Source organism: Gulosibacter sediminis, from assembly GCF_030011715.1.
Classification (GTDB): Bacteria; Actinomycetota; Actinomycetes; order Actinomycetales; family Microbacteriaceae; genus Gulosibacter; species Gulosibacter sediminis.
In genome coordinates, this window is sequence record NZ_JASCYH010000017.1 from 1 (window position 1) to 48,521 (window position 48,521).

The following is a 48,521-nucleotide window of genomic DNA, read 5'->3' on the forward strand; positions in this document are numbered from 1 at the left end:
ACCGCGTGGGGGGCGGGTCACGATCGTGACCGGCCCCCCTGTCGTTGTTCGCGCCTTACTCGAACCAGCAGGTGTCGAGCGAGAGCGCCTCGGGCAGCGTCGGCTGGCGCTTCGACAGTTCGACGTAGCCGCCGGCATGGGGGATGAACCCAGCCGACTCCTCTTCGGCGAGCTCGCGACGAATCTTCGCGGGCACACCGGCGGCGAGCACGCGGTCGCCGATCTCGAAGCCCTCGAGCACGACGGCGCCGGCCGCGATGAGCGAGCCGGTGCCGATCACCGAGTGGCTCAGCAGCGAGGCGCGCATGCCGACGAGGGTGCCGTTGCCGACGGTCGTGCCGTGGAGCATCGCGGCGTGGCCGACCGTGACGTCGTCGCCGAGGGTGCAGGGGGCGTCGGCATCGACGTGCACCACCGTGCCGTCCTGCAGGTTCGAGCGCGCGCCGATGCGGATCGCACCCGAGTCGCCGCGCAGCACGCAACCGTAGAAGACGCTCGAGTCGGGGCCGATCTCGACGTCGCCGATGATCGTGGCGTTCGGCGCGATCCATGCCGAACGGTGGATGCGGGGGCTGACGCCATTGAAGGGGAGCAACAGTGGTCCTTGCATGTTGCCCAGTGTATTGGGAGCCGCTGACACCGGGAGGCGCTACCTTGACTCTGTGACCCGTCTAGACCTGGATTCGCTCGAACTGTTCGTGCGTGTTGTCGAGCGTGGCAGCATCAACGCGGCCGCATCGGCTGCCGACCGCTCGCAGCAGGCGGTGTCAGAACGGATGCGCAAACTCGAGCACGAACTCGGCCTCGACCTGCTCGAGCGCGGTGCCCGCGGCTCGCAGCCCACCGAGACCGGCCAGGTCGTGGCCGACTGGATCGCCGAGCTGCTCGTCGCGACCGACCGCTTTCAGGAGCGGCTCACCTCGCTCCGGGCCGATCGCACGAGCACGCTGCGGGTCGCGGCCTCGCAGACGATCGCCGGCTACCTGCTGCCGCAGTGGCTGAGCCAGCTCGAGCAGGCTGGCACCGCGACGAGCCCGCACGTGCACGCGGTGAACTCGGTCGAGGTGATTCGCGAGGTGCACGCGGGCGCGGCCGTGATCGGCTTCATCGAATCGCTCGACGAGCCGAGCGGCCTCGAGCACCACGTGGTCGGCCACGACGAGCTCGTCGTGGTCGTGGCGCCAAGCCACGACTGGGCGTCGCGCGATTTCATCACCGCGCAGGAGCTCGCTGCGATGCCGCTCGTCGTGCGCGAGTCGGGCTCGGGCACGCGCCAGGTGCTTGAGCAGCTGCTGGGGGAGCAGCATCCGCAACTCGTGGCCGCCGAGCCCCGGGCCGAGTTCTCGGCGATCCTCTCGGTGCGAGGCGCCGTCACGGCGGGCATAGCCCCGGCGGTCATGAGCGCGCTCACCGTCGCCGAAGACCTGGCGGCGGGGCGGCTCCGCCGCGTCGACGTCGCCGACCTCGAGTTGCACCGGCCACTTACCGCGATCTGGCGCGAAGAACCCGAGCTACCCGCCAGCGCGAGCGAGCTCATCCGGATCGCGGTGCAGCACGCCGCCGACTGACTCGGCCCGCCCGGTAGTCCCGGCCGATTGCCGGTAGAATGGCCGACACTATGGCCTTGTTCGGGAACCTTTCAGACCGCCTTGTCGACGCGCTGAGCAATCTGCGCTCGAAGGGCAAGCTCACTCCAGCCGACGTCGACGGCACCGTCCGCGAGATTCGTCGCGCCCTGCTGGAGGCCGACGTTGCGCTTCCCGTCGTCAAGGACTTCGCCGCGCACGTGCGCGAGCGCGCCCTGAGCGACGAAGTGAACCGCGCGCTCAACCCGGCGCAGCAGGTCGTGCAGATCGTCAACGACGAGCTGGTGCGCATCCTCGGTGGGGAAGAAGCCCGCCAGCTGCAGTTCGTGAAGCGCCCGCCGACGGTGATCATGCTCGTCGGTCTGCAGGGTGCTGGTAAGACGACGCTCGCGGGCAAGCTCGCGAAGTGGCTCGTCGGGCAGAAGCACTCGCCGATGCTCGTCGCGGCCGACCTGCAGCGCCCGAACGCCGTGCAGCAGCTGCAGATCGTCGGCGACCAGGCCGGCGTGCCAGTCTTCGCGCCCGAGCGCGGCAATGGCGAGGGCGACCCGGTGCGCGTCGCGCGCGAGTCGATCCGACTCGCCAACGAGAAGCTCCACGACGTCGTCGTCATCGACACCGCCGGTCGGCTCGGTGTCGACGAGACCCTCATGCAGCAGGCTCGCGACATCAAGCAGGCGACGAACCCCGATGAGGTGCTGTTCGTCATCGACTCGATGATCGGTCAGGACGCGGTCGCGACCGCGAAGGCGTTCCAAGACGGCGTCGACTTCTCGGGCGTCGTGCTCACGAAGCTCGACGGTGACGCCCGCGGTGGTGCGGCGCTCTCGGTCGCGCAGACCACGGGGCGCCCGATCATGTTCGCGTCGACCGGTGAGCGCCTCGACGACTTCGAGCTGTTCCACCCCGACCGCATGGCGAGCCGCATCCTCAACATGGGTGACGTGCTCTCGCTCATCGAGCAGGCGCAGAAGGCCTTCGATGAGGAGGAGGCCCGCGAGGCCGCCGAGAAGCTCGCGGCGAACGAGTTCACGCTCGACGACTTCCTCAAGCAGATGCAGCAGCTGCGTCGCGCTGGCAACTTCAAGAAGATGATCGGCATGATGCCGGGCGTCACGAAAGAGATGCGCCAGCAGCTCGACGACTTCGACGAGTCGAGCATGGTGCGCATCGAGGCGATCATTCAGTCGATGACGCCGCTCGAGCGCAAGACGCCGAAGGTGCTCAACGGCTCGCGCCGCTCGCGCATCGCCCGCGGTTCGGGCACGAGCGTGAGCGAGGTCAACGACCTCATGAAGCGCTTCGAGCAGTCGTCGAAGATGATGCGCCAGGTCGCGCGCGGCGGCATGCCGTCGATGCCCGGCATGCCCTCTTCGGGCGGTGGCCGCGCGGTGGCAGCCAAGCAGGCGAAGAAGAACGCCAAGAAGGGCAAGAAGTTCTCGGGCAACCCGGCGAAGCGGGGCGTCGAGGCACCGGCGCAGAGCGCGCCGAGCGGATCGTCGTTCGGTGGCGGCGCCTTCGGTGGCGGGTCCGGCGGCGGTCAGCCGAGCCCCGAAGAGCTCGAGAAGCTGCAGAAGTACCTGCGCAAGTAGGCGCGCGCCCGCGACGGCGCAGACTTACGCGTCGTCGCGGGTGGTGAAGGCCTCGTAGAGGTCGGGGCGCACGCGCTGGGTGCGCCCGAGTTGCTGCTCGTGGCGCCACTTCGCGACGTTGCCGTGGTGACCGCTGAGCAGCACGTCGGGCACGTCGAGGCCGCGCCACTGCGCGGGCTTCGTGTAGCTCGGGTATTCGAGCAGGCCGTCGGAGTGCGACTCCTCGACGAGCGATGCCGGGTTACCGACGACGCCCGGAATCAGCCGGCCGAAGGCCTCGATCATCGCCATGACGGCGACCTCGCCGCCGTTGAGCACGTAGTCGCCGATCGACACGAGCGAGACGCGGGCGTGCTCGGCGGCCCAGTCGAACACGCGCTGGTCGATGCCCTCGTAGCGGCCGCAGCCGAACACGATGTGTTCCTCGCCCGCGAAGTCATGCGCGCGCGCTTGCGTGAACACGTCGCCGGCGGGGGAGGGGAAGACGATGAGCGGGCCGTTCTCGGCGGGCGAGGCCGCGAGAATGCCGTCGAGCGTTTCGCCCCAGGGCTCGGGCTTCATGACCATGCCGGCGCCGCCGCCGTACGGAGTGTCGTCGACGGTGCGGTGACGGTCATGCGCCGCGTCGCGCAGGTCGTGGATGTGCAGGTCGATGATGCCCTGCGCGCGCGCCTTTCCGAGCAGCGAGAGATCGAGGATGTCGAAGAACTGCGGGAAGATCGTGACGATGTCGATGCGCATCGCGGGCTACTCGCTCGCGTCGTCGAACAGGCCGCCGGGTGGGGTCAGTGTGACAACGCCTGCCTCAAGATCGACCGCGGGCACGATGTCCTTCACGAAGGGCACCATGACGTCGCCCTTCGGCGTCTTCACGACCAAGAGATCCTGGGCGGGGAAGTGGTCGACGCGCTCGACCGTGCCCACCGAGGTGCCGTCGATCTGCACGTCGAGCTCGACGAGCTGGTGGTCGTACCAGGTGTCGGGCGCGAGCTCCTCGGCCTCGTCCTGGTCGACCCAAAGGATCGCCTTGATCAGGGTCTCGGCGGTGGTGCGGTCAGTGACATCTTCGAAGAACGCGACGGGCGACTCGTTGAACCAGCGCAACTCGCGCAGGGTCACGTTCTTGCCGCGCCACGGCGACGTCGTCGGCACCTGAAGCGAGAAGGATGCGCCGGGTACGAAGCGTCGCTCGGGTTCGTCGGTGTAGAGCTCGACTTTGAGGGCTCCCTTGAGCCCGTGTGCCTTGACGAGGCGTCCGACGCGCAACTGGGTAATCCCGCTGCGGCTGCGTGCGGACAACTTAGTTATCAGCCACGTCAACGCGGACGCGGCGGCCGTCGGCAAGTGCGGTGATGAGGGTGCGCAGCGCCGTCGCTGTGCGTCCCTGTCGACCAATGACGCGGCCGAGGTCCTCGGAGTGCACGTGCACCTCGAGGACCTCGCCGCGGGCGGAGTCGATTGCGTCCACGCGGACGTCGTCCGGGCGGTCAACGATGCCACGGACGAGGTGTTCAAGCGCGGAAGCAAGCATGGGGACTCCTTCTTGGGATTATTCGGCGGTTGCCTCGGCCTCGGCGGCCGGCTCGGCAACCTCAGCGTCAGCCTCTGCCTCAGCCTGCGAAGCCTTCGGCTCCGACTTCGGCTTGAGGACGGGCTTCTTGTTCTCGTCGGCCTGGAAAGCTTCCTTGGCCTCGGGCGACTTGACCTGCGACTCGGTCGGGCCTTCGCCCTTGAACTTACCCCAGTCACCGGTCAGCTTGAGCAGTGCGAGGACGGCCTCGGTGGGCTGTGCGCCGACCGAAAGCCAGTACTGCGCGCGCTCCGACTCGATCTCGATGACCGAAGGGTTCTCGGTGGGGTGGTACTTACCGATCTCCTCGATCACTCGACCATCGCGCTTCGAGCGCTCGTCGGCGACCACGACGCGGTAGAACGGTGCCCGGATCTTGCCCAGGCGCTTCAGACGAATCTTGACAGACACGTGTCTCCTGCTTGTTGAAACTAGTTAACGATCAAAGACTGAGCGGTGATGTGCGTGGGGCGCACTCGCCGACGTCCGGATTCGCTGCACGCTGCGGATAGAGGGTCGCTGGCACAGACTCAGCTAACTATTCTTGCAGATTTCTCGGCCCCGCGGGAGTCCCGCTCGGAATCAGTTCAATCAAATAATCGACTCCGTGCCCCGCGTACGATGTCATCCATGGACTTCACCCTGTCCGAACGCGCCACCCTCGGGGTCGAGTGGGAACTCGCGCTAGTTGACCGTGCGTCCGGCGACCTCGCCGGTCGCGCCGGTGAGGTGATCGCCGCGGTGAACGAGCGCCGCTGCGTCGGCGAGTTCCTTACCAATACGGTTGAGCTCGTCACCGATGTGCACCGCAACGTGCCCGGGGCAATCGCCGATCTGCGCACGCTGCGCGACAAGCTTGCCGCAGCCTGCGACCCGCTCGGCGTCGCCGCCATCGGCGCCGGCACGCATCCGTTCTCGGACTGGCACGTGCAGACGCTTGTGCCTGAGGACCGCTACTTGCGCGTCGTCGAGCGCTCCCGCGACTGGGGGCGTCAGCTCTCGATTTGGGGGCTGCACGTGCACGTCGGCCTGCCTTCGCCGCATGTGGTGGTGCCGGTGATGAACGCGGTGCTCGCGAACTTCCCCTGGTTGCTTGCCCTGTCGAGCTCGAGCCCGTTCTGGGGCGGCGTCGACACGCAGTTCGCCTCGCACCGCTCCATGCTCTTCCAGCAACTACCCACGGGTGGTATTCCGCCGCAGTTGCGCGACTGGGTCGACATCGGCGCCACGGTCGACGCGATGGTGCGCTCGGGCACGATTCTCGACGTGAAAGAACTGCGGTGGGATGTGCGCCCCGCGCCCCGCTTCGGCACGATTGAGGTGCGCATCGCCGACTCCGCGCCATCGCTGTTTGACATCGGCGCCGGCGCCGCGCTGACGCAGTGCATCGTCGAGGAGGCGCTGCGCGCCCTCGACCGCGGCGAGGAACCAATGCACCTGCCCGACTGGGTCGTGCAGGAGAACAAGTTCCGCGCTGCGCGGTGGGGCTTCGACACGAACTTCATCGTCTCGGCTGACGGCCGCGAGGAGGCCGCCCGCGGCAGCTTCGCCCGCCGCATCGACGAGCTGCTCGAGATCGCCCGCGACCTCGGCTGCGAGGGCGAGCTCGTCTCGGGCCTCGTTATCGTCGACTCCACCCCGGCCGACCGCCAGCGCGCCACCATGCGCTCGGGCTCGGCCGTTGGCGTGGTCGATACGCTGCGCGCGGAATTCCTGCGGTGATCCGGCGTTTGCGGAGCAAGTTTCCGTAATTTATTGGCTATGCCCAAGCGGATCCACCGACTACTCAGCACGCTCCTCGCCCCCGCGCCATTCCTGGCCGGTACCTGGACCGTCATCGCGTGGATCGTTTTCCAGCGCTCGGTGAGCGGCTTCCTCGGCCTCTTCATTCTGATTCCTGTCTCGTTCGCCCAGATGGCGATCCTCGGCATCGTGCTCTGGCTGCGCCCGAGTTTCCGCATCTCGAAGAAGGCGACGACCGCCGACGCGGGCTGGTACCTCGGCTCGCTCGTGTTCTGGCTCGCGGCCGTGGCCATCCCCGGCACCTGGGGCGCGGTCGCGCAGGTTGCCGCGGCCGTCTTTGCTGGCGTAGCAATCGCCCAGCTCTGGCGCCGCAATCGCAAGGAAGCCGAGGAGCAGCTGCGGCAGCGTGCCGAGCGTGCCGCCGGCGCATCCTCGAATTCCGACTTCGGCCGGGCTCGCGGGCCGCAGGCGGGCCGGGTGATCATCGTCGACACGAACGAGACCTGGCAGGAACAAGAGGGCGGCACGGTACGCCGCGAGTCCGAGGCGATCGAGGCCGAAATCATCGAGGAGCCGAGCGGGCGTGACGATGACGAGCCCGATGAGTGGACCGCGCGGCCGCACACCAGCTAACTTCCGCGCAACTCGAGGCTTGTCGGCGGGGCTGATTGCCCGCTAAGCTTGTCGTTTGTGCCGCGGCGTGAATCTGCCACAGGGGACACTCTGCCCGCGGAATTAAGAAAACTTACTTCTATTGCGTTCGACCTGTGGCGGCGCAGAGAGTGATTGATCATCATGACCAACCTCATCGACCAGATCGACGCACAGTCGCTGAAGGACGTCCCCGATTTCCGCCCCGGCGACACCGTCAAGGTTCACGTCAACATCGTTGAAGGTAACCGCAGCCGTATCCAGGTGTTCCAGGGCGTCGTTATCGGCCGCCAGGGCGCTGGGGTCAAGGAGACCTTCACGGTCCGCAAGGTGAGCTTCCAGGTCGGCGTCGAGCGCCTCTTCCCGGTGCACTCGCCGATCATCGACCGCATCGAGCTCGTCAGCCGCGGTGTCGTTCGCCGCGCGAAGCTCTACTACCTGCGCGACCGTCGCGGCAAGGCCGCGAAGATCCGCGAGCGTCGCGAAAGCTAACTCGTTTATCACGATTTGATTGACCCCGGTGCGTTCACGCACCGGGGTCAATCTCGTTCGTGCTTAGATCAACAGACCACAACCGACGAGGAGCCCATGGGTGCGTGACGACGCCGAGTATCAGTTGCCGAAGTTGAGTGGCAACGCCGGCGCCGATGGCCAGGACGATGCTCTCGTCTACGAGGTATTTCGGCATGCCCACGCCCCGCGGCACCGGCTCAGAAACGACATCGCGGTCGACGACCGGGGCAACGTCGTGGCCCGCGGCGCGACGCTCGGGATGTTCATCCGCGACGTCGTCGTCATCGTTGCGATCGCGCTCGTGGTCTCGATCGTCGTCAAGACGTTCTTCCTCAAGCCGTTCTATATTCCGTCGGCCTCGATGCACGAGACGCTGATCGAGCAGGATCGCGTGCTCGTGAACCAGCTCGTGCCCGACCTCGTGCCGCTCAACCGCGGCGACGTCATCGTGTTCGAAGACCCGGGTGGGTGGCTGCCGCAGCAGCCAGCCGTCGACAAAGCGCCGCTGCAGGCGTTCACCGACGGCACGCTCGAACTCATTGGCCTCAAAGCCGAAGAGACGAACAGCCACCTCATCAAGCGAGTTATCGGCCTGCCGGGCGACCACGTCGAGTGCTGCAACGCCTATGGGCAGATCATGATCAACGACGTGCCGATCAGCGAGCCGTACGTCGAACTCGGCGACAACACCGCAGCATCCGGCACCGAGTTCGATGTGACCGTGCCCGCCGACGCGGTGTGGGTCATGGGCGATAACCGCTACAACTCGGCCGACTCGCGGGCGCATCAGGACACTCCGACCGGCGGCTTCGTGCCGTACGAGAACATCGTCGGCCGCGCGTTCATGATCAACTGGCCCTTCGACCGGCTCCGCTTCCTCAGTAACTACTCCGAGGTGTTCGCGAGCATCCCGACTCGGCAGCCGTGACCGCCGTCTCGCCGACGCTCGAGGTTGAGCGGGTGCTGTTTGCTGACACCGAATTCGTGATCGGCATCGACGAGGTTGGCCGCGGTGCGATCGCCGGGCCGGTCGCCGTTGGGGCGTGCGCGATCCGCGACGTCGAGGCGCAGCAGGGGTTCCCTGAGGGGCTGCGCGACTCGAAGCTGCTCACAGCGAAGGCGCGCGAACGCCTTGCGGCCGCGTCGGCGGAGTGGGCGTTCGCCACCGCCGTCGGCTGGGCCTCCGCCGCCGAAATCGACGAGTTCGGCATTACGCGGTGCCTCGCCGCCGCCGCGGTGCGTGCGCTCGGCGAACTCTGGCAGGTCGGCGTGCCGGTCGACTTCGCGAGCGTGCTCCTCGACGGCAGCCACGACTGGCTTTCGCCCGCGCTCACGCAGCCGCTGCGCGTCAGGGTGCAGCCGAAGGCCGACCGTGATTGCGCGAGCGTCGCGGCCGCGAGCGTCGTTGCGAAAGTGGCGCGGGACGCGCGGATGCGCGAGTTCGCGGCCGGCGACGAGGGCCTCGCCGCGTTCGGCTGGGAGAAGAACAAGGGGTACGGCTCGCAGGGGCACCGCGACGCGATTCGGGCGCTCGGGCCGAGCTCTGAGCATCGGCGAAGCTGGCTCGGGAAGATCCTTGACGCGTAAGTCAACCGTCGGGCCTAGACTGGTGCGTTATGAACGAGGACGCCTTTGACGACTACGAGCGCAGCGTAGAGCTGGCACTGTTCCGCGAGTACCGTGACGTCGCGAAGCAGTTCAAATACGTCGTCGAGACGGAGCGCCGCTTCTATCTCGCGAACGAGGTCACCCTCGACCGCAAGGATGCGTCGAACGACTTCTACTTCGAGTTGTCGATGCGCGACGTGTGGGTCTGGGACATCTATCGCTCCGACCGCTTTGTCAAGGAGGTGCGCGTGCTCACGTTCAAGGACGTGAACATCGAGGAACTCAACGTGCACGACTTCGAACTGCCGAAGGAACTCTCGATCGACGAGTAGCCCGCCTGCATCCGCGGCGAGTCGACGGTGCGAGGGTTTTCCCTTCTTAGACGTACGCGACGCGTCGGGGGAACCACACCTAGCGTGCGGCGGCGGCCTGTCGCTTGAGGTTTTCCATGATCTCGAGCTGGTACGGCGCGATGACCTCGCCCGAGACGCGGCAGTCGAGCACCCAGGTGCCGTTCTCGCCAGAGGCGACCCACTCGGCCCACGCGTCGAGATCATCGAGCGTCCGCACTTCGGTGCCGTGGGCGCCGACGGCCTGCGCGAGGCCGGCGAAGCTCACCTGGTCGATGCGCATCGGGCGCTCGTCAAGGCCCTGCATGCCGTACTGCGTGATCTCGGCCGTGTACGCCGCGTCGTTGTAGACGATGACCGTGGCGCGTTCGGCGGTGCGCACGAGCGAATCGAGGTCGGCGAGCGCCATCAGACCGCCGCCGTCGCCGGTGGCGAGTACGAGCATCCGGCCATCAGCGTTCGCCGCGATGGCGGCACCGGGTGCGCTCGAGAAACCGAGGCCGATCGATTGGAAAGCCGTGCCGACGAGCACGATCGAGTCGGGGCCCGGAACACTGAGGTACGTATTCGCCCAGCCGATGAAGTGGCCGCCGTCGGTCGCGATGAGTCGCTTGGCGGGCAGCTGCTCGTCGATTGCGGCGGTGACGGCACGGGGGTCGAGTTGGCCGTCCGCGGCGATCGGCGAGGGATCCTCAGCGTCCGTGCTCGTGCGGCCGAACGGGCGGTCGAACTGGGCCGCCGCGACGGCGTCGCGGTCGAGCGACGGCCAGGTCGCGTGCTCGGGAGCGGGCGTGTGCGCGAGAAGTACAGCAGCCGCGTCCGCCGCATCCGTGCGAATGAAGGTTTCGATGGCCGGGTGGGTGGCGGTGTCGGCGAGGTCGAGCTGCACGAGGCGGGCCTGCGCAAACATGCGGTCGAAGCCCATCGTGAACTGGTTGAGGCCTGCCCCGAACGCGACGATGAGGTCGGCCGCAGCGAGGTAGTCGGCGGTGGGCTCCGACGAGAAGCCACCGCAGATGCCGGCGTCGAGCGCGCGCCCCGTGAACAGGCCACGTGCGGCCGCCGTGGTGACGGTGATGGCGCCGAGACGGTCGGCGAGTTCGGCGAGGTCGCCGCGCGCGCCGAGCGCGCCCCGGCCGGCAAGGATGACCGGGGTACGGGCCGCGGCGAGGTCGCGCGCGAGCGCCTTCAGCGCCGCGGCGTCGGCCTGCGGGCGCTCGGAGGCAAGCACTTGGTCGAAGTCGATCGGCGCGACGTCGCCCTCGTCGCTCGTCACGACGGGGAGGTCATAAGGCAGCGAGAGTACGACCGGGCGGCGCTCGATGAGCGCGAACCGCACCGCGTCATTCACCGCGGCGGCGACGTAGTCGGCGCGCACCGTGACATTCTTCACGCCGACGGCGTGGGTGATGGCGTCCTGGTCAAGGTCCCAGGGCCGCAACCCAGTCGTCGGCGCGTCGCCGACGAGCACGAGCATCGGGATGCGCGCCATCGACGCCTCGGTGAGGGCAGTGATCGTGTTCGTGAACCCGGCACCGTACGTCGCGGTAGCGATCGCGAGCTTGCGGGTAGCGCGGTAGTACGCATCCGCTGAGGCGACAGTCGCGACTTCGTGGCGCACTGCGGTGTAGCGAATCGGGGTGAGGCGCAGCATCGCGTCGACGACGAAGGCGTTGCCGTTGCCGAGCAGGCCGAACATCTCGTCGGCGTAGGGGGCGAGGGCGGTGGCGAGTCGCTCGGCGACGGTGGTCATAGTCACTCCTTGGCACGTGTGGGTGCGGGACGTCGGTGTCTCCGGGTACCTGCAGACGGTACTCGACATGTGCTTTATGCAACATCTGCGGCGAAAAGGCGTTACAAATTGTGCAGATGCTAGCGGGTGACGTGGCACTTCTGGGCGCTGCCAGTGCGCGAATGGTAAGTCGCTTGGTTCGTGACTGCGGCATGGGAATCGTGGTGCTCGCGTCGCGCATCTGACTCGTTGCCAACCACGCGAAGATCATGAGGGTGCTGCTCATCGTGCGCTCGACCCAGAACATCGGCGCCGCACTCTCGGCCTCCTCACAGCCCTTGCGCGCGTGTCGCGGCGCCTCCCGCGGCGCCTGTGGATGCGCGACTTTCCACCGTTGGCGCCCACGACCGGGCGTGCGCCAGCGCACTTCTCCAAGATGACTGCATTCACCGCAGTTTGGGGAGGCGCACATGGCACGGCACATCACGCTCGGTTGCGAGGGCGAGGACCTCGCCGCGAAGTACCTCGCCGACGCGGGCTTCGAGATCATCGACCGCAATTGGCGCTGCAGCGCGGGTGAGGTCGACATCGTCGCCCGCGGCGAGGGGTACCTCGTTTTTATCGAGGTCAAGACGCGCAGCTCGATCGGTAGCGGGCACCCGCTCGACGCCATCACCCCAACGAAGATCGCGCGCATGACGCGGGTCGCGTATCGCTGGCTCGACGAGCACCCTGGCCCATTTGTACCGATTCGCCTCGACGTCGTGTCGATCGTCATGCCGCGCTTCGCGAGCTCGAGCCTGCTGCACATCGAAGGGGTGGGCGAGTAGATGGCGCGCAACGCCCGCGCCTGGGGCATCGCACTCGCGGGGCTCCGCGGCGACGCGGTGCAGGTCGATGTGCAGGTCGCGGCCGGCGTGCCGAAGCTGCTCATCATCGGCCTGCCCGACGCGACCATCGGCGAGGCCGAGCACCGCATCCGTGCCGCCCTGCAGTCGTCGAAGCAGTCGCTGCCGCCGAAGCGCATCACCGTGAGCCTCGCGCCCGCCGAACTGCGCAAGCATGGCGCTGGCTTCGATCTGCCGATCGTCTGCGCGGTGCTCGCTGGCCTCGGCGTCATCGATGCCGAGGCGCCCGCCCGTAATGCCCACATCGGTGAGCTCGCGCTCACCGGGGCAATCCGACCCGTCGCGGGCATTCTGCCGGCGGTGCACGCGGCGAAGCAACACGGCTTTGAGGCGATTCTCGTGCCCGCGTCGGCGCGCGCCGAGGCTGAGCTCGTCGATGGCATCCGTGTCGTACCGGTCGCCTCGCTCGCCGAACTCGCCGAGTACTACGGGGCCGACTCGGAGGCGCTCGCGGCGCCCACCAGCGCCGAGCGCGAGTTTCTGCGGCCGGGGGCCGCCGAGGGGGTGGGCGGTGTCGGAGACCTCGCCGACGTCGTCGGTAACGACAGCGCGGTGCGGGCGGTCATAATCGCGGCGGCAGGCGGGCACCACCTCGCCATGATCGGGCCGCCGGGCTCAGGGAAAACGATGCTCGCGGAGCGGCTTCCAGGCATCCTGCCCGACCTCGACGATGATGCCGCGATCGAGGTGGCCGCGCTGCGCTCGTTGCGTGGCCTGCCGCTCGGCGAGCGGCTCGACCGTCGCCCGCCGCTGCAGGCGCCGCACCACACCGCCTCGGCCGTCGCGCTCATTGGAGGCGGCTCCGGCGTCATCCAGCCCGGCGCGCTCTCGCTGGCGGCGCACGGGGTGCTGTTTCTCGACGAGGCCCCCGAGTTTCCCCGCCGGGTGCTCGACTCGCTGCGACAGCCGCTCGAGTCGGGGTCGATCACGATTCACCGCGTGCGCAGCACTGTGACCTACCCGGCGAACCCGCAACTCGTGCTCGCGGCGAACCCGTGCCCCTGCGGCAACGCGGGAGTGCGCGGGCTCGAGTGCCACTGCACCCCGACGATGCAGCGCAACTACTTGCAGCGGCTCAGCGGCCCGCTGCTCGACCGCATCGACCTGCAATTGCGCGTCGAACGCGTCTCGACCGCGACGGCGCGACTGGCTGCCGCTGGCGAGCGCGGCAGCGTCACTACCGAATCGGCGGCGACCGATGTTCGCGCCGCCCGCGATAGGGCTCGGCATCGTCTCGCCGCGTTCGGCGTGCGCGCGAACGCGCAACTCGACGGCGCGCTGCTGCGGCAGGCGAGCCTGCGCTGCGAGCCGGGCGCCTCCGAGCCGCTCGACCAGGCGCTGAGCCGCGGTCAGATCACGATGCGCGGTTATGCCCGCGCGCAGCGCGTCGCGTGGACCCTCGCCGACCTTGCGGGCATGGCCCGCCCCGACCGCGGCCATATCGCCGAGGCCCTCTTCTACCGCACCCGCGTCGCGTCGTCGGTCGACGCCTAATCGCACGTCAAGGAGCCCCTATGTCCAATGCCTATCGCCGACTTGCACCGCTCGTGCGCGAACTCCGCTCCGCGCAGAACGATGACCTCGCCGACATCACGGCACGCATCTGCTGGAGCTGCATCGTCGAGCCGGGTGACGGCGACGCCGGCGTGCTGCGCGACACCCTCGGGGTCGAGTGCATCTTCGACCTCATCGCGGGGTGGAGCGAGATGGTGTTGCAGCGGATGCACGCGGCCGACCCGCTCGAGGCCCGCTCGCGCAACTGGTCGGGCGCCATCGCCCGCTGGCGACCCCGGCTTACCTACGAGCACGTCGTGCCGCTCGTGCGCGCGGCGACCAAGGTCGGCGCCCGGTTCTTGGTGCCGAGCGACCCGAGTTGGCCAACGCAGGTCGACGATCTGGGCGTGCACACGGCCGTTGGGCTCTGGACGCGCGGCCGGCTCGACGCCCTGCACCGGGATGCGCGCAACCTCGCCGTCGTCGGCTCGCGGGCGAGCACCGAGTACGGCAACAACGTCACCGGTGAACTTGTCGTCGCGGCCGCCGGCGCCGGGCTGTCGATCGTCTCGGGCGGTGCCTACGGCATCGACGCCCAGGCGCATCGCGTCGCGCTCGCGAGCGAGGCCGACACCGTCGCCGTGCTCGCGGGCGGGGTCGACCGCTTGTATCCGGCGGGCAACAGCGAACTATTTCAACGGTTGCTCGCCCAGGGCGGGCTCGTCGTCTCGGAGGCACCCTGCGGCCAGGCGCCGACCAAGTGGCGATTTTTGCAGCGTAACCGACTCATCGCGGCGCTCGCACCGGCGACCATCGTCGTCGAGGCCGGGGCGCGCTCCGGTGCACTGAACACCGCGAACCACGCGAGCGCGCTCGGCCGCGAGCTTGGCGCGGTGCCCGGCGCCATCACCTCGGCGACGTCGGTCGGCTGCCACCGCCTGATCCGCGAGGGCGCCGCCACCATGATCTGCTCGGGCGACGATGCGGTCGAGCTATGGCGCCTCGGCTGCTCCGATGGTCGGCTGTTTCCCGGCGGCGAGAACCAAGTCGGTCCGTCGGATGCCCAGGTGCCGCTTCTCGAGGTAGTCGAACTCTCACCGCGGCTCAGCGACGAGGCGGTACGAGTGCTCGACGCGCTTCGGCCCCGACGCGGCAACGGCGAAGCCGAGCTCGCGGCGCTCGCTGGCCTTAGCCTCACCGACACCCGGGCCGGTCTCGCGGAACTCGAGCTGCTCGGTCGCGCCGACCTCAGTGACACCGGCTGGCGGCGCGTGTCCTAGCCCCGGGCTGCCATGCCGCCACAACTACGATGGCGGCATGGCAGAACTCCGGGAGGCGATCGAGGACTACGTCCTCGCACTTGACCGCGAGTTTGGCCGGTCGCCAAACACCTGCCGGGCCGCGCACGGCGACCTCACTCGCTTCGCTGACTCCGTCGAGGCCGCGGGGCCGGTTGACACGAGCGAACTCACGCTCGAGGACTTTCGCGACTGGCTCTGGCGCGAGAATGAGCAGGGGCACGCCGCCGCGACGATTGCGCGCCGCGCATCCGTCGCTCGTCGGTTCACCGCTTGGTGTCACTCGACTGGCCGCGGCGACGACGTGGCCCGCCGGCTGAAGTCGCCGAAGGTGGGCCGCTCGCTGCCGCGTCTCGTCAGCGAAGGACAGATGGACGACATCTTCGCGTCGCTGCGTGACCGGGCCGACTCAGACGAGCCGAGCGCGCTTCGCGACCTCGCGATCGTCGAACTGCTCTACGCGACAGGGATGCGTGTCTCTGAACTCTGCGCCCTCAATCTCGACTCGCTCACCCCGTCGGCGAGCCTCGTGCGGGTCATCGGCAAGGGCAACGTCGAACGAGTCATTCCCTACGGACAACCCGCGGCCCGGGCCATCGACGCCTGGCTCGACCGAGGACGCGCTGCGCTCGCGGTCGAGTCATCGGGTGATGCGCTCTTTCTCGGTGCCCGCGGGGGCCGCCTCAACTCGCGCAGCGTGTACGAGCTGAGCCGCCAACTCTTACAGCTCGCCCCGGGCCAGGGGCCGTCGGGGCCCCACACGTTCCGGCATACGGCGGCGACCCATCTGCTCGACGGCGGCGCTGACTTGCGCGGGGTGCAGGAGTACCTCGGCCACGCCGATCTCGGCACGACGCAGATCTACACGCACGTCTCAGCCGAGCGACTCCGCGAGACCTATAAGCGGGCGCACCCTCGCGCCTAAGCGCAGGGGATGCACCCGCCTGGGTCAGTCGAACGCTGCTACCAGCTCGTCGCCTCGCGCCGCTGCCGGTCGCGGGCGATGAACCAACCACCGAGCCCGATCAGCGCGAGCCCGGCACCGGCCACACCGAACCAGATTCCCGGCTTCGTGCCGGTCTCGGCGAGCCGCGGTGTGTCGTCTTCGGGTGCGGGCGCTGGCGTTGTCGCGTCATCGTGAACCTCGGTCGGTGACGGCATGGGCGAGCCTGTCGGTGCGTCGCTTGGCGTCGGCATCGGCGTCGGGGTGGCTGTCGGTGTTGGTGTTGCCGTAGGCGTCGCCGTGGGAGTTTCAGTCGGCGGCGTTGCTGGCGTCTCGACCGGCGCGGGTGGCGCCGGGGGAGCCACCGGCGTCTTCGTGGGTGTTGGAGCTGGAGTCAGAGTGGGGGTTGGGGTCGCCGTGGGCGGCTGTGTGCCCGGCGCTGTGGGGGTCGGCGCAGGCGTGGGCGTGGCGGTGGGGGTTGGGGTTGGGGCTTCCGTGCTCGGTTTGCCAACGAGCGAGGGCTTCGTCGTCGAACCGCCGGGGGCGGGCGAGGTCGTCTCGGGCACCCCGGTCTTGTTCGTAATCACGCCAATGCCGAGGCGGTCGCTCGCTTGCGGCCACGCGGCCTGGCTCGCCTGAATCAGCAACTGCCGGCCTTCGGTGACGAGCACACGCAACTCGGAGGTCGCGTAGCCCGCGGCGGGCGCGGTGCTCACGTCGGCGATTACCTCGGGTTTGCGGGTGTCGTGCTTGACGAGAAGGTCGTGCGATCGCCCGCCATCGAGTGCGACGACCGAGGCGCCGTCGACACTTGCGGCTTCGAGCGACAGCGTCACGTGCACGCCCGTGCCCACTTTCGGCACTTGCACGTGAACACCGTCATCGAGGCGCACGACCGTAACCTGCACCGCTGTGGGGCGCTCGATGACCTGCACCTTCGCGAGCTCGGCGCGAAGTTGCTCGAGCTGTTCGGCGACCGCGGCAGCGGTGGCCTGTGGCATCTTCGCGTAGTAGTGCTGGTCGCCGGGATAGTGCCTGTCGTCGGCGACCGACCACACGAGCATCGCCACTGCGGTTGTCACGGTCGGGTCGCTCGAGGTGCCGGAGTTGCTGACCGCCCAGTGCAGTTGGGCACGCTCGGTGGCCGAGAGTGACGAAACCGCAGCTGGCACAGGCTCGTCGCGTCCGAGCGGGCGCGTGGGCTTGCCGACTGGACGGGGCTTGCTGAGTTCGATGCAGTAGGCATTTTCGTCGTCGTAGCGCATCGCGCCGATGAAGGTGCCGTTCGAATTGGAATACCCGGCGCCAAGTTCGGCGGCGGAGGCGGCACGCATGCCAAGGGGAATCAGCAGTGCGACGATCGCCGCGATCAGCACGAGCGCGAGCCCCAAGCGGAGGCGGGGCGACGGGAATTCGGGCGGGGGCACGCGGCGCGCGAGGCTGCCGGGCGGCGGGGACGGAGGAGTGGGCATGAGCGGCCTTTCGTGTCAGGTGAAGATCGGCTGGAGTTACGGCGAGATGGGCAGGAGGATCGCGCGCGGCACCTCGCCGAGCAGCGCGAGCGGGTCGAGGTAGTCGTCGCCAAGCCGGGCGCCAAGATGCAGCCCGCCCGACGGTTCGTGCGCGGGGGAGTCGGCGACGTGGCCGATGAGTTGCCCCCGCGTGACCGCGTCGCCCTCGGCGACGGCCGCATCGACCGGCTCGAACGTTGAGCGAATCCCGTTCGCGTGCTGAATCGAGAGCAGCGGGCGGTCAACGACCCAGCCGACGAAGTGCACCGTGCCGTCATCGGGCGCGTAGACGGCGGTGCCCGCGGGCACCGCGAGGTCGATGCCGCGGTGGCCCGCGCTGTACCGGTGCTCGAGGTCGAACAGCCGACTGATCTCGGGCCGAGGCTGCACCGGCCACGACCAGATCGCGTCGCCCGGCGCATCCGACTCGACCGGCGCATCCGTCTCGGCGGAACGCGCCGGCGAAACGAGCGACGAGACCGCGCTGGCGCTTGCCGGGGCTGCCGACAGCGCAGAGAATAGCAGGCAGGTCAGCGCAAGAGCGGCCAGGATACGCGGCCCGCGGCGTCGTGAAATCATGGCCCCAGGGTCGCCGGGTTGCGCGCGCGCCGCCCGGCGAAGGGCACGACCGGTGGACAGCCGCTCATCCACAGCCGGCGCGGTAGGCGCCTCGGGGTGCCGCGCAAGGGCAAAACGCGCTAGAGTTATCGATTGCAGTCCGTCACCGGGCTGACTTCGCGTGTCCACTATGCGATCAACTTCGACGGTCTCACCTGATCGGTGAGCGGAGTTGTGACCGGACACCAGGATTGCCGCAACGCGGCAGTAGTAACCAAAACCGCACGCCTCCGGTGTGCCCTACCCAAGGAGATACGACCATGGCAGTCGTCTCGATGCGTCAGCTGCTTGACGCAGGTGTCCACTTCGGTCACCAGACCCGCCGCTGGAACCCGAAGATGAAGCGCTTCATCTTCACCGAGCGTTCGGGCATCTACATCCTCGACCTCCAGCAGTCGCTCGCCTTCATCGACAAGGCCTACGACTTCGTCAAGGAGACCGTGTCGCACGGCGGCTCGGTGCTCTTCGTCGGCACCAAGAAGCAGGCGCAGGAAGTTATCGCAGAGCAGGCGCTCCGCGTGAACCAGCCCTACGTCAACCAGCGCTGGCTCGGTGGCCTTCTCACCAACTTCCAGACCGTGCAGAAGCGCCTCAACCGCCTCAAGGAGCTCGACCTCGTCGACTTCGAGGACACCTCAACCGGGTACACCAAGAAGGAGCTCCTCATCCAGCGTCGCGAGCGCGACAAGCTGGAGAAGACCCTCGGTGGTATCCGCAACATGTCGCGGACGCCTTCGGCGCTCTGGGTGGTTGACACCAACAAGGAGCACCTCGCCATCGACGAGGCGAAGAAGCTCGGCATCCCGGTTGTCGCGATCCTCGACACCAACTGCGACCCCGACGACGTTGACTACCCGATTCCGGGCAACGACGACGCGATCCGTTCGGTCGGCCTCCTCACCCGCATCGTTGCTGACGCTGCCGCTGAGGGTCTCATGACCCGCCACCAGAAGCCCGCCGAGGGCGCTGGCGAGACCGCTGAGCCGCTGGCTGAGTGGGAGCTCGAGCTGCTTAAGCAGGGCGAGGCCAAGACTGAAGAGGCCGCCGCCCCCGCCGCTGAGGCTGTTCAGGAGCCGGCAACCGACGCCGCGCAGACTGAAGAAGCTGCGGCTACCACCGCCGACGAGACCAAGTAACCAAGAGGAGACTCAGTCAATGGCAAACTTCACCATCGCTGACGTGAAGGCGCTGCGCGAGCAGCTCGGCACCGGACTCATCGACACCAAGAAGGCCCTCGAGGAAGCCAACGGCGACCTCGAGAAGGCCGTCGAGTTGCTCCGCCTCAAGGGCGCGAAGGGCAACGCGAAGCGCGCTGACCGTTCGGCTGCCGAGGGCCTCGTCGCCGCCAAGGCGAACGGCAACGGCACCGCAACCATCGTTGAGCTCAACTGCGAGACCGACTTCGTCGCCAAGGGCGAGAAGTTCATCGCGCTCGCCGACGTCGTGCTCAACGCGGCCGCTGCCGCTGGTGCGACCAACGCCGAGGAAGCTCTCAAGGCTGACGCCGACGGCGAGACCGTGGCAGAGCGCATCGACGCTGTTGCCGCGGTAATCGGTGAGAAGTTCGAGCTGCGCAACGTTCGCCTCGTCAAGGGCGAGCAGTTCGACATCTACATGCACCTCACGTCGAAGGACCTCCCGCCGCAGGTTGGCGTTGTCGTCGGTTACGCCGGTGGCGACGAGGAAACCGCGCACGGTATCGCGCAGCACATTGCGTTCGCGAACCCGTCGTACCTCAACCGCGAGGACGTCCCCCAGGAGGACATCGACAAGGAGCGCAAGGTCGTCGAGGACATCACTCGCGCCGAGGGCAAGCCCGAGGCCGCGCTGCCGAAGATCGTTGAAGGCCGCCTCGGTGCGTTCTTCAAGCAGATCGTGCTCAACGAGCAGGAGTACGCGCGCGACCCGAAGCACTCGGTCAAGCAGATCGCCGAGCAGGCCGGTCTGACGATCGTCGACTTCGCGCGCCTCAAGGTGGGCGCCGGCGTCGAAGCAAGCGACGACGCCGAGTAGTCTCGCCGCGCATACGCGCAACTCACGCCGAGGGCGGCCCATGCACAGCATGGGCCGCCCTCGGCGCACTAGTGTGGATCCTCGACCCGTATCGACCTCGCCTCCCAAAGGAGCCAGATGACCTCGTCTGTCAGCAAGCCTCGCCGCGTTCTACTCAAACTCTCCGGAGAGGCCTTCGGAGGCGGCAAGCTCGGGGTTGACTCCGAGGTACTCACGAGCATCTCGAACGAGATCGCCCGCGCTGCCGAGAAGGTCCAGATCGCCGTCGTTGTTGGTGGCGGCAATTTCTTCCGCGGTGCTCAGCTCGCCAACGCGGGCATGGACCGCTCGCGCGCCGACTACATGGGCATGCTCGGCACCGTGATGAACGCCCTCGCGCTGCAGGACTTCCTCGAGCAGGCCGGCGCGAGCGCCCGCGTGCAGTCAGCCATCGAGATGCGCCAGGTCGCCGAGCCCTATATTCCGTTGCGCGCCGAGCGCCACATGGAGAAGGGCCGTGTCGTCGTGTTCGGCGCGGGAGCCGGCCTGCCCTATTTCTCGACCGACACCGTTGCTGCCCAGCGCGCCCTCGAGGTGCACGCCGACGTACTCCTCGTGGCAAAGAACGGCGTCGACGGCGTCTACACGGCCGACCCGAACCGCGACGAAACCGCAGAGATGATTCACGGCATCTCCTACCAGGATGCGCTCCGCCGCGGCCTGCGCGTGGTCGACTCGACCGCGTTCAGCCTCTGCATGGACAACGGCATGGACATGCGCGTGTTCGGCATGAGCCCCGACGGCAACATCGAGCGTGCCATCCTCGGCGACGACATCGGCACGCTCGTCTCCAATAGCTTCCGCAGCTAGCGGCATCCGCCCGCATCTCAGCCCTGCGTAGGATGGGGCTGATACGCACCGAAAGGAACCCCTGTGATCTCCGACGTCCTCGACGACACCAAAGAGAAGATGGAAAAGGCGCTCGAGCACGCCCATGAGGAGTTCGGGAACATCCGAACCGGGCGCGCAAACCCGGCGCTGTTCACCAAGCTCCTGGTCGACTACTACGGCACCCCCACCCCGCTCGGCCAGCTCGCTTCGCTCCAGCAGCCCGAAGCCCGCATGCTCCTCATTACGCCCTACGACAAGGGCGCGCTGAAGGACATCGAGAAGGCAATCGTTGCTGCCCAGCACCTCGGTGTGACCCCCTCGAACGAGGGTCAGATCATCCGTGTCACCATGCCGGAGCTCACGAAGGAGCGCCGCCAGGAATACGTGAAGATTGCTCGCGACAAGGCCGAGGAAGCGCGCGTCGCCGTGCGCAACATCCGCCGCAAGGGCATGACCGACCTTTCCGCGCTCGAGAGCGAGTTCGGTGAGGATGAGGTTGGCCGCGCCGAGAAGGAACTCGACAAGATCACGAAGGCGTACGTCGACCGCGTCGACGAGGCATTCAAGAACAAGGAAGCCGACCTGCTCGAGGTCTAGTGCCTACTACCTCCAGCGAGCACGAGGACGGGCGGGACGCGCAACAAGGCGCTACCCCGCCCGCGTCGCGCTCCCTGGAAATCGAGGCGGCACGCATCCGTCGCCAGGTGCGGCGCATCAACGATCAGGTCAACGAACGATCGGGTCGAAACCTGCTCAGCGCGATCGGCATCGCCGTTGTACTCATCGGGGCCGTGCTGCTCTCGCTACTCATCGACAAGCGGCTGTTCATCCCGCTCGGCATGGCCATCGCCGTGCTCGTCGTCATGGAACTCACGATCGCCATGCGGCGCGTGGGTCGTCGCGTGCCGCGCGTGCCCTCGGCCATCGTCGCGCTCGCGACCGTGCCGATTGCCTACTTCTTCCCGCCCTCGGTGTTCTGGGTCGCGTTCCTCGCCGGCGTCATGTTCGTCGTCGGCTGGCGGCTCGTCGAAGCGGGCATCCACCGCCTGCAGCGCGGTCACATCGTGACCTCGAAGCGGCAACTCGCCATCGATGCGTCATCGACCGCCTTCGTGCACTTCTACGTGACGTTCCTCTCGTCGTTCACCGTGATGCTGCTCTCGCAGCCGCTCGGCGAGTTCTGGGTGCTCTCGTTCATCGCGGTCGTGGTCGCGGTCGACACGGGCGCCTATGCAGCCGGCCTGCAGTGGGGACGCACGAAGCTCGCGCCGCGCATCAGCCCGGGCAAGACCTGGGAGGGCATCGCGGGCGGTGTTGTGCTCGGCACGCTCGTCGCCATCGCGGCCTGCGTGCTGCTGCTCGGTCTGCCGTGGTGGTTTGGCATCATCATGGGCGTCACGCTTACCGTGACCGGTGTCTGTGGCGACCTCACCGAATCGATGATCAAGCGCGACCTCGGCGTGAAGGACATGTCGAACTGGCTCCCCGGACATGGCGGGTTTTTCGACCGGGTTGACTCGATGATCCCCTCTGGAGCCATGGCGTTTGCACTCTATTTCTGGTCAACTCCGCTAATGGAGTTTGCGCAGCGGCTCGGCTGAGGCAAAATAGCAATGATGAAGACTGAGGCGCCTTTCCCCCGAGCCCCGCGAGGGGAGTACGGTTATGACCCTGAAGAGGTCGACCGGGCTCTGCGCGTCGCCCGTGAGCGGTACGAGAACTTTGACAATGGCTCTGAGGGCAAGCGCCTGACGGCCAAGAGCATCCGCCACACCGCATTCACCATGCGCAAGCGCGGGTACTCCGCACCCCACGTCGATGCCGCGCTCGAGCGGCTCGAAGACGCCGTGGCCGTGCGCGAGCACGAGGAGCGCATCGCGCACCGCGGCCGTGACGAGTACATGGCCGAGATCAAGGACGCCGCACGCGCGGTGCTGAAGCGACTCGAGCGCCCCTCGGGTGACCGCTTCCGCCGCGTCTCGCTGCTGCAGCGGGGCTACTCGGTGGATGAAGTGGAGTCGTTCTGCAATCGCGTCGACGACTTTCTTCGTGGCAAGGCGTCGATGACGCTGCGCGAGGCCCGTGGCGTCGCGTTCACGTCGAAGCGTCGCGGCTACGAAGAGGGTCAGGTCGACCTGCTCATCGACGCCGTGGTCGATGTCATGCTCGCGATTCGCTAACGATTTCTGACCGCAAGCTGAACGCGCTATACCATTCCGTTGTCTCTTCGTAACCAATCCGTTATCGTAGACGGGTGCCAGTTACGAATGGAGAGCAGCAGATGACGGAAATCACGCGATCGGGGTCAACCCGAGCCGCCGTGCCGTGGGCAGTTCGCTCGTCGCGTCGCAACCGCAAGGTCACCTCGGTGGTCGCAGGATGCGCGCTGGCCGCAGTCGCCGCAGTGGGTATCGCGCAGCCGTTCCTCGCGGCGCCCGCTGCCACGCAGGCCGCTGTGTCGTACCAGCCTTCGCTGGCCGACATCACGAAGGCGAACCCCCAGAGCTATGTTTCGGAGCAGCCGACTTCCGGCGACTCCACCGACAAGGGCGACGACGCCGGTACCTCGACGTCGATCACCTCGGGCCGAAGCGACGTCACCGTCGAACTCGAGCCCGAGCCAGAGCCCGAGGTCGTCGAAGAAGACACGACGACCACCGACACCACGACCGAAGACACCACGACGAACGACTCGACGTCGACCGACACCTCGGGCGCAAGCGCGGACTACGTCGCGCCGTCCGCCGGCTCCATTAAAGAGACCGCGGCATCGATGGCCTCGTCGCAGTACGGCTGGGGCTCCGACCAGTTCGCATGCCTCGACAGCTTGTGGACCAAGGAATCCAACTGGAACCCGACTGCAGCAAACGCATCGGGTGCCTACGGCATCCCGCAGGCCCTGCCGGGGAGCAAGATGTCGACCGCCGGTTCCGACTGGGCCACTAACCCGAGCACGCAGATCGCCTGGGGCCTGAGCTACATCTCGGATGTCTACGGCACGCCGTGCGCCGCGTGGGGCCACTCGCAGTCCGTCAACTGGTACTAAGCCGACATGGGGCGCCGCAACTCCCGGCGTGACCGGGAGTTCGTCCCGCTCGACCTCGACCGCATCCGGGGCGGCCTTCGCCGCACCGAGGTGCGGCGCGGTCGTGAGTACACGGTGCAACAGGTGAGTGCCGAGCGAGCGCTCAAGGTGTATACCTGTCCCGGCTGCAACCTCGAGATCCCCATTGGCCAGGCACACGTGGTCGTGTTCCGCGCCGACAACATCATGGGTGACGATGCCGCCATCGCGGACCGCCGTCACTGGCACAGCCACTGCTGGCGCATCGCCTAGCACTAGCCTCGTCGCGGCACTGCCGCGGGCGGGACTAGCGCTCGTTCTGGCGGGGGATGAGCACCTCTTTGATGATGATCATCAAGCTGGCCGCGACGGGGATCGCGACGAGTGCCCCGAGCAGGCCGAGGAGTGTGCCACCGGTGAGGGCGGCGATGACGACGATGGCGCCGGGGACCTGCACTGCGCGTGACATGACGCGCGGGGTAAGGATGTACGCCTCGACCTGCATGTAGACGACGTAGTAGATCGCGGCAATCCACCAGACGGGGGAGCCGGGTTCGAGCAACAGGAGCTGCGCGAGCACGATGATCGCCGAGGCCGAGATCGTACCGATCATCGGGATCATCGACCCGATGAACGCGATGACCGCGAACACCATTGGCATGGCGGCGCCGACGATCGACAAGAAGATGAACGTCAGCACGCCATTGACGAGCGCGAGTGTGACCATGCCGAGCACATACGCACCCACCGAGCCCGTGATGCGCTCTGAGAGCTCCGCGACGCGCGGCCGCGACGATGCCGGGCTGAGCTGGTAGAAGGCCCGCTTGATGCTCGGGAGGCTCGCTACGAAGTAAATCGTGAGGATCGTCACCATCATGGTGGCAAACAGGCCGTTCACGATGCCGACACCGACCTGAAAGACGCCACCGGTGATGGCGCCGAGGTTGCCCTGCAGCCACGACGCGGCCTGCGCCACCATCGCCTGCACGTCGAGCGCCGGGAAAGTGACGGTGAGCCACTCGACGGCGTTCGAGTTGACGATGTCGCCGATGATCGCGCCGTACCGGGTCGAAATCTCGTTGACCTGCGCCGTGATCGAGGGCACGATCGCCCAGACCACGAGCGCGGCGACGACGATGACTCCGACGATCAGCACAAGCACCGCGGCCCAGCGGGGCCAGCGGCGACGCTCGAGCCACGAGATCGCCGGGTCAAAGCCGAGGGCGAGGAAGAGCGCCGTCGCGATGTACGTGAGCACCGTCGACAGCGACTCGACCATGCCGCCGAGCGTGAGCGCAATGAGCGCACCGAGGGTGGCGAGGAAACCGATCTTGAACGGATTCTCGATGCGCATCGTCGTTAGCCGTTCTGCGAGCGCGGGGCGCCGGGCTTCGGCGCAGAGTTCTGCTTAGTGCCAGTGCCCTGCTTCTGGGTGTTGCCCTGCGCGGGTGCCTGCGGCTCCTGGTTCTTCGACGACATGAGCGGCATGCGGCCGACGAGCTCGCGCATCTGCTCAAGGTAGGCCTCGATCTGGTCGCGCTCATCGCGCACGGCCGTGAGGCGCTGCTCAGCGGCCTGCTGCTCGGCGAGCGTGCGGGTCTCGAGCTCGCGAGCGCGCTCGCGGGCCTGCTTGTTCGAGTTCTCGAGCAGGTTGGCGGCCTGGCGCTCGGCGGCCTGCACGGTCTCTTGGGCGCGCTTGCGTGCATCCGCCGTGATCTTGCCGGCCTCGCGCCGCACCTGCTCGCTGCGCTGGTTGAGGTCGGCGAGCTGCTCAGTGGCCTCGTCGATCATGCGCTTCGCCGCGGCTTCGGCGTTGCGGCCGGCGACGACGAGCTGCTGCTCGAACTCGTTGCGCTTGGTCGTGAGCTCGACCTCCTGCGTGCTGCGGGCCTCGGCCAGCTCGCGCATGGTGGTTTCGCGCAGTTCAGCAAGTTCGGTAGTGATGCGCAGGCGCTCGGCCTCGAGTTCGCGTCGCTGGGTGCCGGCGAGCTCGGCCGCGGCCACCTCGGCCTCGGCGCGGGTCTGCTCGAGCTCGCGGATGTGGTTCTCGCGCGCCGTCGCCAGCTCACGCTGGTGGGCCGACTTCGTCGCCTCAATCGAGTCGGCGAGTTCGGCGCGCTGACGCGCAACCTCAGCCGAGAGCGACTCGCGCTCGGCCGTCGTTTCGCGTGCGAACTTCGCCCGGGCCTCACCGAGCTCGTTCTCCTGCTCGGCGCGCTGCTTCGAAAGTTCGTTCTCGAGCGCGCCGCGGCGCTCAACCATCTCGCGCTCGAAAGCCTCACGGCGCTCCTCGAGGTCCTGCTCGGTCGCCGAGCGGTGCGCCTCGAACTCGCGCTGCTGCTCGGTGAACTTGGCGAGCGCATCCGCCAGCTCGGTCTCTTGACGCTGGCGCTTCGTCGCGAGCTCCTGCGCGACGTCGGCGCGGTTCGCCTCGATCTCGCGGTCGACCGCGTGTCGACGCTCACGCAGCTCGCTCGTGACCTGGTCCTTCACGGAGTCGATCTCGCGCTCCTGGTTGATTCGCGTGAGCTCGGCCTCCTGCTTGGCATTCTCGACGAGCTGGTCGGCCGACGACTGCGCCTCTTGTGCGACCCGCTGCGCCGACTGGTCGGCCTCGCGGGTGACGCGCTCGGCGTAGTCGTTTGCGTCTTCGTGGATGCGCGCGGCGTTCTTGCGGGCGTCCGACACGAGCTTCTCCGACTCGCGCTGCGCATCCGAAACGATGCGCATTGCCTGCTCTTCGGCGGTCGATAGCGTCCCCGCGAGCTTGGTGCCGAGCCCGGCGTAACTCGGTGCCTCGGCTTCAGCGAGGTCGGCTTCGGTCTTCTTCAGGCGCTGCTCGAGCTCGGTGGTGCGCTGCTGGGCACGCTCGTACGCGGCCTGCGCCTGCGAAAGCTGCTGCTGGAGGTCGTTCAGCGCTTGGTCCACCTCTTCGCGCTGGTAGCCGCGCATTGCAGTGGTGAAGTTGAACGATTCCACGTGCGTGATCCTCCAAGGAGTAGTGGGTGCTGGCCCGAACCAGCAAGCAGGACGTGATGAAAGTCTAGAGCGGCGCGGTTGAGAGCTCTGCAGATTCGTGCGAGTTCATGCGCGTCGCGAGCGTTCGCCCTGAACGAAGCCTGGTAACAATAGGGTCACAAATTGGTGAATGCGCTAGGCTGGACGCTTGTCCGTTTGCTGATTGCTGGTAGTTCGCGCGTGGCGTGCCCTCTCCATGCCGCCCGCGCACCTACGCTGCCGATAAGCAGTGGGCAACGAACGTTATCCGTGTATCCGAGAACCGAGGAGCCTCTCCGTGCGCTTCATCCTTGCGGCCGTAGCCTTCGTGGCGAGCGTGGTCGCGCTTGTCGTCGGAGGAATTCAATTCGTTGGCGCCGCGCAGGCGACGACCGTGACTGCCGACGGCACCACCGACAGCGGTGCTCCCGTCATCGTCATCAACGACGACGTCTTTTCGTCACGAGCCGGCCTGCAGGACATCCGGATCGAGGGCGATGGCGCGATCAACGTGATCATCGGTCGCACGAGCGACATCGAGGCCTGGGTTGGTGACGCGCGGCACGACGAGGTGACGCTCGACGAAGATTCGACTCACTCGCGCGAACACATCGGCTTGAAGTTCACCGAGTCGGGCACCGAGGAAACGGTGCCGAATCCCATCGGCAACGACCTTTGGTACGAGGAGCACGAGGGCGAGGGCTCGGTGCAGCTCAGCACGGTCGTCGCGCCCGGCTACTCGATGCTGATTACCTCTGACGGCGACAATCCTGCGCCCTCGACAGTTTCGGTGACCTGGCCCCTCGGTGGCTACGCCCCGATGTCGGGTCCGCTGCTTGTGATTGGCGCCGTGCTGTTTGTGCTGGCACTCGCACTGCTGTGGTGGGCACTCGCGCACCGCCGCCGCGTCAAGCGTCAGCTCGCGTCGGCGACGCGCAAGCGTGGTCGTTCGGCAGCGGTCGCGGCCGCCGGCGCGGATGCGAATGGTGAATGGTCGGTCGTGCCCTGGGACGACGAGGTTGCCGAAGCTGCGCAGCTTCGCGCCGACAACGTCGCGGCCGGCGGTGAGCTCGTCGTCGACGAGGATGCGCCGATCGAGTTCCCTGTCGAGCCCGCGACCGCGCCGGTGCCGGTATCGCCTGAGCCCGTCGTGACGGAGCCGGTTGCGTCGGAGCCGGTCGTGGAGGCTGTTGAAGAGCCCCCCGTCGAAGCGACAGCCTTCGACGAGCCGTCCGATGTAGCAGCGTCGACCGAAGAAGTCCCCGTTGTCGAGGACACTGCGGAACCCGTCGAGCCGGTTGAGCCCGAGCTGGCCGACGCGCCGAACTCGGCGTTCGCGCCGCCGAGCGAGGCATCTTCGGATACTTGGACCGCCGCCGAACTCGGCGATGCGTCGGAGCCGGTGGTTGAGCCCGAGCCCGAGCCGGAGCCCGAATCGGCGCCCGCGCCGGAAGTGCCAGCGGCGCCCGCATCCGACGACGATTCGAAGTGGCGCCGCCCGCGCGGTCGCAACCGTTCGAGCGCGCCGCGGCGGTCATTCCTCATTGCGCCCGTCGCGATGGTGGTCGGCTTGACCCTCGCCGGTTGCGCGCCGCAGTACTGGCCCGCTGAGTGGACGAACGCCGAGCTGCAGCCCACTGGCACCGCGACGTCGACGGTCGACGCGGCCCTGCTCGACGAGGGGGCACACCCGCCCGCACTCAACATGGAGCAGATTCAGAACGTTGTGACGGAGGCGGCAGACCTCGCGAACCAGGCCGACGGCGAGCTCGACGCATCGGTGCTCGAGCCTCGGTTCGAGGGCGACGCCCTCGCCGAGCGCATTGCCCTCTACAAGGCGAAGAAGGCTGACAGCGAACTGCCCAGTCCGGCAGCGTTCCCGACCGGAGATGTCGTGTACGCCGTGCCGGAGTCGACCGACGAGTTCCCGCGCACGACATTCGTGGTCGTCAACGCGAACGCTGACGCCTCGGAGGCGCCGTTCGGTGTCATGCTCGTCCAGGACACCGCTCGTGACAACTTCAAGGTCGCGTCACTGACGCAGCTCGCGCCCAATGTGAGCCTGCCCGAGTCTGCCCCGACGAGCATCGGCTCGGCGAGCATCCGCGATCTGCCGGGCGACCTCGTCATTGCCCCAAGCGACCTGGCGGGCGCGTACGCCGACGTGATCGCCAACGGCAGCGACTCGCAGTACGCGTCGCTGTTCTCGGCCGACAACGACACCCTGCGCTCGCAGGTGAACCAGGAGTACCGCGACGCGCAGACCGAGGCACTCGACCCCGAGGCGACCGACGTTGAGTTCAAGTACGAGGGCACCGACACCGCGCCTCTCGGCATGGTGAGCCTCGACGACGGCGCGATCATCGCCGTGTCGATCAACGAGATCGAGACGGTCAGCGCCGCGAACGACCGCGCACGCATCACCGTGTCGGGTGCGACTGCCGCGTTGTCGGGTATCGAGACAACCGAGTACGGTTTTACTCGCACCTACACCGATCAGCTGCTGTTCTACGTGCCTTCAGCCGAGACCGGTGGCGAGGTGCAGTTCCTTGGAGTCTCGCAGGCGATGACCAGCGCCAGCGAGCTCAGTGAGTAGGAGGATGTAAATGACCCAGCCGAACGCCGCCTCGTCGCAACCCCAGCCCGAGATTTCGCTGCAGGGTGCCGTTGATCTGTCTGGCCTCGGCCAGGCACCGGGCGCCGCGCAACCGCAGCAGCAGGCCGGCCCGCCCGCGGGCGAGGCGCTGCTCTCGCTGCCGGACGCGGTCGTGAACGGTGGCGAGGCCGACCTCGAGCAGTTTGCGGCGCTATCGCAGCGCATGCCGGTGCTCGTCGAGATGCACTCGGCATCGTCACCCGACTCGCAGGCGCTCTCGCCGGTGCTCGCGGAAATCGTGCGGTCGGCGGAAGGCCGCATAGTCTTGCTGCGGCTCGACCTCGACGCGCATCCGACGCTCGGCAACCAGGCGCAGGTGCTTGCGCTGCTCGGTGGCCGCCCCGCGCCGTTGTTCGCGGGAAACCCGCCGAAGGACCAGCTCGTGCAGGTGATCAGCGAGGTCCTCGCGGTCGCCGCGCAGCAGGGACTCACGGGCTACGTCGAGCTCACCGGTGAGGGGGAGGACGCCGCCGAAGAGGCTGCGCCAGCCGAGCCGCCGCTGCACCCGCTGCACCAGGAGGCGAAGGATGCGCTCGAGCGCGGAGACATCGCCACCGCGAAGGCGGCGTACGAGCGCGCGCTCGCGGACTCTCCCGCCGACGACGACGCCAAGATAGGCCTCGCGCAGGTGAGCCTGCTCGAGCGATTGCAGGGCAAGACACTCGAACAGATCCGATCGGCCGCGGCCGAGAACCCGAGCGACATCGACGCGCAGTTCGACGTCGCCGACCTCGACCTCTCGGGCGGGCACGTCGACGACGCGTTCAACCGGCTGCTCGGCCTGTTCACCAAGGTCGACGCCGATGACAAGACGCGCGTGCGGGAACGGCTCATCGAGCTCTTCGACGTCGTCGGGGCTGACGAGCCTCGCGTCGTGCGCGCTCGCCAGCGGCTCACGAGCCTGCTCTTCGCGTAGTCGAACCGACACTGAGGCAGGAGGGTGTGGCCAGGAGGTCACACCCTCCTGCTCCGTTGATCGGGCATTTTCTGCAATTTCTGGCTGTAGGTAGCGGAAAGCGGATTAGTAACATATTATTCAAAGCGTCAGGTAATATATTACTGAGCGACGGTCGCCACGCACCTTGACAGCTCGGAAAGGAACCCACATGTCTGAGAACAAGAAGCCATGGCACGGAGTGCTCGTCGCTTCGGCGCTGCCCCTCAACGAGGACCTTTCGGTGAACTACGACAAGTTTGCCGAGCACGTCCAGTTCCTCGCCGAGAGCGGTTGCGATGGCATCGCGCCGAACGGCTCGCTCGGTGAATACCAGAACCTCACCGCGGAAGAGCGCGCAAAGGTCGTCGAGGTTGCCGTCGACGCCGCTCCCGAGGGATTCGTCGTCATGGCCGGCACCGGTGCCTACGGCTCCATGGAGAGCCGCCGCTGGGCCGAGCAGGCCGCTGAGGCCGGCGCCCAGGCCGTGATGCAGCTGCCCCCGAACACGTACCGCGCCAACGACGAGCAGGTCTTCGCGCACTACGAAGAGGTCGCCAAGGCTGGCCTGCCGGTCGTCGCCTACAACAACCCGCAGGACACGAAGGTCGACCTCAAGCCGGCCCTCGTGGCTCGCCTCCACGAAGCTGGCTTCATCGTCGGCATCAAGGAGTTCACTGGTGACGCGCGCCGCTCGTACGAGATCAAGGAGCTCGCGCCCGAGATGGACATCCTCATCGGCACCGACGACTCGGTGCTCGAGGTTGGCATTGCCGGCGCCGTCGGCTGGGTTGCCGGTTACCCGAACGCGATCCCGCAGAGCACCGTTGAGCTCTACCGCCTCGCGACCTCGGGTAAGCCCGAGAATTGGGCGAAGGCCCGCGAGATGTACGTCGACCTCCACCCGCTGCTGCGCTGGGACACGAAGACCGAGTTCGTCGAGTCGATCAAGCTGTCGATGGATGTTGTGGGCCGCTACGGCGGACCCAGCCGTCCGCCGCGCCTGCCGCTCGCCGACGAGGTGCGCGCGAAGATCATCGCCGACACCGAGGCCGTGCTTGCCAAGGGGTACAAGTAAGCCCTGCCGCTTGACCTTTCGGAGCCCGTCAACCGCCTCGGTTGGCGGGTTCCGTTTTGTCGTTCGGCGGGGTGTGTGATGCAGTCAGTCAGAACAACCGAAGGAGAGATTTCACGATGAGCAGCATTCCCTATGTCTCGGGGCCGGATGTGCGCGAAGCGCTTCCCTGGGACGTCGCGATCGAGGGTGTCGAAGCCGCCCTTCGCGGCGGCGTTGACCCGGAGGCGGATGGGCCCCGCATCTTTGCTCTCACGCCCAACGGCGAGTTCTTGATCATGCCCGCGATCGCCCCCGAGGTGATGGGCGTGAAGGTGCTGACGGTGTCGCCCGACAACCCGGCACGCGGGCTCGAGAAGATTCAGGGCCTTTATCTGCTCTACGACGCCGACACCTCCGCGCCCCTGTGCGTCATGGACGGCATCGAGGTGACGGCCGTACGCACGCCAGCGGTCACGCTCAGCGGGCTGCGCGCACTTGCGGCCGCCGCGCCCGCGGGTGACGAATTGCCCGCGGCGCCCACGGTGCTCGTGTTCGGGGTCGGCATCCAGGGCATCAACCACATCCGTGCCGCGAAATGGGCGTGGCCCGACGCCCGATTCCAGGTCGTCGGCCGTCGACCCGAGCGTATCCAGACCGCGATCGACACTCTCGCCACCGAAGGCATCGATGTAGCCGATGCGAGCGGTGACGTCGACGCCGCGGTGCGCGCTGCGGACGTCATTATCACGGTGACGTCGTCGAGCACTCCGGTGTTCGACGGCAGCCTTGTGCGCGGGGGAGCGCTCGTCGCCTCGGTGGGGCAGCATGGGCTCGATGCCCGCGAGGTCGACGCCGAGCTCGTGCGGCGGTCTGACGTCATGCTCGAGAGCCGCACCGGCATGTTCCGCGAGGGCGGCAACATCATTCCGGCGCGCAGCCTCGACGAGTGGGAGCAGCTGCAGCCGAGCAACATCCGGGATGCGGTGCGGGGGGAGTTCACGCGCACGGCCGGCAAGCCGGCGCTCTACACCGGCGTTGGAATGTCGTGGGAGGACCTCGTGCTCGCGGGCATCGTCTACCGCGGCCAGCAGTCCGAGTTGGCTGAGTAAGCAACACGCAAGAAAATGGGCGCCGCGACGAATCGCGGCGCCCATTTTCTTGCGTGGGGGCCTAGGGCCGAGCCATCACGAACTCATCTTCGTCGGCACTGTGCTGCATCGAGCGGTCCTTCGTCTCGGGCATCATGGCGAACAGCACCACAAGTGCGAGCACTGAGACTGCCACGATGTACCAGGCGGGCGAGACGTTCGAGCCGGTCATCGAGATCAGCGCGGTCGCGAGCAGCGGGGCAGTGCCGCCGAAGATCGTGAACGCAAGGTTGTAGCTGATCGACGCGCCGGTGTAGCGCACCCGTGCCGGGAACATCTCGACGTAGGCGGGGCCCGCGGGCCCGAATACGAGGCCCAGCGCGAGGCCGAGGAGGCCCTGCGCGACGATCGCTGCCCAGAGCGTGCCGGTGCCGACGAGGAAGTAGGCCGGCAGCGACACGATCGCGCTAAACGCAATCGCGATGAGGAGCATCTTGCGGCGCCCGATCCGGTCGGAGATCGCGGCCGAGACCGGCACCATGACGAACGTGATCAGCAACGCGATGCTGTTCGAGATGAGTGCATCGTCGGAGGAGAGCCCGATCGTTACGGTCATGTAGGAGTAGAAGTAGCCCGTGAGCGAGTAGTACCCGAGGCTCGCCACGGCCGACATGGCAAACACCACGAGCATCGAGCGCCAGTGCGTCGCGAACACGGTGCGAATTGGTGCCGATTCGACCGCTTTCGACTTGCGCATCTCGACATACGCGGGCGACTCGTCGACGCGGGTGCGGATGTAGAGGCCGACGACGGCGAGCGGTGCGCCGAGCAGGAAGGGTATGCGCCATCCCCACTCGTGGTACGCCTCGGGCGCCATGATCGCGGTGAGCCACAGCACGAGCAGGGCCGCGAGCACCGGTGGCAGGTTCGACGCCGTGTAGACGAAACCAACGTTGCGACCGCGAGTCGCGATGGGCGAGTGCTCCGCCACGAACGAATTCGAACCGATCGTCTCGCCCGCGGCGGAAAGCCCCTGCAGCATCCGCAACACAATCAGCAGGATCGGCGCGAACACGCCGATCACGGCGTAGGTCGGCAGTAGACCGATCAACGTCGTGCTCACACCCATGAGCAGGATGACTATCGCGAGGACGCGCTTTCGCCCGAAGCGGTCTCCGAGCGCACCGATGAGGAACGCGCCGACGGGGCGGGCGATGAACCCGACCGAGTACACCGCGAACGTCGACAGTAGCGCCGAAGCCGGGTCGAACTCGGGAAAGAACAGGCTCGCGATGACCGGCGCGGCGTAGGCGTACACCGCGAAGTCGAACCACTCGACAAAGTGTCCGATCGCCGAGGCGGCCATGACCTTGCCGATTCCCTTTTTGGCCGCGGTATCGGTTGAACTGTCAGGTTGTTGCGTGGACATGAGGTCTCCTCGTGGTGGTGCGTAGGCGGGGAGGGGTCTTGGAGTTAGGAGTTATCGGTCTCTCGTTCGAGGTGACGACGCTCTTCGGTCGGGATGGGGGTCGTGGCGCTCGGGGCCAGCCAGAAGTCGGCGCCGGTGATGCCGTGGTCCTCGGGGTGGAAGACCGGATCCTTGCCCGCCCTGCGCTGTCGTTCGTAGTCGCGGTAAACCTTCCGCACGACGGGCAGCAGCAGGACGATGCTCGCCATGTTGATGAAGCCGAGCACGACGTAGCCGATGTCGCCCGCGGCCCACATCATGTCGGCGGAGATCACGCCGCCGACGAACGAGATGACGAGCGAACCGATCTTGAGTACCCACAGGGCAGCGTTGTTCACCTTCTCCTTCGTGAGGAAGATGAGGTTCGACGAGGCGATGTAGTAGAACGCGACCTGGCTCGTGAAGGCGAACAGGAAGATTGCGACGGCGACGAATGCCGAACCGAAGCCGGGGAAGACGGTGTCAATCGCGGCCTGCGCATTCGCGCCGCCGGTCACGAGGTCGGCCGGGATGCTGCCCTGGTGGATCAGCTCACCGGCGGGGGTGATGACGTTGAACGAGTCGGTCGCGACGATGAGCAGGCCAGTGGCCATGCAAACGAACAACACGTCGACGTAGATCGAGAAGGCCTGTACGAGGCCCTGCTTGCCGGGGTGGCTGACCTTGGCGGCGGCCGCGCCATATGTGCCCTCACCGACGCCCGCGACCGAGGTGAAGATCGCGCGGCGGATGCCCCAAGTGATTGCGAAGCCGAGGATGCCGCCGAACACTTCGTGCGCGCCGAATGCGCTCGAGAGGATCACGCCGACGGTCTCGGGGATTGCCTGGAAGTTCCAGAAGATGACGACGAGCGCGACGATGATGTAGCCGGCTGCCATGAACGGCACGATGAGCTGTGCGACGTTGACGATCCGCTTCGTGCCGCCGATGATCACGAGGCCGAGCAGCACGGTCACGATCGTCGCGGTGATCCAGGGTTCGACGCCAAAGGCGTACTCAACGCTCGACGAGATGTTGTTCGACTGGATGCCCGGCACGAGGAAGCCATAGGCGAGGAACGCGACGAGGGCCGCGACGACCGCGAGCCAGCGCAGCTTGAGGCCGTGGTAGATGTAATACGGAATGCCGCCTCGGTGCTCGCCGTCAATGCGACGCTTGTACACCTGGGCGAGGGCCGACTCAGCGTAGGAGCTGGCCGCGCCGAGCAGGCCGGTCACAGCCATCCAGAAGATGGCGCCGGGGCCGCCGGCCGCGATGGCGGTCGCGACGCCCGCGATCGCGCCGACGCCGACGCGGCTCGAGAGAGTGAGCGAGAGTGCCTGGAAAGAGGAGACGCCGCCGTCCTCGTCCTTGTTTCCGCCGCTCGTGATGAGGCGGATCATGTCGGGGAAGCGGCGGACCTGTGTGAACTTGAAAACGATGGTGAATAGCAGGCCGAGCGCGAGCGCAAGATATGCAAGCCACTCCCAGCCGATATTGCCGATGGTCTGGAGTACGCCCGTGAGCGACTCCATGAATCCTGATAGCCCGTCCATTTGGTTCCTTCACGTCGTCGTGGTGTGCCTGGAGTCGGAGCCGTCATGCCACTGGATGAGCATGCGGCTTGCTGATTAATATGTGACATATTACAAGTGGCTGTCGAGTTGTCGAGGGTTTCCCGTGAATTTCTTTACGTTCGAAATTGCTCGAAGTGGGCGGTGCCGTGTCACGCGGTACCATTGGGCAGCCGCGTGGACAACCTGAAGGAGCGTGATCGCATGGCCTTTTCTATGGCTGCCGATGTTGCGAGCCGCCCGAGTCTGCGCGCGCAGGTCGAGCGAGCGCTGTCGGCCGCGATCGTCTCTGGCCAACTGGCGCCGGGGGAGTTGCTCACGGTGCCCACGCTGGCGGTAAAATTCGAGGTCTCGGCGACGCCCGTGCGCGAGGCGCTACTCGATCTTGCGCATCGCGGGCTCGTCGAGCCGGTGCGCAACAAAGGTTTCCGCGTTACTGAAGTGTCGGATGCGGAGCTCGAGTCGCTCGCGAAGATTCGCCTATTGCTCGAGCCGCCGAGCATGCGCGACCTCGCGCCGAAGTTTGACCTCGCGCGCGAGGCTGAGATGCGCGAGCTCGCCGACCGCATTACCCAGGGTGCGAAGGATGTCGACCTCAAGCTCTACCTCGAGGCCGACGTCGAGTTTCATTCGCGGCTGACGTCGATGCTTGGCAATGCGATGCTGACACAGCTCGTCGACGACCTGCGCACGCGCGCGCGACTGTCGAACCTGCAGCGCATGGCTGAATCGGGACACCTCGATGCCTCGGCCGCTGAGCATCACGAGCTCGTGGATGCCCTGGTCGCGCACGACATGGACCTCGCCGAAGAGATCATGCGCCGTCACGTCGGCCACACGGTCGGTATCTGGGCTGGGCGCGACGAAACCAAGTAGCCCTCTGCTCGGTGGGGCTGCTTGCGAAGCGTGTATCCCACGCTTTAATGTGTGACATATTACTCACACAGAAGTGACATCAGGGAGCGAATATGGCTTTTGACGTCGTCGTCATTGGCGCAGGCATTGTCGGCGCTGCCTGCGCCCACACACTCGCGACCCGCGGCGCATCCGTCGCCGTGCTCGATCGCTCGCTCCCCGCATCCGGCACGAGCAGCCACTGCGAGGGCAACCTACTCGTCTCAGACAAGGGGCCGGGTCCGGAACTCGACCTCGCCCGGCACTCGCTCGCGATGTGGCCGACGCTTGCGCGCGAGATCGAGGATGAACTCGGTCCGGGCATGCCATCGCTCGAGTTCGAGCCGAAGGGCGGCATCGTCGTGACGACGACCGAGTCGGGCGCGCAGCCGCTGCTCGAGTTCGCGGGGGAGCAGCGTGCGGCGGGCATCGACGCGCGCGTGCTCACGATCGACGAGGCGCTCGAGCGCGAGCCGTGGCTCAACCCGGAGTGCACCGCCGCGGTGTACTACCCCGAAGATGCGCAGATCCAGCCGACCATCGCGACCGAGGGCTTGCTCGCGGTCGCGAAGAAGCACGGCGCGCAGGTATTCGCGCGCACCGAGGTGACGGGGCTCGTTCGCGACGCCGCGGGCGCGGTCGCGGGCGTCGAGACGAGCTCCGGCAAGATCGCCGCAAAGTCGGTCGTCGTGGCCGCGGGACCGTGGACCGGGCAACTCTCGCAGCGGCTCGGCGCGCCCGTGCCGATCGCGCCGCGTCGCGGCAACGTGCTCGTCACCTCGCGCATGCCGCACCGTGTGTTTCACAAGGTCTACGACGGCGACTACTTCGGCGCGACGCAGTCAGCCGACGCGGCGCTGCAGACGGCCGCGGTGATCGAATCATCGCAAGCCGGCACCGTGCTCATTGGCTCAAGCCGCGAGCAAGTCGGCTTCGACGAGTCGATGCGGGCCCGCGTGCTGAGCGAGATGGCGCAGAAGGCCCTGCGGGTGTTTCCGTTCCTCGCCGAGGCGAGCATCATGCGCAGCTACGGCGGCTTCCGCCCCTACATGCCAGACCACCTGCCCGTCGCGAGCGACGACCCGCGCGTGCTGGGACTCTTCGTCGCCTCGGGTCACGAGGGCGCCGGCATCGGCCTCTCGGTCGTCACCGCCGAGATCCTCGCCGCGCGCATCCTCGGTGGCACCCCGCGCAGCTCGTTCGGTCCGATCGAGACTGCGCCCTTCGATCTGCGCCGCCCCTCGCTCGCCAGCTACCTCAAGGAGGCCGCATGACCGCTCGGCTCATCCGCGCCGAAGACGATCCGATCGAGCGCCGTGTGTCGGCGCGACTTACGGCGACGTTTGACGGCAAGCCACTCGAGGGCGAGGCGGGCCAGACCGTGGCCGGGCTGCTGCTCGCCAACGGCATCGATTCGTGGCGCACGACCAGCGTCAACGGCCGACCCCGTGGCCTCTTCTGCGGCATCGGCGTCTGCTTCGACTGCATCGTCACGGTGAACGACGAGCGCGACGTGCGCGCGTGCCAGCGCCGGGTGCGGGATGGCGACGTCGTCTGCCCGCAGCACGACGAACTTCCGGAGGTGAAGCACTGATGGCGGTGGAACACTCACGCAATCGGCACGTGGTGGTTGTCGGTGGCGGGCCGGCGGGTCTTGCCGCGGCCGCGGCCGCGATCTCGGCGGATGCTCGGGTCACCCTGCTCGAGTCGGGCGACGAACTCGGCGGGCAGTTCTGGCGGCACCTGCCCCAGGAGCGCGCCGGCGCGAAGGAGGCGCGGCTGCACCACAATTGGGCGACCTACGCGCGGCTGCGCGAGACCGTGCTCGGTTCGGCGAGCTGCAAGGTGCTGACGAACGCACAGGTCTGGTCGCTCGAGCGCGACCCGACCGGCCACATTGTGTTGAACATCGCCCGCGGCACGGTTGACTCCGGCAACCGAGAGACCTTCCAGTTGGAGCTGGATGCGCTCGTGCTCGCGACCGGCGCGCACGACCGCACGCTGCCGTTCCCCGGCTGGACGCTCCCCGGGGTTTTCACTGCGGGCGCCGCGCAGGCGTTCGCGAAGAGTGAGCGCATCGCCCTCGGGCAGAAGGTCGTCATCGCCGGTGCCGGGCCGTTCCTGTTGCCAGTGATGACCTCGCTCGTGTCGGCGAACGCGAAGGTTGTCGGCGTCTTCGAGGCGAACCCGCTCCGCAACCTGGGCGGCTGGGTTGCCGACCGCCCCTGGAAGCTCGCTGGCGCATCCCACAAGGCGGGCGAACTGCTCGAGTACGTCGGCGCGCACGTGCGCCACCGTGTGCCGTACAAGACGGGCCGCGCCGTCATCGAGGCGCATGGCACCGACCGCGTTGAGGCCGTCACCGTTGCGAAGGTCGACCGTAGTTGGCGCCCGATCATGGGTACAGAGCGGCGCTACGAGGCCGACGCGGTCTGCGTGAGCCACGGCTTCACGCCGCGCATCGAGCTCGCGATCGCCGCCGGCTGCGACATCTCGCCGCAGAAGTTCGTGCGCGTCGATGACACTCAGCGCTCGAGCGTCGACGGCGTCTACGCCGCGGGTGAGATCACCTCGATCGGCGGCAGCGACGCGGCCCTCTACGAGGGGCAGATTGCGGGCCACTGCGCAGCCGGCGGCGACGTCGTCGACCCCGAACTGCGTCGCGCGGTGCGACAGCGCGCCACCTTCACCCATTTCGCCGGCCGCCTCGAGGCCGCCCACGGCATCCGACCCGGATGGACTTCCTGGCTCAGTGATGACACGACGCTCTGCCGCTGCGAAGAGACGAGCGTGAAGAGCTTCCGCGACGCCGTCGCGGTGACGGGTTCGGCGGGCATCCGATCGACGAAGCTCACGACGCGGGCCGGCCTCGGCATCTGTCAGGGGCGCATTTGCGGTCGCAACGTCGAGGCGCTGCTCGTGGAGGCGACCGGCGATGCCGTCGGCGACGGCGCACGCACCGACCGGCGCCCGATCGTCGCGCCCATCCGCCTCGCCGACCTCGCCACCGCTGGCGCCGCGGCACCCATCAACAGCACCGAAGAAAGCGATAGCTGATGCGTTCGAAACTCCTGTTCTCTGCCGTTGACTCGCACACCGAGGGCATGCCGACGCGCGTCGTCACGGGCGGATTTGCGCCGATCCCCGGCGAGACGATGAACGACAAGCGCCTCTACTTCCAAGAACACCTCGACCACCTGCGCCGGCTGCTCATGACCGAGCCGCGCGGCCACGGCGCCATGAGTGGGTCGATCGTCATGCCGCCGACCCGTGAGGACTGCGACTTTGGCGTGCTCTACATCGAGGTCTCGGGCCTATTGCCGATGTGCGGACACGGGACGATCGGTACCGCGACGGTGCTCGTCGAGACCGGCATGGTCGAGGTCGTCGAGCCCGTCACCACCATCCGCCTCGACACCCCCGCCGGCCTCGTCATCGCGCGCGTCGCGGTGTCCGACGGCCACGCCGACTCGGTCACGATCGAAAACGTGCCGAGCTACACCGAGCGGCTGGATGCGCAGGTCGAGGTGCGGGGGCTCGGCACGGTGCCGTACTCGCTCGCGTTCGGCGGGAACTTCTACGCGATGGTCGACCTCAACGACGTCGGCATCGAGTTTGATCGAAAGAACCAGCAGCAGATTCTGCAGGCCGGCCTGAAGATCATGGACGCGATCAACGCGACGCAGCCGCCGAAGCACCCGACGATCGAGGGTCTCGACCACGTGCACCACGTCGAGTTCATCGCACCCGGCTCGACAGCCGAGTACTCGCGCCACGCCATGGCGATCTACCCCGGCTGGTTCGACCGCTCGCCCTGCGGCACCGGCACCTCGGCCCGCATGGCCGAGCTCTACAGCCGCGGCGAGCTGCCGCTCGACACCGACTTCATCAACGAGTCGTTCATCGGCAGCAAGTTCACGGGTCGTCTCATCGCTGAGACCAAGGTCGGCGAGTACGACGCCGTGATCCCGACGATCACCGGCCGCGCCTGGGTGACCGGCATCGGCCAGTACCTGCTCGACCCGAGTGACCCGTTCCCCGAAGGGTTCGAGTTCTAGGCGCTCACCCGCTGCAGGTCGGTCAGTCGCGCAGCAGGAACGTCGCGCCGAGCGGCGGGATGCGCAGCGCGGCCGAGTGCGAGAAGCCGTTGCAACCGTCGGCCTCGAGCCGCACCTCGGCGTTCGTCACGCCGCCGCCGCCGAATGCGATCTCGTCGGAGTTGAGCACCTCGCGCCAATTGCCCTCGGGGAGCCCGAGTCGATAATTCTCGAGCGGCTGGTTCGAGAAGTTGTGGATGCATGCGATGACGCCGCCGGAGCGATCGCGGCGCAGGTACGCGAGCAGCGAGTTGTCGCTGTCGCCGCCGCTGATCCACTGCAGGCCCGAGGGGTCGTTGTCGAGGTCCCAGAGCGCCGGCACGTCGCGGTAGAGCTGGTTGAGCTCAGCGACGTAGCGCTGGATGCCCGAGAACGTCGGGTTGTCGAGCAGCCACCAGTCGAGGCCGCGGGCCTCGCTCCACTCCCGCGTCTGCCCGAACTCCTGGCCCATGAAGAGCAGCATCTTGCCCGGGTGGCTCCACTGGTACGAGTAGAACGCGCGCAGGTTCGCGGCCTTCTGCCAGTCGTCGACCGGCATCTTCGTGAACATCGAGCCCTTACCGTGCACGACCTCGTCGTGCGAAATCGGCAGCACGTACTGCTCGCTCCACGCGTAGACGAACGAGAACGTGAGCTCGCCGTGGTGCCACTTGCGGTGAATCGGGTCCTGCTCGAAGTAGCGCAGGTTGTCGTTCATCCAACCCATGTTCCACTTCAGCCCGAAGCCGAGCCCGCCCATGCTCGTCGGCTTCGTCACGCCGGGGAAGCTCGTCGACTCCTCGGCGACCATGACGATGCCGGGGTTGCGCTTGTAGGCGGTCGCGTTGACCTCCTTGAGGAAGTCGATCGCCTCATAGTATTCGCGGCCGCCGTCTTGGTTCGGCAGCCAGTCTTCGCGCGAGTAGTCGCGGTAGAGCATTGAGGCGACGGCGTCCACGCGCAGGCCGTCGATGTGGAACTCCTCGAGCCAGTAGAGGGCGTTCGCGACGAGGAAGTTGCGCACCTGCGAGTTGCCGAAGTCGAAGACGTGGGTGCCCCAGTCCTGCTGGTCGCCGAGGCGCGGGTCGGGGTGCTCGTAGACCGGCTGGCCGTCGAAACGGGCGAGGGCGAACGCATCCTTCGGGAAGTGCCCGGGCACCCAGTCCATCAGCACACCGTAGCCGGCCTGGTGCAGCCGGTCGATGAGGTAGCGAAGTTCGTCGGGCGTGCCGAGGCGTGACGTCGGCGCGTAGTAGCCCGAGACCTGGTAGCCCCACGAGCCGCCAAAGGGGTGCTCGGCCAGCGGCATGAACTCGACGTGGGTGAAGCCCATCTCGTCGAGGTATTCGATGAGCTCGTCAGCGAGCGAGCGGTAGCTCAGGCCCTCGCGCCACGACATGGCGTGCAACTCGTAGACGCTCATGGGCGAGTTGTGTGGGTCGTGCGTCGCCCGCGACTCGAGCCAGTTGTCGTCGCCCCACTCGTACTGCGACGCGGCGGTGATGACGGATGCGGTGTTCGGCGGCACCTCGGCCGAGCGGGCGAGCGGGTCGGCCTTGTCGATCCACGCGCCCTCGGCGGTGCGGATCTGGAACTTATACGCGTGGCCTGCGGTGACGTCGGGAATAAAAAGTTCCCACACGCCCTGGTCGTTGAGCTTGCGCATCGCGTGCCGTGCGCCATCCCAGTCGTTAAACGAGCCAACGACGCGAATCGCGGCCGCGTGCGGAGCCCAGACGCTGAATGCCGTGCCGCGCACCGCATCCATCACCCGCTCGTGCGCACCAAAGCTGCGCCAGAGCTCCTCGTGCCGGCCCTCGCCGAAGAGGTAGAGGTCGGTGTCGCCGAGTGTCGGGAGGAACCGGTACGGGTCTTCGGCGACGTCGGTCGTGCCGCCTCCGTAGCGGGCCTCGATGCGGTAGGCCTGCAGCCCCTGCTCGTGGACGCCCGCCCAGATGCCGTGCGCGACGTGGGTGAGTGGCATGCGACCGCCGTCGGCGAGCAGCACCGTGACCGAGTCGGCGAGCGGGCGACGCACACGAACGCAGACGCCGCCGCCGTCGAGCTCATGCTGGCCGAGCACACCGTGTGGGCCCGAGTGGCGCCCCTCCGAAAGGGCGAGCAACTCCCCGTCGGGAATGATGGGCCCGAGATTCGGCTGGCTGGGTACAGTCGGCGTGCTCATGATGCTGCGTTCTCCTCTTCGAGGCGGATCTATCGATTTGGGTTAGCGCTGCACGTGCAGCACGTGCGCCTGGCCTGGGTCGAGGCGCACGTAGTTCGACGAGCGCCACGTCCACCGCTGCCCGCTGAGCAGATCGACGACGCCGAAGGCGCTCGCGGCGGGGAGCCCGAGTTTCTCGAGGTCGAGGTGCACGTTCGAGATGTTGGTGTTGGCGGTGTCGAGGTTCACGACGACGATGATCGTGTCGTCGATGCCCGTGGGGGTATAGGCACCCGAGAGGTGCTTCGAGAACGTGAGGATCTGGTCGTAGTCGGCGTCGTGCGCCTCGAAGTTGCGCAACTGCGCGAGGGCCGGATGCGCGTGGCGAATCTCGTTGAGCTTCGTGATGAGTGGGGCGAGCGACGAGCCGTCGGCCTCGCGGGCGGCCCAGTCGCGCTCTTTGTACTCGTACTTCTCGTTGTCGATGTTCTCTTCGGAGCCGGGGCGGGCGACATTCTCGACGAGCTCGTAGCCGGCGTATACGCCCCAGTTTGGTGTGGCAGTGGCCGCGATGACCGCCCGCGCCTCGTAGGCGGCTCGGCCGCCGTGCTGGAGGTACTCGGTGAGAATGTCGGGGGTGTTCACGAAGAGGTTCGGCCGCATGAAGTGGCTCGTCTCGTGCGACACCGAGGTGAGGAACTCCTCGAGCTCCTCGCGCGTGTTGCGCCACGTGAAGTACGAGTAGGACTGCTGGAAACCGGCCTTCGCGAGCGACTGCATCACCGCGGGGCGCGTGAATGCCTCGGCGAGGAAGATCACCTCGGGGTGCCGGGCGTTGACCTCGTGGATCAACCACTCCCAGAACTGCAGCGGCTTCGTGTGCGGGTTGTCGACACGGAAGATGTGCACGCCGAGGCCGATCCAGTATTCGACCGTCTCGAACACCTCGCGGTAGATGCCCGCGCGGTCGTTGTCGAAGTTGATCGGGTAGATGTCCTGGTACTTCTTCGGCGGGTTCTCGGCGTAGGCGATGGTGCCATCGGCGAGCGTCGTGAACCATTCGGGGTGCTCGGCGACCCACGGGTGGTCTGGCGTCGCCTGCAGCGCGAGGTCGAGCGCGACCTCGAGGCCGAGTTCCTCCGCCCGCGCGACGAAGGCGGTGAAGTCGTCGGTCGTGCCGAGGTCGGGATGCACCTCACGGTGGCCGCCCTCGGCCGCGCCGATCGCCCACGGCGAGCCCGGGTCGTTCGGCCCTGCATTGAGGGTGTTGTTCGGGCCCTTGCGGTTCGTGCGGCCAATCGGGTGGATCGGCGGGAGGTAGACGACGTCGAAGCCCATCGCGGCAACGCCGTCGAGGCGGGATGCGGCGCTGCGGAACGTGCCCGAGATCCAGCTGCCGTCCGGGTTGCGACGCGCGCCCTCCGAACGGGGGAATAGCTCGTACCAGGCGCTGAAGCCGCTGCGCTCGCGCTCGACGCGGATCTCGCGGGTATCGGACGCCGTGACCAGCGAACGAACCGGGTGCTGCGCGAGCAGCCCGAGCACCACATCCGTCGTCGCGGCGGCGAGGCGCTCTTGCCCCGCGCGCGTGGTCTCACGGGCAACGAGTGCGGCCCGCAGGAGCGTGTCGCGCTCGGCCTCGCTGAGGTCGGCGTCGGCCGCGGCGCGCTCGAGCACGCGGGCGCCCTCTTCGAGCATGAGCTCCACGTCGATGCCGGCGGGAACCTTGATCTCGGCATTGTGCCGCCAAGTGGCGAAGTCGTCGGCCCAGGCTTCGACGTGCCAGCTCCAGGTGCCGACGGCCGTGACCTGCGCCGACGCGACCCACTCGTCGAGGCCGGGGCGGCCGGGGCGCATGCGGATGCGCTCGGTCACGTCTTCGGGCGAGGTGAGCACGATCTCGGCGCCGATGAGGTCGTGGCCCTCGCGGTACGCGACCGCTTGGAAGGGCACGACCTCACCGACCGAGGCGCGGGACGGGAACCGGTTGTCGTCGAGCTGCGGCTGCAGCTGCATCACGGGAATCCGCCCGTAGCGCGGCCTGTAGTCGCCCGGGAACTCGTGGAGGTCATTCGCGTTGTTGCCAGCTGTCATTGCCACATTTTCGACGCTAGCAACAGCGGGCGAAGCTTGCCTGGGTTTGTGCGGCTGCCGGCGCGACTATTCGTCGGTGACCGCCGCGTAAATCCGCATCGACGGCCCGACCATGCGCAGACGGTCGCCGGGCACGAGCACGCTCATCGCATCCGAGTCGATTTCGGCCACCTGCTCGGTGCTCGAATCCCAGAGCAGGCGGTAGCCGTCGATCTTCGGGCCGAGCGGGATGCGAAAAGGCGCCGGGTCTTCGACACCGTGAATGAGCACGAGCACACGGTCGCGGCCGTCGCCCGGCAGCTCGGTTGAGGCGAGGAACTGCAGCGAGCGCAGCGTCGGGGTGTGCCACTGCCAGTCGTGCATCGGCTCGCCGAGCGGGTCGAACCAGCTCAGGCGGGCGGCCTCGGAGCGCGTGGTGTCGGTGTGGTTGAAGCGGCGCGGCCGCAGCACCGGATGCTCCTGCCGCAGCTGAATGAGTCGGCGCACGTGCGGAATCAGGGCTTCCTGCGGGCCGGTGAGGTTCCAATCGACCCAGCCGAACTCGGCGTTGTCCTGGTTGTACGGGTTGTTGTTGCCGCGCTGCGTGCGCCCGAACTCGTCGCCGGCGACGAGCATCGGCACGCCGGCCGAGATGAGCAGCGTGCCGAGCAGATTGCGGATCGCGAGCTGGCGGCTGCGGTCAATCAGCGGGTCGGCGCTGTCGCCCTCGCGGCCGAAGTTGAACGAGCGGTTGTCGTTCGTGCCGTCGCGCCCGAGCTCGCCGTTGAGGAGGTTGTGCTTGACGTTGTAACTCACGAGGTCGCGCAGCGTGAAGCCGTCGTGGGCGGTGATGAAGTTGATCGAGGCGAGCGGGCCGCGGACATCGTTGAAACGATCGGATGACCCCGCCATCGCGGTCGACAACTCGCCGAGTCCCTGGCGGTGCTGGCCGGTGATGCGCGCCTGCGAGAAGCTGTGCACCCAGAAGCTGCGCACGCGGTCGCGGAACTCGTCGTTCCACTCGGCCCAGCTGAACTCCTCGTCGCCGGGGAAGTTGCCGGTCTGCCAGCCGCCGGTGCCGACGTCCCACGGCTCGGCGATGAGCTTTGTTTCGCGCAGCACTGGGTCGTTCGTCATCGCCTGCAGCAGCGGGTGGTCGCGGTGGTAGGCGTGGTCGGCGCCACGGCCGAGCGTCACGGCGAGGTCGAAGCGGAAGCCGTCGACGCCGAACTCCTCGGTCCAGTACCGCAGCGAGTCGAGCACGAGGCGTTGCGCGGCCGGCAGGTTCGTGTCGAGCGAGTTGCCGCAGCCGGTGACGTCGAGCAGCTGCTCGCCGTCGAGGTGGCGGTAGTAACTCGCGCGGTCGATGCCAGCGAACAGCACGGGCTCGCCGGTGTCGCCCTCGTCGGCGGTGTGGTTGTAGACGACGTCGAGCAACACCTCGATGCCCGCGTCGTGCAGCGTCTGCACCATCGACTTGAATTCGCGGGCGACCGCCTCGGGCCCAGCGGCCCGCGCATCCGCCGTCGCATACTCGGCGTGCGGCGCGAAGAAACCGAGCGTGTTGTAGCCCCAGTAGTTCGTCGTGTCGGCGCGACGCAGGTGCGTCTCGCTCGTGAACGACTGCACGGGCAGCAGCTCGACGGCGGTGATGCCGAGGCGCTGCAGGTGGGCGATGATGTTCGGATGCGCGAGGCCGGCGTAGGTGCCGCGCAGCGGTTCAGGCACGAACTCGGCGAGCTTCGTGAAGCCCTTCACGTGCAGCTCGTAGATGACCGAGTCCTGCAGCTTCGTCGCGGGCTTCGGCGACCAGTCGAATGCCTCTGGCTCGGTGACGACCGCGACCCAGCGCTGCTCACGCGCATCCCCGAGGTTTTCGACCGAGCGGGCGTATGGGTCGAGCACGAAGCGCTCGGGGTCAAAGCGGTGCACGCCGCCGCTCGGGCCGTCGACCGAAAGCGCGTAGCGGCGGCCGGGCGTCAGCCGATCGCACGTGACCGACCAGATGTCGCCGTCGCGGCGCATCCGCACGCGCTCGGCAATCTCGCCGGCGTCGTCGAAGAGCACGAGCGCCATATCGCTCGCGTGGTGGGACCAGACCCGGAGCGTGCCCGTGTGGAGTCCGAGTGGGGGAAGGTCGTGTGCCTGCATCGGTCACCGATTTTACAATTAGGAGTATGCCGATCTATTTGGATCATGCGGCGACCACGCCGATTCGCCCCGCAGCCCGCGACGCCTGGCTTGCGGCGCACGAACGCGTGGGCAACCCCGCCTCCATTCACGCCCACGGGCAGAGCGCCCGCGCGAGCCTCGAGTCATCGCGCGAACGCCTCGCGCGGCACCTCGGTGCGCAGACGATCGAGGTCGTACTGACCTCCGGCGGCACCGAGTCGATCAACCTCGCGATCAAGGGGTTTTGGTGGGCGGCGAACCCGGTGCCCGGCGCGCCCGCTCGGCCGCGCATCCTCACCACCCGGGCCGAACACCACGCGACGCTCGACGCGGTCGAGTGGCTCGTCGCGCACCAAGGCGCCGAGGTCGGGTTCGTGCCGGTGGATGCGCGGGGGCGCGTCGACCTGGATGCGCTCGAGCGGCTGCTCGCCGAGGGCGCCGATCGCACCGCGGTGATTTCGGTGTTGCACGCCAATAACGAGGTGGGCACGGTACAGCCGGTGGCCGAACTCGGCGAACTCGGGCGGCGGTTTGGCGTGCCGGTGCACATCGATGCGGTGGCGTCGCTCGGGCACGATGATGTTGATCTGCGCGGCTGGGGTGTGCAGGCGGTGAGCGTGTCGGCGCACAAGGTCGGCGGGCCCGTCGGCGTGGGCGCGCTCGTGGTGTCGCGGGATGCGACGCTCGAGGCGCTCGTGCACGGCGGCGGCCAGCAGCGCGGGCTGCGCAGCGGCACACAGGATGTTGCGGGCGCGGCGGCGTTTGCGGCGGCGCTCGACGAGGCAGCCGACCCCGCCGAGCGCGAGCGCCTACGCGCGCTGCGCGATGCGCTCATCCAAGGAATTCGCGAGGCGATTCCCGAAGCGCGGCTGCGCGGGGCCGACCCGGCCGGCGGTGCGGCTGCGCGGCTCGTGAACAACGTGCACTTCACGTTCCCGGGCGCGCAGGGCGACTCGCTCCTCTATCTGCTCGACATGGCGCAGCTGTCGGCGTCGACCGGCTCGGCGTGCCAGGCGGGCATCCCCGAACCGAGCCACGTGCTGCTCGCGATGGGCGACGACGAGGCGACCGCCCGCGGTGCCCTGCGCTTCACCCTCGGCTGGGACTCGACCTCCGCCGACGTCGCGGCCCTCCTCGAGGCTCTCCCCGCCGCCTACAACACGGCCCGCCGCGCGGGCCTCAGCAACCGCCCCCGCTAACCCCGCCCGAGCGGCTGCGTGCCCTGCGTACTTGCGCCGCCTGAGAGATTCAGCCCCAAGTAGTTGCGTGTCTGAGAGGTTGAGTGGTCGTTTTTTGTAGTTTCCAGGCACTGGAAACTACAAAAA

The 48,521-nt window shown here is 67.5% G+C and carries 45 protein-coding genes; 30 read left to right on the forward strand and 15 right to left on the reverse strand.

The annotated features are described in order from the left end of the window. Positions 1–55: 55 nt before the first annotated feature. Positions 56–610, reverse strand: coding sequence for a gamma carbonic anhydrase family protein (locus tag QM019_RS07240; protein WP_282852436.1), 555 nt, complete (start codon positions 608–610; stop codon positions 56–58). A gap of 52 nt (positions 611–662) precedes the next feature. Here QM019_RS07240 and QM019_RS07245 point away from each other — a divergent pair, with 52 nt between their 5' ends. Together QM019_RS07245 and ffh are read left to right on the forward strand one after the other, a co-directional pair. Further along, on the forward strand, positions 663–1,568 hold the full coding sequence (locus tag QM019_RS07245) for a LysR family transcriptional regulator (RefSeq protein ID WP_282852437.1): 906 nt from the start codon (positions 663–665) through the stop codon (positions 1,566–1,568). Between the two features lie 50 nt (positions 1,569–1,618). Further along, on the forward strand, positions 1,619–3,178 hold the full coding sequence (gene ffh / locus QM019_RS07250; protein ID WP_282852438.1) for a signal recognition particle protein: 1,560 nt from the start codon (positions 1,619–1,621) through the stop codon (positions 3,176–3,178). A gap of 24 nt (positions 3,179–3,202) precedes the next feature. On the opposite strand, the gene trmD is transcribed toward ffh, so the two are convergent. The 4 genes from trmD to rpsP are packed head-to-tail and all read right to left on the reverse strand — an operon-like array spanning position 3,203 to position 5,159. Next, entirely contained in the window at positions 3,203–3,919 is a 717-nt protein-coding gene (trmD, locus tag QM019_RS07255) for a tRNA (guanosine(37)-N1)-methyltransferase TrmD (RefSeq protein WP_282852439.1), read from the reverse strand. Positions 3,920–3,925: 6 nt separating this feature from the next. Then, positions 3,926–4,489, reverse strand: a complete 564-nt coding sequence (rimM, locus tag QM019_RS07260; protein WP_282852468.1) for a ribosome maturation factor RimM — start codon at positions 4,487–4,489, stop codon at positions 3,926–3,928. Next, a complete protein-coding gene (locus QM019_RS07265) occupies positions 4,479–4,709 on the reverse strand; it encodes an RNA-binding protein (protein WP_125107893.1) in 231 nt (76 codons plus the stop codon). Before QM019_RS07265 ends, rimM begins: the two co-directional genes overlap by 11 nt. An 18-nt stretch (positions 4,710–4,727) precedes the next feature. Then, positions 4,728–5,159: a 30S ribosomal protein S16 gene (rpsP, locus tag QM019_RS07270; protein WP_282852440.1), complete on the reverse strand. Its 432-nt coding sequence runs from the start codon at positions 5,157–5,159 to the stop codon at positions 4,728–4,730. A gap of 219 nt (positions 5,160–5,378) precedes the next feature. On the opposite strand from rpsP, the gene QM019_RS07275 reads away from it, so the two are divergent. From QM019_RS07275 to QM019_RS07300, 6 genes are all read left to right on the forward strand, one after another. Continuing rightward, positions 5,379–6,470, forward strand: coding sequence for a carboxylate-amine ligase (locus QM019_RS07275; RefSeq protein ID WP_282825704.1), 1,092 nt, complete (start codon positions 5,379–5,381; stop codon positions 6,468–6,470). A 39-nt stretch (positions 6,471–6,509) separates the two neighbouring features. Continuing rightward, complete coding sequence (locus QM019_RS07280; protein WP_282852441.1) at positions 6,510–7,124, forward strand: hypothetical protein; 615 nt, start codon at positions 6,510–6,512, stop codon at positions 7,122–7,124. Positions 7,125–7,286: 162 nt separating this feature from the next. Next, positions 7,287–7,634 carry a 50S ribosomal protein L19 gene (gene rplS, locus QM019_RS07285; RefSeq protein WP_125107897.1) on the forward strand — a complete coding sequence of 116 codons (348 nt, stop codon included), beginning with the start codon at positions 7,287–7,289 and terminating at the stop codon, positions 7,632–7,634. Positions 7,635–7,734: 100 nt separating this feature from the next. After that, positions 7,735–8,583, forward strand: coding sequence for a signal peptidase I (gene lepB / locus QM019_RS07290; RefSeq protein WP_241209220.1), 849 nt, complete (start codon positions 7,735–7,737; stop codon positions 8,581–8,583). Further along, positions 8,580–9,242 carry a ribonuclease HII gene (locus tag QM019_RS07295; protein ID WP_282852442.1) on the forward strand — a complete coding sequence of 221 codons (663 nt, stop codon included), beginning with the start codon at positions 8,580–8,582 and terminating at the stop codon, positions 9,240–9,242. Before lepB ends, QM019_RS07295 begins: the two co-directional genes overlap by 4 nt. A gap of 29 nt (positions 9,243–9,271) precedes the next feature. Beyond that, entirely contained in the window at positions 9,272–9,595 is a 324-nt protein-coding gene (locus tag QM019_RS07300; RefSeq protein WP_125107899.1) for a DUF2469 family protein, read from the forward strand. A 79-nt stretch (positions 9,596–9,674) separates the two neighbouring features. On the opposite strand, the gene QM019_RS07305 is transcribed toward QM019_RS07300, so the two are convergent. After that, on the reverse strand, positions 9,675–11,366 hold the full coding sequence (locus tag QM019_RS07305; RefSeq protein WP_282852443.1) for a thiamine pyrophosphate-binding protein: 1,692 nt from the start codon (positions 11,364–11,366) through the stop codon (positions 9,675–9,677). Positions 11,367–11,815: 449 nt separating this feature from the next. Here QM019_RS07305 and QM019_RS07310 point away from each other — a divergent pair, with 449 nt between their 5' ends. From QM019_RS07310 to QM019_RS07325, 4 genes are read left to right on the forward strand one after another with little or no spacing between them, the layout of a single operon-like run. Continuing rightward, the gene (locus QM019_RS07310) at positions 11,816–12,175 is read left to right on the forward strand and encodes a YraN family protein (protein ID WP_282852445.1); all 360 of its coding nucleotides are present in this window, start codon (positions 11,816–11,818) and stop codon (positions 12,173–12,175) included. Next, the gene (locus QM019_RS07315; RefSeq protein WP_282852446.1) at positions 12,176–13,747 is read left to right on the forward strand and encodes a YifB family Mg chelatase-like AAA ATPase; all 1,572 of its coding nucleotides are present in this window, start codon (positions 12,176–12,178) and stop codon (positions 13,745–13,747) included. A gap of 20 nt (positions 13,748–13,767) precedes the next feature. Beyond that, positions 13,768–15,027 (forward strand): DNA-processing protein DprA, encoded by a 1,260-nt coding sequence (gene dprA, locus QM019_RS07320; protein ID WP_282852447.1) that lies wholly within the window; start codon positions 13,768–13,770, stop codon positions 15,025–15,027. Positions 15,028–15,064: 37 nt separating this feature from the next. Then, the gene (locus tag QM019_RS07325; RefSeq protein WP_125107904.1) at positions 15,065–15,970 is read left to right on the forward strand and encodes a tyrosine recombinase XerC; all 906 of its coding nucleotides are present in this window, start codon (positions 15,065–15,067) and stop codon (positions 15,968–15,970) included. Positions 15,971–16,008: 38 nt separating this feature from the next. On the opposite strand, the gene QM019_RS07330 is transcribed toward QM019_RS07325, so the two are convergent. Both QM019_RS07330 and QM019_RS07335 read right to left on the reverse strand, forming a co-directional pair. Then, positions 16,009–17,460: an LPXTG cell wall anchor domain-containing protein gene (locus QM019_RS07330; RefSeq protein WP_282852449.1), complete on the reverse strand. Its 1,452-nt coding sequence runs from the start codon at positions 17,458–17,460 to the stop codon at positions 16,009–16,011. Between the two features lie 36 nt (positions 17,461–17,496). Then, on the reverse strand, positions 17,497–18,078 hold the full coding sequence (locus tag QM019_RS07335; RefSeq protein WP_282825682.1) for a M23 family metallopeptidase: 582 nt from the start codon (positions 18,076–18,078) through the stop codon (positions 17,497–17,499). 299 nt (positions 18,079–18,377) lie between these two features. Between QM019_RS07335 and rpsB the strand changes: the two genes are divergently transcribed. From rpsB to QM019_RS07375, 8 genes are all read left to right on the forward strand, one after another. Next, positions 18,378–19,253, forward strand: coding sequence for a 30S ribosomal protein S2 (gene rpsB, locus QM019_RS07340; RefSeq protein ID WP_125107907.1), 876 nt, complete (start codon positions 18,378–18,380; stop codon positions 19,251–19,253). Positions 19,254–19,272: 19 nt separating this feature from the next. Beyond that, on the forward strand, positions 19,273–20,130 hold the full coding sequence (gene tsf / locus QM019_RS07345; RefSeq protein ID WP_282852450.1) for a translation elongation factor Ts: 858 nt from the start codon (positions 19,273–19,275) through the stop codon (positions 20,128–20,130). A 117-nt stretch (positions 20,131–20,247) separates the two neighbouring features. Continuing rightward, entirely contained in the window at positions 20,248–20,979 is a 732-nt protein-coding gene (pyrH, locus tag QM019_RS07350) for a UMP kinase (protein WP_125107909.1), read from the forward strand. Between the two features lie 63 nt (positions 20,980–21,042). Continuing rightward, on the forward strand, positions 21,043–21,597 hold the full coding sequence (frr, locus tag QM019_RS07355) for a ribosome recycling factor (protein WP_125107910.1): 555 nt from the start codon (positions 21,043–21,045) through the stop codon (positions 21,595–21,597). After that, the gene (locus QM019_RS07360) at positions 21,597–22,601 is read left to right on the forward strand and encodes a phosphatidate cytidylyltransferase (protein ID WP_282852451.1); all 1,005 of its coding nucleotides are present in this window, start codon (positions 21,597–21,599) and stop codon (positions 22,599–22,601) included. The genes frr and QM019_RS07360 overlap by 1 nt, the downstream gene beginning before the upstream one ends. A gap of 12 nt (positions 22,602–22,613) precedes the next feature. Beyond that, entirely contained in the window at positions 22,614–23,180 is a 567-nt protein-coding gene (locus tag QM019_RS07365; RefSeq protein ID WP_125107912.1) for a DivIVA domain-containing protein, read from the forward strand. A gap of 101 nt (positions 23,181–23,281) precedes the next feature. Further along, positions 23,282–24,046 (forward strand): aggregation-promoting factor C-terminal-like domain-containing protein, encoded by a 765-nt coding sequence (locus QM019_RS07370; protein WP_282825674.1) that lies wholly within the window; start codon positions 23,282–23,284, stop codon positions 24,044–24,046. A 6-nt stretch (positions 24,047–24,052) separates the two neighbouring features. Beyond that, positions 24,053–24,337 carry a hypothetical protein gene (locus QM019_RS07375; RefSeq protein ID WP_282825672.1) on the forward strand — a complete coding sequence of 95 codons (285 nt, stop codon included), beginning with the start codon at positions 24,053–24,055 and terminating at the stop codon, positions 24,335–24,337. Positions 24,338–24,371: 34 nt separating this feature from the next. Here the strand turns inward: QM019_RS07375 and QM019_RS07380 are convergent, their stop codons facing one another. Together QM019_RS07380 and QM019_RS07385 are read right to left on the reverse strand one after the other, a co-directional pair. Next, positions 24,372–25,418, reverse strand: coding sequence for an AI-2E family transporter (locus tag QM019_RS07380; protein ID WP_282825670.1), 1,047 nt, complete (start codon positions 25,416–25,418; stop codon positions 24,372–24,374). A gap of 5 nt (positions 25,419–25,423) precedes the next feature. Continuing rightward, positions 25,424–27,043, reverse strand: a complete 1,620-nt coding sequence (locus tag QM019_RS07385; protein ID WP_282825668.1) for a DivIVA domain-containing protein — start codon at positions 27,041–27,043, stop codon at positions 25,424–25,426. 316 nt (positions 27,044–27,359) lie between these two features. On the opposite strand from QM019_RS07385, the gene QM019_RS07390 reads away from it, so the two are divergent. The 4 genes from QM019_RS07390 to QM019_RS07405 all read left to right on the forward strand — a co-directional run bounded on the left by QM019_RS07390 (position 27,360) and on the right by QM019_RS07405 (position 32,817). Then, positions 27,360–29,657 (forward strand): DUF8094 domain-containing protein, encoded by a 2,298-nt coding sequence (locus QM019_RS07390; RefSeq protein WP_282852452.1) that lies wholly within the window; start codon positions 27,360–27,362, stop codon positions 29,655–29,657. A 10-nt stretch (positions 29,658–29,667) separates the two neighbouring features. Further along, positions 29,668–30,633: a tetratricopeptide repeat protein gene (locus QM019_RS07395; protein WP_282852453.1), complete on the forward strand. Its 966-nt coding sequence runs from the start codon at positions 29,668–29,670 to the stop codon at positions 30,631–30,633. Positions 30,634–30,823: 190 nt separating this feature from the next. Continuing rightward, entirely contained in the window at positions 30,824–31,729 is a 906-nt protein-coding gene (locus tag QM019_RS07400; protein ID WP_282852454.1) for a dihydrodipicolinate synthase family protein, read from the forward strand. A gap of 116 nt (positions 31,730–31,845) precedes the next feature. Further along, positions 31,846–32,817: an ornithine cyclodeaminase family protein gene (locus QM019_RS07405; protein WP_282852455.1), complete on the forward strand. Its 972-nt coding sequence runs from the start codon at positions 31,846–31,848 to the stop codon at positions 32,815–32,817. A 61-nt stretch (positions 32,818–32,878) separates the two neighbouring features. Here QM019_RS07405 and QM019_RS07410 read toward each other — a convergent pair whose 3' ends face one another. Beyond that, positions 32,879–34,225: an MFS transporter gene (locus QM019_RS07410; RefSeq protein WP_282825659.1), complete on the reverse strand. Its 1,347-nt coding sequence runs from the start codon at positions 34,223–34,225 to the stop codon at positions 32,879–32,881. 44 nt (positions 34,226–34,269) lie between these two features. Continuing rightward, entirely contained in the window at positions 34,270–35,799 is a 1,530-nt protein-coding gene (locus QM019_RS07415) for an alanine/glycine:cation symporter family protein (RefSeq protein ID WP_282852456.1), read from the reverse strand. 222 nt (positions 35,800–36,021) lie between these two features. Between QM019_RS07415 and QM019_RS07420 the strand changes: the two genes are divergently transcribed. The 5 genes from QM019_RS07420 to QM019_RS07440 all read left to right on the forward strand — a co-directional run bounded on the left by QM019_RS07420 (position 36,022) and on the right by QM019_RS07440 (position 40,769). After that, on the forward strand, positions 36,022–36,693 hold the full coding sequence (locus QM019_RS07420) for a GntR family transcriptional regulator (RefSeq protein ID WP_282852457.1): 672 nt from the start codon (positions 36,022–36,024) through the stop codon (positions 36,691–36,693). 92 nt (positions 36,694–36,785) lie between these two features. Beyond that, a complete protein-coding gene (locus tag QM019_RS07425; RefSeq protein ID WP_282852458.1) occupies positions 36,786–37,985 on the forward strand; it encodes an NAD(P)/FAD-dependent oxidoreductase in 1,200 nt (399 codons plus the stop codon). Continuing rightward, positions 37,982–38,305, forward strand: a complete 324-nt coding sequence (locus QM019_RS07430) for a (2Fe-2S)-binding protein (protein WP_282852460.1) — start codon at positions 37,982–37,984, stop codon at positions 38,303–38,305. The genes QM019_RS07425 and QM019_RS07430 overlap by 4 nt, the downstream gene beginning before the upstream one ends. Next, positions 38,305–39,768 carry an FAD-dependent oxidoreductase gene (locus tag QM019_RS07435; protein ID WP_282852461.1) on the forward strand — a complete coding sequence of 488 codons (1,464 nt, stop codon included), beginning with the start codon at positions 38,305–38,307 and terminating at the stop codon, positions 39,766–39,768. The genes QM019_RS07430 and QM019_RS07435 overlap by 1 nt, the downstream gene beginning before the upstream one ends. Further along, positions 39,768–40,769 carry a proline racemase family protein gene (locus QM019_RS07440; protein ID WP_282852462.1) on the forward strand — a complete coding sequence of 334 codons (1,002 nt, stop codon included), beginning with the start codon at positions 39,768–39,770 and terminating at the stop codon, positions 40,767–40,769. Before QM019_RS07435 ends, QM019_RS07440 begins: the two co-directional genes overlap by 1 nt. A 22-nt stretch (positions 40,770–40,791) precedes the next feature. Here the strand turns inward: QM019_RS07440 and glgB are convergent, their stop codons facing one another. The 3 genes from glgB to glgX all read right to left on the reverse strand — a co-directional run bounded on the left by glgB (position 40,792) and on the right by glgX (position 47,175). Beyond that, on the reverse strand, positions 40,792–42,972 hold the full coding sequence (glgB, locus tag QM019_RS07445) for a 1,4-alpha-glucan branching protein GlgB (RefSeq protein ID WP_282852463.1): 2,181 nt from the start codon (positions 42,970–42,972) through the stop codon (positions 40,792–40,794). Between the two features lie 42 nt (positions 42,973–43,014). After that, positions 43,015–45,045 (reverse strand): alpha-1,4-glucan--maltose-1-phosphate maltosyltransferase, encoded by a 2,031-nt coding sequence (locus tag QM019_RS07450; protein ID WP_282852464.1) that lies wholly within the window; start codon positions 45,043–45,045, stop codon positions 43,015–43,017. 66 nt (positions 45,046–45,111) lie between these two features. Further along, positions 45,112–47,175 carry a glycogen debranching protein GlgX gene (gene glgX, locus QM019_RS07455; protein WP_282852465.1) on the reverse strand — a complete coding sequence of 688 codons (2,064 nt, stop codon included), beginning with the start codon at positions 47,173–47,175 and terminating at the stop codon, positions 45,112–45,114. 26 nt (positions 47,176–47,201) lie between these two features. On the opposite strand from glgX, the gene QM019_RS07460 reads away from it, so the two are divergent. Further along, entirely contained in the window at positions 47,202–48,395 is a 1,194-nt protein-coding gene (locus tag QM019_RS07460) for a cysteine desulfurase family protein (RefSeq protein WP_282852466.1), read from the forward strand. Positions 48,396–48,521 lie beyond the last annotated feature (126 nt).

Excerpts from the sequence above, each read along its gene's own strand:
- QM019_RS07425 (WP_282852458.1), top strand. The coding sequence starts at position 36,786 with ATGGCTTTTGACGTCGTCGTCATTGGCGCAGGCATTGTCGGCGCTGCC.
- QM019_RS07275 (WP_282825704.1), top strand. The coding sequence starts at position 5,379 with ATGGACTTCACCCTGTCCGAACGCGCCACCCTCGGGGTCGAGTGGGAA.
- pyrH (WP_125107909.1), top strand. The coding sequence starts at position 20,248 with ATGACCTCGTCTGTCAGCAAGCCTCGCCGCGTTCTACTCAAACTCTCC.
- QM019_RS07300 (WP_125107899.1), top strand. The coding sequence starts at position 9,272 with ATGAACGAGGACGCCTTTGACGACTACGAGCGCAGCGTAGAGCTGGCA.
- QM019_RS07375 (WP_282825672.1), top strand. The coding sequence starts at position 24,053 with ATGGGGCGCCGCAACTCCCGGCGTGACCGGGAGTTCGTCCCGCTCGAC.
- QM019_RS07325 (WP_125107904.1), top strand. The coding sequence starts at position 15,065 with ATGGCAGAACTCCGGGAGGCGATCGAGGACTACGTCCTCGCACTTGAC.
- trmD (WP_282852439.1), bottom strand. The coding sequence starts at position 3,919 with ATGCGCATCGACATCGTCACGATCTTCCCGCAGTTCTTCGACATCCTC.
- QM019_RS07395 (WP_282852453.1), top strand. The coding sequence starts at position 29,668 with ATGACCCAGCCGAACGCCGCCTCGTCGCAACCCCAGCCCGAGATTTCG.
- ffh (WP_282852438.1), top strand. The coding sequence starts at position 1,619 with ATGGCCTTGTTCGGGAACCTTTCAGACCGCCTTGTCGACGCGCTGAGC.
- rpsB (WP_125107907.1), top strand. The coding sequence starts at position 18,378 with ATGGCAGTCGTCTCGATGCGTCAGCTGCTTGACGCAGGTGTCCACTTC.
- QM019_RS07430 (WP_282852460.1), top strand. The coding sequence starts at position 37,982 with ATGACCGCTCGGCTCATCCGCGCCGAAGACGATCCGATCGAGCGCCGT.
- rplS (WP_125107897.1), top strand. The coding sequence starts at position 7,287 with ATGACCAACCTCATCGACCAGATCGACGCACAGTCGCTGAAGGACGTC.
- QM019_RS07315 (WP_282852446.1), top strand. The coding sequence starts at position 12,176 with ATGGCGCGCAACGCCCGCGCCTGGGGCATCGCACTCGCGGGGCTCCGC.
- QM019_RS07435 (WP_282852461.1), top strand. The coding sequence starts at position 38,305 with ATGGCGGTGGAACACTCACGCAATCGGCACGTGGTGGTTGTCGGTGGC.
- glgB (WP_282852463.1), bottom strand. The coding sequence starts at position 42,972 with ATGAGCACGCCGACTGTACCCAGCCAGCCGAATCTCGGGCCCATCATT.
- QM019_RS07240 (WP_282852436.1), bottom strand. The coding sequence starts at position 610 with ATGCAAGGACCACTGTTGCTCCCCTTCAATGGCGTCAGCCCCCGCATC.
- QM019_RS07310 (WP_282852445.1), top strand. The coding sequence starts at position 11,816 with ATGGCACGGCACATCACGCTCGGTTGCGAGGGCGAGGACCTCGCCGCG.
- dprA (WP_282852447.1), top strand. The coding sequence starts at position 13,768 with ATGTCCAATGCCTATCGCCGACTTGCACCGCTCGTGCGCGAACTCCGC.
- QM019_RS07460 (WP_282852466.1), top strand. The coding sequence starts at position 47,202 with ATGCCGATCTATTTGGATCATGCGGCGACCACGCCGATTCGCCCCGCA.
- QM019_RS07370 (WP_282825674.1), top strand. The coding sequence starts at position 23,282 with ATGACGGAAATCACGCGATCGGGGTCAACCCGAGCCGCCGTGCCGTGG.
- QM019_RS07305 (WP_282852443.1), bottom strand. The coding sequence starts at position 11,366 with ATGACCACCGTCGCCGAGCGACTCGCCACCGCCCTCGCCCCCTACGCC.
- QM019_RS07335 (WP_282825682.1), bottom strand. The coding sequence starts at position 18,078 with ATGATTTCACGACGCCGCGGGCCGCGTATCCTGGCCGCTCTTGCGCTG.
- QM019_RS07440 (WP_282852462.1), top strand. The coding sequence starts at position 39,768 with ATGCGTTCGAAACTCCTGTTCTCTGCCGTTGACTCGCACACCGAGGGC.
- QM019_RS07365 (WP_125107912.1), top strand. The coding sequence starts at position 22,614 with ATGATGAAGACTGAGGCGCCTTTCCCCCGAGCCCCGCGAGGGGAGTAC.
- glgX (WP_282852465.1), bottom strand. The coding sequence starts at position 47,175 with ATGCAGGCACACGACCTTCCCCCACTCGGACTCCACACGGGCACGCTC.
- QM019_RS07405 (WP_282852455.1), top strand. The coding sequence starts at position 31,846 with ATGAGCAGCATTCCCTATGTCTCGGGGCCGGATGTGCGCGAAGCGCTT.
- tsf (WP_282852450.1), top strand. The coding sequence starts at position 19,273 with ATGGCAAACTTCACCATCGCTGACGTGAAGGCGCTGCGCGAGCAGCTC.
- QM019_RS07415 (WP_282852456.1), bottom strand. The coding sequence starts at position 35,799 with ATGGACGGGCTATCAGGATTCATGGAGTCGCTCACGGGCGTACTCCAG.
- QM019_RS07330 (WP_282852449.1), bottom strand. The coding sequence starts at position 17,460 with ATGCCCACTCCTCCGTCCCCGCCGCCCGGCAGCCTCGCGCGCCGCGTG.
- QM019_RS07380 (WP_282825670.1), bottom strand. The coding sequence starts at position 25,418 with ATGCGCATCGAGAATCCGTTCAAGATCGGTTTCCTCGCCACCCTCGGT.
- QM019_RS07450 (WP_282852464.1), bottom strand. The coding sequence starts at position 45,045 with ATGACAGCTGGCAACAACGCGAATGACCTCCACGAGTTCCCGGGCGAC.
- QM019_RS07420 (WP_282852457.1), top strand. The coding sequence starts at position 36,022 with ATGGCCTTTTCTATGGCTGCCGATGTTGCGAGCCGCCCGAGTCTGCGC.
- QM019_RS07265 (WP_125107893.1), bottom strand. The coding sequence starts at position 4,709 with ATGCTTGCTTCCGCGCTTGAACACCTCGTCCGTGGCATCGTTGACCGC.
- QM019_RS07410 (WP_282825659.1), bottom strand. The coding sequence starts at position 34,225 with ATGTCCACGCAACAACCTGACAGTTCAACCGATACCGCGGCCAAAAAG.
- QM019_RS07280 (WP_282852441.1), top strand. The coding sequence starts at position 6,510 with ATGCCCAAGCGGATCCACCGACTACTCAGCACGCTCCTCGCCCCCGCG.
- QM019_RS07400 (WP_282852454.1), top strand. The coding sequence starts at position 30,824 with ATGTCTGAGAACAAGAAGCCATGGCACGGAGTGCTCGTCGCTTCGGCG.